Genomic DNA, 54,429 nt, shown 5'->3' with positions numbered 1-54,429 from the left:
GCCCTGGAAGACCTGGTATGGCGGCGGCAACTACAAGAGCGGCCTCGACAACCGCACGCTGCGGGGCAATGGCGAGCTCGAAATCTATGTCGATCCGCAGCTTAAGGGCACCGGCCCGACGCAGCTCGGCCTCGATCCCTTCCACATTTCCAACGGCGTCCTCACCATCACCGCGAGAGACATGCCCGCCGATGCGAAGGGCGCGCTGTGGAACTACGGCTACATGTCTGGCGCGATCACGACGCGCGATGTCTGGTCGCAGACCTACGGCTATTTCGAGGCGCGGCTCGAGCTGCCCGACGAGAAGGGGGCCTGGCCGGCCTTCTGGCTGATGCCGGCCGACGGCTCCTGGCCGCCCGAGATCGACATCATGGAGGCCTATGGGAGCGAGCAGGCCGTCCAGACGCTCCACACCAAGGAAACGGGCGCGCATACCCAGTCCTACACCAAGACCTTCGTCGACGGCGCGACCTCGGGCATGCACAGCTACGGCCTGCTGTGGACCGAGGATTCGCTGACCTGGTATATCGACGGAACCGCCGTGAAGACCGCGCCGACCCCCGACGACATGCACAAGCCCTTCTACATGATCCTCAACCTGGCGGTGACGTCGGGCACCACCGGATCGCTGCTGGCCGACTACAAGATCGACTATGTCCGCGCCTACACGCTCTCCGAGGCGCCCGCCGCGCCGGGGCAGGGCACTGCCGGCGACGACGTGCTGACCGGCGATGCGGGGCACGACCAGATCCAGGGCGGGGCGGGGGCCGACACGCTGTCGGGCGGTGCCGGCAACGACCATCTCTATGGTCAGTCGCCGATCGGCGGCCCGGACGGGGCCGATGTGATCCATGGCGGCGACGGCAGCGACTATGTCCAGGGCAATGCCGGCAACGACACGCTCGACGGCGGCGCCGGATCGGACCGGATCAACGGTGGCGCCGACAACGACAGGATCCAGGGCGGCGACGGCAACGACAGCATCAACGGCAATCTCGGCGACGATCATGTCGAGGGCGGCGAGGGCAACGAACAGCTGCGCGGCGGCCGGGGTAACGACACGCTGGTCGGCGGTGCCGGCAACGATGTCCTGTCAGGGGACCTGGGCGCGGACCTGCTGACCGGCGGGGCCGGCATCGACCGTTTCGTCTTCGCCGGTACCGGCTCCACCCTGGCGGCGCCCGACCGGATCGCCGATTTCCAGGATGGCGTCGATCTGCTCTCGGTCGGCTACATGCCGGGCACCGTCCTGACCGGGGCCGCGCAGTCCAGCCTGTCGGCGGCGGTCGCTGCGGCGCAGCGGTTGTTCGATGCGCATCCGGGCCTGGGCGAGGTGGCGGCGATGGCGGTCGGCGCCGACACCTATATCTTCTATGCGGGCGGCGGCGGCGCGACGGTGGACTCGGCGGTCAATCTCGGCGCGGTCGATCCGGCAGGGATCACCACCGCCGATTTCGTGGTCTGAGCGGGCTGCCCTGATGACGGCGAGAGGCGGTGCCGCCTACTCGACCGTCACCGACTTGGCGAGGTTGCGGGGCTGATCGACGTCGGTCCCCTTCGCCACGGCGACGTGATAGGCGAGTAGCTGGACCGGGATCGCATAGACGATCGGCGCGATCAGCGGGTGGACCTTGGGCATGGTGATCGTCGCCATGCAGCCTTCGCCGGCTGCCTGGATGCCGTCATAGTCGGAGATCAGCACCACCTTGCCGCCGCGCGCCTGCACCTCCTGCATGTTCGACACGGTCTTGTCGAACAGCGGCCCCGACGGCGCGATGACGATCACGGGGACGTTTTCGTCGATCAGGGCGATCGGGCCATGCTTCATCTCGCCGGCGGCATAGCCCTCGGCGTGGATATAGCTGATCTCCTTGAGCTTCAGCGCGCCTTCGAGTGCGAGCGGATAATCGGTGCCCCGCCCCAGATAGAGCACGTCACGGGCCACAGCGATGACCCCGGCCATCGCCTGGATCGCCTCGTCATAGGCCAGCGCGCCATTGATCGCGGCGGGCGCCTCCGACAGGTGGCGGACGAGTTCCTTCTCGGCCCTGTCGTTGAGCCGGCCCTTGGCGCGGGCGAGGTTCGCCGCGAGCGCGGCCAGCACCGCGAGTTGGCAGGTAAAGGCCTTGGTGGAGGCGACGCCGATCTCTGGCCCCGCATGGGTCGGCAGCAGCAGGTCGGCCTCGCGCGCCATGGTCGAGGTCGGGACGTTGACCACCACCGCGATCTTCTGTCCTTCCGCACGGGCGTGGCGCAGCGCCGCCAGCGTGTCGGCGGTCTCGCCCGACTGGCTGATGAACAGGGCGAGGCCGCCCTCTTCCATCACCGGCGCGCGGTATCGGAACTCCGACGCGACGTCGAGGTCGACCGGCACGCGCGCGAACTGCTCGAACCAGTATTTGGCGACCATGCCGGCATAGAAGCTGGTCCCGCAGGCGACGATCGTGACGCGGCGGATCGAGCTCAGGTCGAAATCGGGGATCGGCAGCGACACCTGGCCTTCGAGCCGGCGGACATAGGATTTCAGCGTCTGGGCCACCACGATCGGCTGCTCATAGATCTCCTTGAGCATGAAATGGCGGTGGTTGCCCTTGTCGATCGTCAGGTTCGCCGCGCCCGAATTGACCACGGCGCGCTCGACCGGCTGGTCGTCCTTGTCGTAGATCTGGGTCTTCTCGCGGGTGATGACGACCCAGTCGCCCTCGTCGAGATAGCTGATCTGTTGGGTCAGCGGGGCGAGCGCCAGCGCGTCCGAGCCGAGATAGGTCTCGCCATTGTCGCCATAGCCGACGACCAGCGGCGACCCCAGCCGCGCGCCGATCAGCATGTCGGGGTTCTGGCGGAACAGGATTGCCAGCGCGAAGGCGCCGTGCAGCCGCTTCAGGTTGGTCCGCACCGCCTCGACCGGGTCCATGCCCTTTTCTACGTCGGCGGAGATCAGCTGCGCGACGACTTCGGTATCGGTCTGGCTCTCGAAGGTCCGGCCCTGGGCGATCAGCTCGTCGCGCAGCGGCTTGAAATTCTCGATGATGCCGTTGTGGACCAGCGCCACCTCGCTCGTCGCGTGCGGGTGGGCATTGTCCTGGGTCGGGGCGCCATGGGTCGCCCAGCGGGTGTGGGCGATGCCGATGACGCCGGGCAGCGGATCGGCGGCGAGCTTCTTGGCGAGATTGTCGAGCTTGCCCTCGGCGCGGCGGCGGTCGAGCCGCCCGTCGTGGATCGTGCAGATGCCTGCGGAATCATAGCCGCGATATTCGAGCCGGCGAAGACCCGCGACCAGCCGGTCGGCCACATCCTCGCTACCAACAATGCCGATAATGCCACACATCGACCAACGCCCCACCAGTTCGCAAACCTGCCGCGCTCCTGCTCAAAGCACTATTAATCGCGGCTGACAATCGCAGGATGGGATTGCGTGTGGGAGGCTCCGCTCCCTGTCATCCTGGCGAAACCCAGGATCTCCCTTCTCTTCGCCCTTCGCGCCGAAGTGCAAAAGGCAGGGATACCCCGGCTTTCGCCGGGATGACGGTAATCATCATGGCTGTGCAGCCTATTTGCGCGCCGCCTTCTTCGCCTGCATTCTTTCCCGGAAACGTGCGGCCCAGCCGGCGCGCGCCTCCTGCCTGCCCCGCGCCACGGCCAGCGCGTCGGCCTCGATGTCCTCGGTGACGGTCGATCCCGCGCCGACGATCGCGCCGTCGCCGATCGTCACCGGCGCGACCAGCGCGCTGTTCGATCCGATGAACGCGCCCGCGCCGATGACGGTGCGATATTTGAGGAAGCCGTCATAGTTGCAGGTGATCGTGCCCGCCCCGATGTTCGCCTTCGCCCCCACGTCGGCGTCGCCGATATAGGCGAGGTGGTTGGCCTTGGCGCCCTTGCCGAAGCGGCCGTTCTTGACCTCGACGAAATTGCCGATCTTGGCACCTTCGCCGATGTCGGCGCCGGGCCGTAGCCGCGCATAGGGGCCGATCTCGGCCCCGGTTTGGACCGTCGCGCCCTCGATGTGGCTGAAGCCCCGGATGGTGACCCCGTCGCCGATCCGCACCTTCGGTCCGAAGAAGACGTTGGGTTCGATCACCACGTCGCGGCCGACCAGCGTGTCGTGGCTGAACCACACCGTCTCGGGCGCGATCAGGGTGGCGCCGTCGGCCATGGCGGCCAGGCGGCGGCGCTGCTGCCATCCGGCCTCGACCGCGGCGAGCTCGGCGCGGCTGTTGACCCCGGCGACTTCCCAGGCCTCGGCCTCGATCACCACCGACCGGCCGCCTTCGGCGCGGGCGATCCGGACGATGTCGGGCAGATAATATTCGCCGGCGGCATTGTCGTTGCCGACCTTGGCGAGAAGGCGCCAGAGTTCGCGCCCCTTGACCGCCATCAGGCCGGAATTGCACAGGCCGATGGCGCGCTGCTCGGTTGTCGCGTCCTTATACTCGACCATGTCGTCGATCGTGCCGTCGCCGCGCGCGAGGATGCGGCCATAGGCGAGAGGATCGGCCGGACGGAAGCCGAGGACGACCGCGACGGGCGCATCGCCGCCGTGCAGCCGGTCGAGCATCCGCCGCATCGTCTCGACAGGGACCAGCGGCACGTCGCCGTAGAGGATCAGGATGTCGCCGTCGAAATCCCCGAGCGCGGCCTCGCCCTGCTGGACGGCGTGCGCCGTGCCGAGCTGCGGCTCCTGCGTCGCGACATCGACCCCGAGCGGTGCGACGAAGGCCTCGACCTGCTCGCGTCCCGCACCGGTCACGACCAGCTTTCTCGCGGCGCCCAGCCCGTCGATCGCGGCGATCAGATGGCCGAGCATCGGCCGGCCCGCGATCGGGTGCAGCACCTTGTGGAGGTCGGATTTCATGCGGGTGCCCTTGCCGGCGGCAAGGATCAACGCTGCGAAGGGGCGGCTCGTCATGGTGCGATCATGTGCCACGAAGCGCTTGCCTTTTCCATATGGGCCGGGGAAGGAGCGTCCATGCCAGCCGATTTTCCCTTCGACGTCGTCGCCTTCGATCTCGACGGCACCCTTGCCGACACCGCCCCGGACCTCACCGCCGCGCTCAACCATGCGCTCGGCGAACTGGGGCGGCGGTCGGTGCCGGCCGACGATGTCCGCCACATGGTCGGCCACGGTGCGCGTGCGCTGCTCCAGAAGGGGCTCGCAGCGACCGGCGAGATGACCGAGGACCTGGTCGAGCGGGGCTTCCCGATCTTCATCGACTATTATCTCGCCCATATCGCCGATGGGACGCGGATCTTTCCCGGCCTGAACGCGGCGCTCGACCATCTGGCCGCGCGCGGGGTCAAGCTTGCGGTCTGCACCAACAAGGCCGAACATCTTGCGCGGCGCTGCATCGACGAACTCGGCTGGGCCGACCGGTTCGACGCGCTGGTCGGCGGCGATACGCTGCCCGTCCGCAAGCCCGACCCCGCGCCGCTGTTCGAGGCGATCGCCCGCTGCGGCGGCGGCCGGGCAGCCTATGTCGGCGACTCGATCACCGACACCGATACCGGCCGCAACGCCAACATCCCGACCGTGGCGGTCAGCTTCGGCTTCTCCGACCGTCCGCCCGAACAGCTCGACGCTGCCGCGCTGATCGACCATTTCGACGAGCTGATCCCGACGCTGGAACGGCTCGGGGCGATCGGGCGAAGCTGATCCGGAACGACATGCCTGCTGACGCCGTGAGGCCTCAGCGGTGCCACGCGACGATCGAGATCGGGAAGTGGAAGCGGATGCCGTCCGCCGTGCGCCGCGCCTGGACGCCGATCCGGTCCTTCCCCTCGGCGATGTCGGCGTCGAACATCGCGTCGAGCGCGGCCATGTCGTCGGCATCGGCCAGGGTCGAGAGCAGCGCCTCCAGCCGGTAGCTGTCGACGCTCAGTTCGGTCAGCGCCGCCGCGCGGCCCAGCCCGCGGAGCTGCTCGACCGTCAGCGCGCTGCTGTGCGACGGATCGCGCAGCGTCTCCATCCGGTCATAGGCGGCCTGGCATTCGGGCGCTGGGGTCGCGTCGATCACGACGACCCGGCCGCCGGGCCGGCAGACGCGCCGCATCTCGGCCAGCGCGCGGCCCGGTTCGCGCAGATGGTGGAAGCTGTAGCGGGTGACGACCCGGTCGAAGCTGTCGTCGGCGAAGGGCAGGGCGGTGGCGTCGCCGGTTCGCCAGTCGAGATTGGCGAGGCCCGCCGCGGCCTGGCGTGCGCGGGCCTGCTCGATCATCGCCGGGGTCAGGTCGATGCCGGTGACATGGGCGGCATGGGCGGCGGCGGCGCAGGCGACGATGCCGGGACCGCAGGCGACGTCGAGGACATGATCGGCCGGACCGATCGCCGCCGCGGCCAGGGTGCGGCCCATGCCATCCTCCTCCGCATGGATCGGCAGATCGGCGAAGGGCTGCGCCCAGCGCGTGAACTGGCTGATGATGCGGTCATTGTGGCGGATATCGTCGTTCATGCTGTCCTCCGGGTGGAGCGCCGGTCTAGCCTTCTTGCGAATGGCCGACTAACGTCATCCGGTCATTCATCAGCTTGAATCGGCCAATGCGCACACTCGACCAGCCCGCAACCCGTACCGCGCTCGAGGAATATGGGCTCGCCCGTCCCAGCGGGGCAGCCTTCTCCTTTCGCGATCCCGAGCGCGCGATTTCCTACGACTGGCACGACCATCCCTATCACCAGCTCATCTATGCGGTGGCGGGCACGGTGCAGATCGAGACCGATGCGGCCCGCTATCTGATGCCCACCGGCCGCGCCGCCTGGATCCCGGCGGGCCGGCGGCACCGGACCCTCGTCCACGACGTCGATACCGCCTCGCTCTATTTCGCGCCCGAGGCGGTGGCGGATGCCGGCGATCGGGTCCGCATCCTCGTCGCCAGCCCGGTCATGCGCGAGATGATCCTCCATGCCCTGCGCTGGCCGCAGGCGGTGGCCGATAGCGATCCCGTGGCGCAGAGCTTCTTCCGGACCCTGGCGCTGATGTGCGGCGAATGGCTGGAAAGCGAATTGCCGCTCAGCCTGCCGGGTGCGCGACATCCGGGGATCGTGCGGGCGATGGACCGCGCCGTGGCCGATCCGGCCGCGATCGACCTGCCGGCGGCGGTCGCGGCGGCGGCCATGTCCGAACGCAGCTTCCGCCGCGTCATCCGGCGCGAGACGGGGATGGGATGGCAGGCCTGGGTCACTCAGCTGCGTATCCTGCGGGCGATGGGCATGCTCGCCGATGGCGGCCGCGTCACCGACGTGGCGGCCGAGGTCGGCTATGCCTCGCTCAGCGCCTTCGCCAAGGCCTTCGCACAGCTTGCAGGGGAAAGCCCGACCGATTACCGGGCGCGGGTGTCGAACCAGAGCCGGACCGCGCGCTTGGGCCGCAACGTCAGGCGGCTGACCGGTTCGGGTTTCGGGATATCGGGATAGCGCAGGCGGAAAGCGCGGACGATGCTGGCGAGGATCAGCATGCCTTCCTGCTGGGCGAAGCCCGCGCCGATGCAGATGCGCGGGCCCTTGCCGAACGGCATATAGGCGCGGCGGCAGGCTTCGGCCTCCTCGGGATCGTCGAACCGCTCGGGCGCGAAGGCGTGCGGGCATTTCCAGTTGTTGCGGTTGCGCTGGATCAGCCAGGGCGAGATCACGATCATCGCGCCCTTGTGGAGCAGCTTGTCGCGCATCGTCGTCGGCGCGGTCACCTCGCGCACCAGGAAGCTGACCGGCGGATAGAGGCGCAGCGTCTCGCGGAACAGGTTGCGGACGCCGCCGAGTGCGCGGAGATGCTCGAAGGCGATCGGCGCTCCCCCGGTCTCGCCGTCGATCTCGCCGATCAGCGCGTCCTGCCAATGCGGGCATTCGGCCAGCAGGTAGAGCGCCCAGGTCATAGCCGAAGCGGCGGTCTCATGGCCGGCCAGGAAGATCGTCGACACCTGCTCCATGATGTTGAGATAGGTGAAAGGCTCGCCGCTGACCGGATGGCGCGCCTCGAGCAGCGACTGGAGGATGTCGGCCTGCGCCGCGCCGCTGCCACCGTGCCAGGCGTCGTAGCGCGTCTGGACGATCGGACCGAACACCGCGTGGATCTCGGCCGCGGCCCGCGCCGCGCGGCGGCGATAGCCGAGCAGCGGCAGGCCGTAGAGCTTGAGCATCGCGCCGGGCTGGATGTTCTTCTGGTAGCGGTGGAAGGCGTGGTAGATCTGGTCGGCGCTGGCCTGGTCGAGCTTCACCGAGAAGATGGTGCGATAGATGATGTCCGCCGCGACATGGGTCATCAGCGGATCGACCTCGATCGGTTTCGACCGGTCCATCGCGTCGATCGTCGCCAGCAGGTCGTCGACCGCCCCCTGCATCGCCGGGAAGACGCGCTTGAGGTTGGTATGCGCGAAGGCCGGGTTGACCATTTCGCGCTGTTCTTCCCAGTCCCGGCCGTTGGCCGAGAAGACGCTGTTGCCGATCAGCGGATCGAGCAGCTCGTTAAGGAAGCGGTGCTTGGGGAAGACCTTTTCCCGGTCGTCCATCACCCGGTCGACCACCGACAGGTCGTTGGCGATGAAGAAATCGAGCTTCGGCAGGCGGATCTCGCCCATCTGCATCGTGTAGCTGCGGTCGAACAGCGTGTGGATCCAGCTGTTCCAGCCGGTCAGGAAGCGCTTGAACAGCGATGCCTTGCTCTTGTGCGGGATCGGATAGGGCGGGGTAAAAGATCCCGCGCACTCGGGCGCGTCAGACATCGTTCTCGGCCTTGAACGCCGCGATCGAATCGGTCAGCGGGCGCGGCCCCGAGCTGATCGCGAGATAATCGAGCGGCGAGATGCGGTCGAAGGTCCGCAGATAGTCGAAATGGGTCTCGTATTTGTTGCGGCGGCGCGCCTCATAGGTCGCCGGATCGCAATATCTGAACCAGCGCGGGCTGGTCTGGAACAGCCGGGCGCGGCGGGGCTGGGCGCAGCTGATGCAGGGATCGATTCCGGCGATGCAGGCGCCGTCGGTGATCGACCCGATGTCGAGCCAGCGGAAGTCGCCCTGGCCGACCCGTTCGAGCAGCGCATGGAAGCGGCGGCTGTCCTTGCGGTTGCCGATCAGCGCGATGCACGACCCCAGGGTCACCAGGCTGAACCGGTCGGGCAGGGCGCCGCCATGCTCCTCCAGCAGCTGCGCCATGATCGGCACCGCCAGGATCGACCCGTTGCTGTGGGTGACGAACAATATCTCGTCCCAGTCCTCGTCGAAGCTGGCGCGGATCTGGCCGGCGAACTCGGCCATGCGGTCGTCGACGTCGGCCGGCAGGCGCTCGCTCGCCAGCGTGTCGTTGAAGATGATGAAGCGCAGCAGCCAGAAGCCCTGGATCTTCTTCACCACGAACATCGCGACGGCGATGCCGACCAGCGCCGCCGCAGCCACGCCCCAGGTCGAGCCGAGCAGCAGGATCAGCGGCAGCGCGAGCAGAAGGCCGAACAGGATCGGCAGCAGGATCGTCGAGACGCCGGGGTAATAGAAGGCGAAGCGGACGCCCCAGGGAAAAGTCTTTACGATCGGCCAGTCGAGCAGCCGCGTGAAGTTCCAATAGGCTGCGACCGAGCGACGGAGCAGCGCGAGCGGATTCTTGACCCAATGGCTGCGGACGACATCGTCCCAGCCGAGGAAGACATGGTCCGTGACCGCGCCGTCGTCCCTGTCGCGGCCCCCCTCGTCGCTGCCCCCCTCGTCGCTGCCCTTGTCCTCGATCGTCCATGCGACCGAATGCGGCGGCGCGCGGCGGCGCTTGCCGACGCTGATCGCGCGGTTCGCCGTGCGCCCGAACAGCCCGGCCTGTTCGGCATAGAGCTGGTGGTAGAAGCGGGCGCCCCGGGGATCGAAACCGCTGAGATAGAAGATTTTCCGCTTGAACGCCGGCATCGCCGCTGCTTACTCGACCCATGGCTGACAAGGAACGTCAGTATTGTCTCTTCATGGACGGCTCCAGGCATAATCGCAATGCCGGCTGCCGCGCCCACGACAATGCCTACGGCATATATGGCGGCGGCACCGAGCGCGACCGCCGCGCCGCCGACCTCGCGCTCTACCGCCACATGCGCGCGAACCGCGATCCGCTGGCCTTCCTCGTGCTCTATTTCACCACGGTCTATGGCTGGTTCTTCTTCAACTATCACGGCCGGCCGTGGCGGGGGCAGCTGATCCGGAAGATTTTCCGGCGCTATTGAAGGCGTTGGCCTTCGCCGTTATAACATTTGTATGACCAAGCCGGTAAAACTCGTTGCGATAGGCAATTCGACGGGCGTCGTACTGCCGAAGGACGTGCTCGCGCGGCTTCGGGCCGATCGGGGTGACACACTCTATCTGAGCGAGGCCCCCGATGGGAGCTTCCGCATCACGCCCTATGATCCCGCGTTCGAAGAGCAGATGCGCATGGCCGAAACGATCATGCGCGAAGACAGGGATGTTCTGCGTATCCTGGCGAAATGACCGCGTGGAAATGGGTCGCCATGTCGGTCGTGCATGCGCTGCATGACCGCCAACTGGCGGAGCATGGCGGGCTTGCCGGTGTTCGGGATCAGGGTGCGCTGGAGTCGGCGCTGGCACGACCGCTGAATCTTGCGGCCTATGGCAAACCCGATGCTGCGGCGCTGGCTGCCGCCTATGCCTTCGGCTTCGCTCGAAACCATGGCTTCGCGGACGGCAATAAGCGGAGCGCCTGGATCGTCGCTCGTCTTTTCCTGATGGCCAATGGCATCGAGCTTGTTTTCGACAAGGCGGAAGCCTTGAACATGGTCGTCGATCTGTCCGCCGGCAGGCTGGCCGAGGAACAGGTCGCTTCATGGTTTCGCCAGCGTATCGTCCCGACGTGATCCGCAACCTCGCCGCGTGATCGCGCGTTCTCCCTCAAACCCCTGAAAGGAGAGCATCCATGCGCATTTCCCACGACGCGCTCGTTCTGGTCGCCGACGGCCGCAAATCGCTGTTCCTGCGCAATGAAGGCGACGCCGAGTTCCTCAACCTCGTCGTCGAGGACCAGCGCGCCCAGGCGGGGCTCGAGGATCGCGACCTGAAGACCGATGCTCCGGGCCGGGCGATGAGCCAGGTCGGCGGGCGGCAGGGCACGATGGAGGAACCCGACTATCATCAAATGGAGGAGGACCGCTTCGCCAAGGACACCGCGGAGTTGCTCGCGCGGCGGGTCCGTCAGGACGGGATCGATCAGCTCGTGGTGGTGGCGCCGCCGCGCACGCTGGGCGAACTGCGCCAGCATTATGACAAGGCGGTCGAGGCGAAGATCGTGGCCGAGGTCGACAAGGATCTCGTCAACCACCCGATCGACAAGCTCGAGGAGGTGCTGAAGGGGGTGTGACGATCCTCGTCATCCTCGCGAAAGCGAGGATCTCATTTTTCTTCGTCCCGGCAAGCTAGTGAGATCCCGGCTTTCGCCGGGATGACGTCACTCCTGATCGGAAGCCTCTCCGCCGTCGGCGAGGTCGTCGCCCACCACCGCATCGTCGGCGGGGGCGATCTCGCCGATGCCGTCGCCCAGATCGGCCTCGGCCTCGTCGTCGCTTTCCTCGATCCGCGCGGCACCGACGACATGCTCGTCGTCGGCCACGTTGAACAGGCGGACGCCGGCCGAGTTGCGACCGATCACGCGGGTGTCGCCCACCGACAGGCGGATCAGCTTGGCCTGGTCGGTGACGAGCATCAGCTGCTCGCCATTATGCGCCGGGAAGCTCGCGACGACCGGGCCATTGCGCTCGAGATTGTCGATGCTGGTGATGCCCTGGCCGCCGCGCCCGGTACGTCGATATTCATAGGCCGAGCTGCGCTTGCCATAGCCGTTCGCGCAGACCGTGAGAATGAACTCCTCGGCTTCCTCGAACTGCTTCATCCGCTCCGGCGACAGCGTCGGTTCGGCGTCATTGTCCTTCCAGGGCGCCGCGCGCAGATAGGCGTCGCGTTCCTCGGTGGTGGCGTCGAAGCCGCGCAGGATCGACAGCGAGATCACCTCGTCGCCGTCCTTGAGCAGGATGCCGCGCACGCCGGTCGAGGTGCGGCTCTGGAATTCGCGGACGTCGGTGGCGGAGAAGCGGATCGCCTTGCCGCCGCGGGTCGCCATCATCACGTCGTCGGTCTCGGTGAGCAGCGCGACGCCGATCAGGCGGTCGCCCGCCTTGCCCTTCTGCGCGTCCTCGTCGAAACGCATCGCGAATTTGCCGTTGGTCGGCACATTGGCGAAGGCATCCATGGAATTGCGGCGGATATTGCCGTGCGCGGTCACGAAGACGACGTGCAGCGCGCCCCAGCTTTCCTCGTCCTCGGGAAGCGGCAGGACGGTGGTGATCTTCTCGTCCGGTGCCAGCGGCAGCAGGTTGATCATCGGCCGGCCGCGCGCCTGCGGCGCGCCTTCCGGCAGGCGCCACACCTTCTTGCGGTAGACCTTGCCGTGGTCCGAGAAGAACAGGACCGGGGTGTGGGTGCTCGTCACGAACAGCTCGGTGACGGCATCCTCTTCCTTGGTCGACATGCCCGAGCGGCCCTTGCCGCCGCGCCGCTGCGCGCGGAACGCCTCGAGCGGGGTGCGCTTGATGTAGCCGCCATGGGTCACGGTGACGACCATGTCCTCGCGCTCGATCAGGTCCTCGTCGTCGATCGAGTCGCCGGCGGGGGCGATCTCGGTCTTGCGAGGGGTGGCGAACTCGACGAGGATCGCGTCGAATTCCTCGAGCATCACCTCGTAGAGGCGCGCGCGGTCGCTGAGGATGTGGAGCAGTTCGGCGATCGACGAAGCCAGCGTCGCCAGTTCGTCGCCGATCTCGTCGCGGCCGAGCGCGGTGAGGCGGTGCAGGCGCAGGTCGAGGATGGCGCGGACCTGGATGTCGGTCAGCCGGTAGGTTGGGGAATCGCCGACCGATTCGACCGCCTCGACCAGCTTGATATAGGGCTCGATCTCGGCGCGCGGCCATTCGCGCGAGATCAGCGCGGCGCGCGCCTCGGCGGGGCTCGCCGAACCGCGGATGATCTTCACCACCTCGTCGAGGTTGGTGACCGCGATGACGAGGCCGAGCAGGACGTGGGCGCGGTCGCGCGCCTTCGCCAGCTCGAACTTCGACCGGCGGGTGATCACTTCCTCGCGGAACTTGACGAACGCCTCGATGATGTCGCGCAGCGTCAGCACTTCCGGGCGTCCGCCGCGGATCGCCAGCATGTTCGCCGGGAAGCTGGTCTGCGCCTGGGTGTGGCGCCAGAGCTGGTTGAGCACCACCTCGGGCGTCGCGTCGCGCTTCAGCTCGATGACGATGCGGACGCCGAGACGGCTCGATTCGTCGCGGATGTCGCTGATGCCCTCGATCCGCTTGTCCTTGGCGGCCTCGGCGATGCCTTCGACCAGGCCGGACTTGCCGACCTGATAGGGGATTTCGGTGAGCACGATCGCGCGCTTCTCGCCACGGCCTTCCTCGACCACATGGCGCGAGCGCATGATGATCGAGCCCTTGCCGTTATGATAGGCGTTGCGCGCGCCGCCCTTGCCCAGGATCAGGCCGCCGGTCGGGAAGTCCGGACCGGGGATGATCTCGTGCAGCTCGTCGATGCTGATCGCGCCGTTGGCGATGTACGCCTTGCACGCGGCGATGACCTCACCGAGATTGTGCGGCGGGATGTTGGTCGCCATGCCGACGGCGATGCCGCCTGCGCCGTTGACCAGCAGGTTGGGAAAGCGCGCCGGCAGGACCAGCGGTTCGGTGAGCGAACCGTCATAGTTGGGACCGAAGTCGACCGTATCTTTGTCGATGTCCGCCAGCAGCGCCATGGCAGGCTTGCTGAGCCTGGCCTCGGTGTAGCGCATCGACGCTGGCAGATCGGGATCCATCGATCCGAAATTGCCCTGGCCGTCGATGAGCATGACACGCATCGCCCAGTCCTGCGCCATGCGGGCGAGGGCCATGTAGATCGAGCTGTCCCCATGCGGGTGATAGTTGCCCATCACGTCGCCGACGATCTTGGCCGATTTGCGATAGGGCCGCCCCGGAACGAACCCGCCTTCCTGGCACGCATAGAGAATGCGGCGATGGACCGGCTTCAGTCCGTCGCGGACGTCGGGAAGTGCCCGCGCAACGATCACCGACATGGCGTAGTCGAGATAGCTCGACTTCATCTCGTCGACGATCGAGATCGGGGAAATGTCGCTGTTTTCGATGGGCGGCGGTACGCTGGCCAAAGTCTGTCGGTCCGTGTTCGTTGAAGCGCTCGTATGACCCCCGGGAAGGGGGCCCAGATGCTCCTAACGAAGGACTGTCACGAAGGCTAGAGCCGATACTGCCGATAGAGCGGTAGCGTTACGATCGCGCGACGGCCGGCCGCGCGATATTCGTCATCCCCAGTTGTTCACCGCCAGGACGATGAGGAAGGCGATGATGACGAGCGCGAGTCCCCAGCCGAGGATATAGCGCGTCATGTGCGGCGTCGCGCCGGCGCGGGCTTCGTCGGTCGTGACTTCGACGCCGTTGCCCTTGTCCCGGTCGGTAGGGTGCGGCTGGCTGTCCATGATCCTGTCTCCCGTCGATCTGATGCACCAACGGGCCGAAGCGCGCGAGGTTCCTGTGCGTTCAGCGCGGCTTGACGAAGCGCCAGATCGAATCGTCCGATCCGTCGGCCGCGAAGGCGTAGCCGTCGCTGTCGAAACCTTTCAGTCCTTCCGGGTCGGTGATCCGATGCTCGCTCATCCAGCGCGCCATCATCCCCCGCGCCCGCTTCGCGCCGAAGCTGTTGAACACCAGGCCCTGCGGCGTCAGTTCGCGGAAATCCATGGTGATGATGCGGATGCCGCTCGGCGGGGCCTGTTCGACGGCGTGCCAATATTCCTTGCTGGCGCAATTGATGACGACGTCCGATCCTTCGGCCAGCAGGTCCGCCGCCAGCGCGTCGGATATCTTGCTGCCCCACAGCTGATAGAGGTTCTTCTTGCGACCCGGCGCCCAGCGCGTTCCCATTTCCAGGCGGTAGGGCCGGATCAGGTCGAGCGGTCGGAGAAGGCCGTAAAGGCCGGACAGGATGCGGACATGGTCCTGCGCGAAACCGATCGCGGGCTCGTCGAGGGTTCTCGCCTCGAAGCCGACATAGACGTCGCCGGCGAAGGCGTAGAGCGCGGGCCGCTCCTCCTGGTCCGCAAAGCCGGCATAGCGGTCGGCGTTGAGCTTCGCGAGCTTGTCCGAGATGCTCATCAGCCCGGCCAGCTTCTTCGGCCCCAGTTTCGCGGCCGCCTGCGCGGTCGCCAGCGCCTCCTCGGCGAAGCGCGGCGCGGTCGCCTCGACCGCCGGCAGCGGGCTTGCATAATCGAGCGATTTGGCGGGCGAGAGCAGGAGTAGCATCGGCTTGCCCTAGCCATCTGCGTGCACCCGATCAACCGGTCCGGTTCAATCGCCATTCAGCGAATGGTGCCTAGAGAGCGACGAGTGAAGCCGGATCGTTTCGCCCGTGCTTGTGCGGGGACGAGGGAGCGATTAGTCAACCGGCGTGTTTTACCGGCGGCCGCTCCCCTTCGGCCGTCGTCTAGGAGGCCTGAAGCATGAAATTCACGTCCCGTTTTGCGCTGGTCGCGGCGCTAGGCGTTGCCGTCGCCGCGGTGGCACCGTCCAGCCCCGTCCTCGCCGCCAAGAAGAAGGATGAGGCGGCTACGCCGCAGCTGAAGATAGGCCAGGAAATCCGCAAGCCGCTCGGCGAGGCGGATGCCGCGATCAAGGCCAAGAACATCCCCGCCGCCGACGCGGCCCTGGCGCAGGCCAAGCAGCTCGCCAAGACCCCCGACGAGCAGTTCGCCGTCGCGCAATATGGCCTCAACGCGGCGCAGGCGAGCGGCGACCAGGCTAAGCTGTCGGCGGCGCTCGACGAGTTGATCGCCACCGGCGAGGCCGCCAACCAGCTCACCGACGAGCAGCGGTCCAAATATTACTGGTTCCAGGGCCAGTTCGCCTATCAGGCGAAGAACTATACCAAGGCCGAAGCCTCGCTCTCGCGCGCCATCGCCGCAGGCAGCACCGAGGCGGATGCCTATGCGATCCTCGCCGACGCCCAGTCGCGCAACGGCAAGACCACCGAGGCGCTGGCGACCCTTCAGAAGGTGATCGACGCCAAGGCCGCCGCCGGCCAGGCCGCGCCGAGCGAATGGTATGGCCGTGGCGCCGACATGGCCTCGCGCGGCAAACTGCCGAACGAGTTCGTGAAGATCACCACCGCCTGGCTGACCGCCTATCCGGTCAAGCAGAACTGGCATGATTCGCTGTTCATCTATCGCCAGATGGCCGGCCTGTCGGGCGATGTCGATCTCGACCTGCTGCGCCTGTCGCGCGCGGCCGGGGTACTGCCGCTGTCGGCCCAGTCGAACTATATCGACTATGCGCTGGCGGTTTACCTGCGTTTCCCGAACGAGGCCGTCGACGTCCTCAAGGAAGGCATAGCAGCGGGCAAGCTGAACGCCTCGACCAGCCAGAACACCCGCGAGATCATCGCGCTGTCGCAGCCCAAGCTCGGGGCCGACAAGGCGTCGATCCCGGCGGCCGTCACGGCGGCCAACGGCGCCAAGTCGACGTTCAAGTCGGTCATGACCACGGCCGACCTGGTCTATGGCTACAAGGACTATGCGAAGGCGGCCGAGCTCTACAAAGTCGCGCTGACCAAGCCCGGCGCTGACGCGGGCCAGGCCAATTTCCGCCTCGGCCTCGCCCTCGCCCAGGCCGGCGACAAGGCCGGTGCCAAGGCGGCGTTCGACGCGGTCACCACCGGCACCTACGCCACGCTCGCCAGCTATGGGAAGGTCTGGGCCCAGAACCCGCCGACCTCGTAAGGCATCTTCGAAGAAAGGGCCCGTGCGCCAGCGGCGCCGGGCCCTTTTCTGTATCGGAGCGGCCCGGCAACGGGTGTCAGATGCCGTCCACCGGGATGCCGGGGATATCCTTGGACGTCCTGATCGTCAGCGAGGTTTTCACGCTGGCGACATTCGGGGCGGTCGTGAGCTGCGATGTCAGAAACTGCTGGAAGGCCTGTAGATCGTGCGCGACGATCTTCAGGATGAAGTCGATCTCGCCGTTGAGCATATGGCATTCGCGGACCTCGGCCAGCGCGGCGACATGCCCCTCGAACTGCCGGAGATCCTCCTCGGCCTGGCTGCGCAGCGACACCAGCGCGAACACGGTGATGCCGTAGCCAAGGGCAGCGGCATTGAGGCGGGCATGATAGCTTTCGATCACCCCGGCCTCTTCCAGCGCGCGGACACGGCGGAGGCAGGGTGGAGCGGTGAGGCCGGCCTTCTTCGCCAGATCGACGTTGGTCATCCGCCCGTCCTCCTGCAGCTCGTGCAGGATGGTGCGATCGATTTGATCAAGCGACGGGGCGGACATGGAGCAACCTTTCAAAAACTGCGGTCATCCGTAGAATAAAGTTTCCGGATAGTGCAATTAAAATAGCACGCGCCACTCCGTCTCAAACGCTCTTTCCGGTGGCGCCGATGCAATCTAATATCCAGCGCCGGGGGAACGGTGGCTCAAACCCGTTCAACACCGAGTTGGAGGCGGGCCTTTGCGTTTCGATGACATGCTGGCCACGTTGCTTGCGCAACCGGCGCCGACGCCTGAAGCCAGGGCGATCCTCTGGCGGCAGGTGGTCGACGTGCTGGCGCAGGGGCGCGGGCATCGCGTCGACGATCCGCTGGTCGATGCGCCACGCGCCGTCGACGCCTATAATTTCCTGCGCTCGGTGCGACCTGAGATTCCGGTCGACCTGCGGCTGGCGGCCGGACGCGGCCTGGCAGGACGCCGGGTGCCGCCCGAGCTCGTCCTGCTCTTCGCCGAGGACCTGCCGCACATCGCCGCGCCGATGCTCGGGCATGTCATCCTGCGCGCCAGGCAGTGGCTCGATCTCCTGCCCCGGCTCACGCCTAGCGCGCGCAACCTGCTGCGCAACCGGCGCGATCTCGGACGCGACGTCGAGCAGGCCCTCGAAGGTTTCGGCAGCAGCGATTTCCTGATCCCCGGCCCGGTGGCGAAACCCGAGGCCAGCCTTGCGCCGCTCGCCGCGCCGATCGAGGAACTGGTCGCCGAGGCCCAGGAAGTCGAGCCCGAGCCACCGGCCGCCGCCATCGTCCCGGACGAGACCGCACCCGCGCCCGCGCCCGACCTGGTGGAATCGGGGGACGAGCCGCGTCTCGCCGGCGCCGCCGAATGGCTCGCCGAATCGGTCGAGCCGCTGCCGCTGTCGGGCGAGAGCCAGATCCGCGAACTTCTGTCCCGTATCGAGACGTTTCGCAGCCGCTATCCCCAGGCGGGGCCTGCGGCGGACGGCGACGGGGTGGCCGAGTCCGCGCACGACGGCGACGGCATGGCGGGCAGGGTCGATAATTTCCGCTTCGAGACCGGGGTCGACGGCGTGATCTGCTGGGTGCAGGGCGTGCCGCGCGGGCCGGTGATCGGCGAGACCATCGCCGTCGCGGCCCACCAGACCGACCACGGCGTCGATGGCCACGCCGCCGGTGCCTATCGCAGCCGCACCCCGTTCCGCGACGCACGGCTGACGATCGCCGGGCAAGGGGCCGCTTCAGGCGACTGGCGGATTTCGGCGGTGCCCTTCTTCGATCCCAAGGACGGCCGGTTCAGTGGCTATCGCGGCACCGCGCGGCGCCCGCGCGCCGACGAGAGCGCGGCCGTGATGGCGGGCGGCGCGGGCCGTCCGGCCGAACCGGGGCTCAACGACTCGCTGCGCCACCTCGTCCACGAATTGCGGACCCCGCTCAATGCGATCATCGGGTTTTCCGAGATGATCGACGGGCAGATGCGCGGGCCCGCCGCCGCATCCTATCGCGGTCGCGCCCAGGAGATACTCGAGCAGAGCAGGAAGCTGCTCAGCGCGGTCGAGGATCTCGACATGGTCGCCGCGGCGCGCACGGCGGACCAGCCGGCGCATGGTTCGTCGGCGGTCGACGCCGGTGCGATCCTGACCCGGCTCCATGCCAATTTCGAGACGGTCGCCAAGGACCGGGCGAGCGGCCTCGCCTTCCGAATCGATTCCACCCTCCCGCCGATCGCGGTCGACGCGCCCACCGTCGAGCGGATGTTGTCGCGCTTGCTGGCCGCGACGATCGCCATGGCGGGCGAGGGCGAACGGATCAGCGTCGACCTGCAGCGCGACCCGCGCCGGTCGAGCCACATGCTGCTGACGATCCTGCGCCCGCGCTCGCTCGAAGGGCGCGACGAGAAGATGCTGCTCGATCCCGGCTATAATCCGGGCGGCAACTGGCCCGATGCGCCCGTGCTCGGGCTGGGTTTCGCGCTCCGCCTCGTCCGCAACCTCGCGATCGCCAGCGGCGGCATGCTCGAGATCGACACCACCCGCTTCTATCTGAGCCTGCCGCTGGGCGACCAGCGCGCCGAACAGGACGCGGTCTAGCTTGCCGCGCGGAAAAGGCTCGGCTATCGCCTCCCCGGCGCTGGTTGGGGCCTGTAGCTCAACGGTTAGAGCTGGCCGCTCATAACGGCTAGGTTGCGGGTTCGAGTCCTGCCGGGCCCACCAGCGCTTTTATTCCCGACATTGCTTCAGTCGTCATAACGAGCTAGAATCCCCATATTCGGGGATGTTCTGGTTCCATATCTTCTCACTAGACATCATGGCAGCGCAGCCGACATGGGGGCACCGGTGGGGCATCGAATGGGAGAGATGGGGGCATCGTGCCGCTGACTGATACCGAGGTACGAAATGCCGAGAAACGCGGCAAGGATTACAAGCTGGCTGATTCGGCTGGGCTGTATCTGTTCGTCACCGGAAAGGGCGCGAAGTCGTGGCGCTTCAAGTATCGCTTCGCCGGCAAGGAGAAGCGGCTGACCTTCGGCCTGTATCCCGAGGTCAAGCTGAAGGAAGCGCGCGATCGGCGCGACGAGGCACGGGCAATCCTGCGCTCCGGCTTCGATCCAGCGGTTGAGATCGAGCGGCGCAAACAGGACGCAATCGCCGCCGCCGGGACGACGTTCAAGCTCGTGGCAGAAGACTGGATTAAGGACGAGAGCCCCCGCTGGTCGGAGGCTCATGCGAAACGCGTCCGCTTCCGGCTTGAGAATGACATCTATCCCGGCATTGGCGCGTTGCCGATATCCGAGATCACCGGCCGGGCAGTCCTGAACGAACTGCGCAAGATCGAGAAGCGAGGCTCGATCGAAACGGCCAAGCGCGTGCGCGGCTATGTGCTGGCGATCTTCAAGCGCGCGAAAGGCGAGCACCTGATCAAGCGGGAGGCTGTCACCGAGATCGAGGACATCGGTGCCGCGCTCAAGCCGACGCCCCCTGGATCGAAGCAGCCGGCGCTAGTGAAAGTGCCCGAGCTGATCGACCTGCAGCGCGACGTCGACCGCTCCACCTCCGATGCCCAGACCAAGCTATGCTCGCGCCTAATAGCCCTGACGGTCGTTCGCATCGGCGTTCTGCGCACCGCCACTTGGGGCGAGTTCAGCGGCATCGACTGGGAGGACCCAGATGCCCCCACGCCGGGGGCACTGTGGGAAATCCCGGCGGCGCGCATGAAACTTGAGGTCGAGGACAAGGGCAATGCGGCCTTCGGACATGACGTCCCGCTGTCGCACCAGGCCGTGCAATGCCTTCGTGCACTGCGCGTGATCAATGGCCGGTGGGATCTGCTATTCCCCGGCGCCTTGAACCGCCGCGAGCCGATGAGCGATTCCGCCGTCTCGACGATGTATAAGCGGATCCGGGCCGGCTACTACAAAGGTCGGATGGTTCCGCACGGCTGGCGATCGGCCTTTTCAACCATCATGAATGAGCGCGCGGCCGAGCGTGAGCGCGATGGTGATCGGATGATCATCGACATGATGCTTGCGCATGTGCCTGAAGGCATGTCGGCTTCCGAGTGGGCCTATAACCGGGCGCGCTATCAGAAGCCGAGGCGCGAACTGGGGCGGGCGTGGGCGGATCTGATCACGGAGGGGTGGCAGGATCCGTTCGAACTGATCGGATAAACGACGGGGCGGATGTTGGTATGGCCGCCGCTGCAATGGCCACGTGAAGCGACGTCACTCCTGCCGCATGATTTCGCGGCCGTCGGGCCAAGCGGAGGAAAGCGGGACTTTTGATGGTCCGCGGGCTCTTGAGTTTGTCGTTTATCCGTCAGTTTGCAATTCGCTCTGCGATCATCTTCCATTCATGTCGTGTTAGACATGCCCATCGTCCACTCGTCAAATGCGCCATTTCGGATATTTCTAGCAGACGAACCAAGGTTGACGGAGACTTCGCATGCTGCTTTTGATCGCTTGCCTGGGGAATCGAGAGTGCAGCAAATGAACTGGCAAGCAGAGTCGCTGCACTGCGTAGCCTTTCATACACCCGATGTTTCAGGCCTTCCTGCGCCGGATCTCTTTTCGAAAATATTCGGGTCATACCCACTTAATTTCAATTCCAACCCGGCTGGCGCGCCTCCTATGAGCGTAGCGGCCGGCGCGTGGCAGAATTTTAGCGCCGCGCTTCAGGTTCAGCCTGGGCGGATCGAAATCATCCTTTCGGCGCCGTCGTCAACCGACGATCTGCCCGATCCTATTACGGATATTCCACAAGCCTTGTCCGCGATACGCGAGGTTGCCGTGGCCCTTGTGGCCCTCGTTAGCCCTGTCCGACTCGCACTGGTGGCGAACATGTTCAAGCGACATTCGTCGCCCGAGGACGCCGTCGCCGGATACCGCTCAAATACCGGAGTGCCCGTCCCTTCAAGTGCTATTGATCTGACATTCGGCATAAACGTCCGCAAGGCCGGCGAAAAATCCGGGGTTTCGATCAATCGCATCGCGCGCTGGGGAACTGGTGTTCAGCAGATCATGATGTTGATGGTAGGCCATGCCGCACCGACCATGGGTCGCAGAGTCATTCCTGTTGAAACGCTCATGCTCGATATAAACTCGGTTCAGCAATCCAACGTAATCGGTACGGATATATGCGTAGCGTTGCTGGACGACCTTGTGAACGAGACCAAAAACCTTATTTCTGGTGGCTATGATTATCTCGTCGGATGAAACGCGCGTGCGGCCCCCGATCGCGATTCTGCAATCGGAGAACCTAACGTCAGTCTACGACCAAGCCGATGAGGGCATTGCGTCGATTGACGACCTTTGCGAGATGACCTTCTGGTCGGCCGCCGTGCAGCGCAATAGCATGGCAGCGCCAATTGGCGCCGAGGATTACGATCTTTGGTCTAGGTCGCTTTCCTATACGACCTGCCTTGCACTGCCTTACGAAGACTTAACCGATTCTCACTTAAGCTGGCTGGGTGAAAAGCTCTTCCAGCGGTCGAGGTATATCCGGACCCTTAGTCTCCCGGCGGATCTGTTCCGAACCGAGCGTTTGGGTGTTAGTATCTCCGATTGCGGGTGGGACGCGTTGAACCGCTCTATCGACCGCTGGGCCGTTTTGCCGGACGATTGGGACGGCGAGGATGGAAGCGCCCCGCCCGAAGTTGCGGTGAGCGCTGCGCGAGAGTTTATCAAGAGGATCCGTGGCGGGCCTATTCCTGCGCCGAAGGGCTACGTCGCAGGTGACGGAGAGATTGGCTTCCGTTGGACCGATGGGAGGCTTTTGGCCTCTGCAGCTTTCCCCGCTGACGGGCACATAGTGATCTTTTGCAGTGCGGTAGGGTCTTTCCCAACTGTCAGGATTGACGCGCCTTTCGATCTCGAAATGGATCTATCGCCGTTACTGCTGAGTCTCATGCTGTTCGATGTCTGATGGCGAGACGTGGGCCGAGCGCCCTGACGGAATAAGCTGTTGCGGGGGCGATCATGGAGCGGTTGCCAGCGATGAGGTTGTTGCCCGCCTTCTGCACTCTCGGATCATTGAGCCCGATTCCGATCCGGTACCGCGGAGAGAGCTTTTCCCACCGCCGAAGGGTTTCACTAATAAGTGTGGCGATGCGGACGGCATGTCTGTGACACGTCGCGACACTTTGAGTGACGACGATCTGCGAGCACGGGCGACTGTGCAAGCCGAACGGAAAGAGGGGCGAACTCAACAGGGGGCCTTATTGGCCACAGTGGCCATGATCCGAGCGATCCGTTTAGACGGGGAAGGTGATCGGCAAGTGGCGTTCGTCTACGACGATCCGACCGAGCATGAGCCATTGCACGCCGTGGTTCGTGGATGCGACCAACTGGGCAGGCCCGATCAAGATGAACTTCGTGGTCGGATGCGGGGCCTCTTCGATAGACAGGTCCCCCCGTCGCCCCCTGCTTCATAGGCCGGACAAGCGACGCCGGCTTAGCCTGTGGGGCTATTGTATTTCCACCCTCCGGCAAGCGAGGCCTTCGCGCGAAGGCGCGGGGTCGCGTATTTGGGCGCCGTCTTGAACGTCTGGCGACTAGGCCACACGCTCAGCTTGGTACTCCGCGGGCGCCGCCACGAAGTCGTCGATATCGCTCTCATACCAAGCCACGCTTCGAGGCCCGAGCCGCACACGCGCAGGGAAGGTGCCGACAGCTTCGCGCCGATAGACAGTGGCGATCGAAAGCCCCGTCCGATCCTTAACCTGAGCGATTCGCAAGAGCCGGTCCTTGCGCCGATCGCGGGCGCAGTTGTCGTCGATCATCGCGTGCATCCTTTCAGCCGGCCGCGCCGGTCGTATCGATCCCACCTCACCGCGACTCCCGCCCGGATTGCTGCGCACGAATAGTCCCGTCCATCCGGTAGCCGGACCCAAGCGGTCACCCGTTTGTGGCTGGTCCCGGTCGGCTCGATCGTCAGGCGGATTGGTCGGGCGAAATAGAGCTGCCCGCCGTTGGGCGAACGTGTCTCCCGCGAGATCGTGGCGCCCATGACCTTCGCCATGCGCCGACGTTGCTCGAACGGATCGCCGGGCACGCACGGTTGGTTCGGTCGGCACGTCCCATCCATCTCGGTGGCGCCTATGCCCTGGACGCGGATTTTGGTGCCGTCCTGGCAGTGGATGGGGCCGTCCACGTCGTGAAGGGCTATAGCGAGGCAGATCAGAGCTAAAGTCACCGAGACCGCTCCTTGCGTTTCTGCGAAAGCCACACCAATTTCAGTGCCGTAACAAGCTGGGAACTGTGTGAATGGAAAATGAGAAAATCCCCGAACTCGCAGCACTCCGCTCGGGTCTTCGGCCGCTGACCGATAGAGATATTGTTCAGCGCCTCACCATCGGCCAACTCGCGGAGCTGCTTCACAAGGCTCTTGCGTACGTTAAGCTGGACGCGGCAACGGCTCTTGGAAAACGAGAGCACCTCCAAACCGCGATCTATTGTGCTGAGGCTGATGACAACGCTGGTGCCGTACAGTCGCTGAACGATATTATCACACCTGGCACGAACTGGGTCACTTCGCAGCCAACCGATGCATCGGCGCATTTGTCCGCCATGAAAGCTCGGATCGAGGCCCTCGACGTCTAACCCAGGCTCAGTATAGGCCTCATCAAGAGGCAGACCACAATCGTTCACTTCCGCCATCTGCGGACCAAGAGCAATATGATCGCCGTCGACTCGATAGGAGGATGCCATGAAGGGACTTTCGTTCGTACTGGCGGCCGCGCTGGCGTTCAGCGCCACGGCTCCGCTGGCCGCCGCCCCATGCAAGGACCCGAAGACCGGCAAGTTCATCAAATGCGCAGAGAAGGCCGCAAAGAAGCCGGTCTGCAAGGACGCCAGAGGCAAGTTTGCCAAGTGCGGGACGCCAGGCGCCAAGCCGGTCAAATGACGCGCGGAGGGCTCAGCGCGGGGCATCGGTGCCCCCGATCAGCCTGAGCCCCGGCTTTGGATCACCGAGCGTGTCGTAGAGGGCGGCGAACTCGCGTTGGAGCTTGTTCACCACCATCGCCTGTTTGAACAGTTCGACGGATGGCGTCTCCTCCCGCTGCATGGTGAGATAGCGCGTGGTTGCCTGGTGGTAAGCTTCCCAAGCTTCCGACGTGGGATCGGGCGTCGCGTCGGTCATTGCCCGGCCTCGGTGCCAGCCTCTCGGGCAAGCTTTTCCGCGGCGCATTTTGCGGCCCAAGCCTTCCTGTTCTCGATGTATGCTTCCAGGCTCGGATAGGAGCTCCCATCGAACCATCGCTCGTGGCAAGTGCCGTCTGGTAGTTCGACTACGATGGAAGCGGCCCGATCTTCGCAATCGTTCACGCCGGCTGGCGTTACGGGTCGAACCTCGCCGTCGGCGCACAAAGCCCATGCAATCACTTGAGCGCGGTACACGGTGCTATCTTCATCGTTGAAATGGCAGATCGACGTCCCGGAGGCCGCCGGTATGAGCTGGGTAGGTCGCTCCAGCAGAATGCTGACATCGCTTGAATCAGCGGTGAGATCAGCGCCGTTTGAGAGCGCGATCTTATAGGCCCAGTCCCTTTCGCCGCGCTTAAACTTGCGCATCGAGACGATCGCGTTGGTGGCGACTTCCGTCATTCCGAAGCTGTGAAAGCTGTCCATTCCAATATCCTCATATGACCAAAGCAATGGCCTTCGAGACCAGTCCGGAGAGTTGCCCGGCTTTCTCTGGAAGCTCGCCCCGGTACATTGTCCGGGGCAATTCACGTCCAGCTCTCCTCAGCAGGGGGAATACTGGTGGGCGGCGTTCATGAAATCACCGCACCACTGGCTGTCGTCGACCATCGGAAACTGTGAGCGCTCTTCGTAGGGGGCGTCCGCGACGATCTGCGGGGCATGTCGCCGGCAGATCCCTTTTCCGATGTTGAGATCGCTTGTCTTCGAAGGCGGGGAGCTGGCCGAAGCCAGCCCCCGATCGAGGAAGAAATCGCACTTGCGGCAGGTGTCAGACATGCGCCAGTTCGCTGTGCAGCGCGTCATTGTAGATGCTGACTACGGCCCGAAATTCGGGATGGTCCTCTGCTTCTCCCCAGCAGGCCAAGTGCTCTTCCGCCCGCTCGATCTGCGCTTTGACGATCGGCAAGAGGTGGTCGATGTGGGAGGTATGGCGAGCCAGCCTCACTGCGTCTGCCGCCATTTGCGCTTGAAATAGCCGAACGTCGCAGTGTTCGTGGCCGTCATCGCCCGCATAGATGGCTAGTTTGATGGCGAGCGCGTCGAGAGACGGCGTTGGATACATCATCAGAGTGATGAAAGCGTTGAGCTTTATGTCGAAGAGCTCTTGGCTTTTTTTGTCACCCTCTTCGCTGAACGTCTTGTAGCTCGCACCGAAGCTTTTTTCTGCCGAGAGTGCTGAATGGTAGGAAGCGAGAACCTCGTTCCAAGACTCGCTCCTGCCGGGGCGACTGGCAAGTTCTGCCAGGGCATCGTGCCTTGGGGAGGGAGTGATCGGCGCCTCAGATCCAGGTCCGTAACAGCTCTCGATTGTGTCGGCTACCTCCTCTAGGCCGATGCGGCGATACTCGGCAATGAGCCCGAAGAGTTTGACCGGATCCCTGGCGATTGCGGCGACACTGCGGTCAAAGTCCTCGCCCTCAAGGCGGGATCGCATGGCTGAGATCATCCCCTTCGACACGGGGCCATCGACGCCGCGATTGCGGATGCAGTCGATGATCTGCTTGTCCGTGCGCTTCTGGATGATCGAGCCCGCCTGCGTGTCGCTCGCAACGATTTCGGAATGAATACCCATCTTCAGTCTCCGTCAATCGAGAGGAGACAGGGGCGACGTGTCTATCGCCGAAAGCCTGCCATCACGTATGTCGTGACGTACATGATGTACGCTTATGGCGGACATGTGTCAACGTACGACGTACGCTACGGGATTAAACAGTCGCTCAGAGTGAGAAGGCGCTGCATTTCCTTCACGGTGCTTATTTTCAACTTCTCAACTTTGGCGCCGTCGATCGTCGAGAATACCACACCTTCCCCAGCGTATCCGAACAACGTGGCGATGAAGCCAACAGCTGATGAGCGGGGCTGATGATCGAGCTCGTCGTCCGGCTCGTGGTCATAGTCATATATAAATACGAGAACATCATCGCCGATCCTGGGGGGCTGTCCTATATCAGCGAAAATGTATTCGCCTGGTTTATACCTTGGCATGGGTGCGCCTTTATCTAGCACAATGCCCGAAACCCCGCCGCGGTTTTCAATCGCTGGAGGATGCCACGCATAAAACACGGGGTTATCAAGATCGATCATGTAAAAGTCGAACTTGGCCTCACCGCCCTCTTGTAGCGGACTTCGATGAACATAAGCTGCTGGGTAGACGGGTACGTCTCTCTGCAAGCCAGGATGATCCAGATAGCGATAACGATCTAACTCGTTCTTCTCTGTCTGCGTAAGGGCAAACACTTCATCCTCCCGGATCGGCGGCTTCCCTTCCCCGACCAAGGCACGTGCCAAGCGTCCTGCGACCACCATATCAAGGTAAGGTGGATCATATTCGGCGGCAAAAAACTTCTGAACAGAGGATCGGCCTCGATAATTTGCCCGTACGGCGATCTGGTCCAAAGTCAGGCCGCTCCGCTTTCGTAGCACCGTGAGAGCATCACCAATCGTCACCATAAACCCCTTGTGTATTGTACGCTATGAGCGTACAAAGGCGCATGTCCAAAGCGATCATCAGGCAATTCGGCGGAATACGCCCTCTTGCGAGAGCGCTTCAGCATAGAAACCCGTCGACCGTGCTCGGCTGGTGGAAGCGGAACATTATTCCCGCTCGGCAACAGCCTAACGTGCTCCGATTAGCACAGGAACTCGGGCTCGACATCAATGCCGCGGATTTGATCACAGCTCATACGGAGGCGCGCCCGAAATCGACGCTCATTCAATCGGACATCACCATCCGCCGGAAAATCGGAATGAGCCCCTCCGTAAACTCCGCCTCCGCTCCGACGAGTGTCGCCTCGTTGGCCGCCTCCAGCTTGTCGAGGAAGTAATGGATATAGCACTCCGGCACGTCGGCTTGCTTCAGGGCCTCGATAATCGAGCCGATGAGGTTCGCCCAGGCGCACATGACGTTCTGCGCACCGAGGCGGGCTTTGCGGTCCTTCACCATGATGGGAGAGCCGGGGAATGATGCATCCCGTCCTTCGTCAGCAGCCGGGGCTCGATGCGTCCACCCGCTGGGCGCGCCGGGGGCCGCTGATCAACTACCAGCGCACTCTCCAAGCCGAGCGTGACGCGGTCGCGCCTGCGGAGATCACTCGTGAATAGCGCGCACCTTTGCCAGATTGCGCTCATAGATATTCGCGATCTCCTGCTCGCGGTCTTTCGGAGACATGCGGCCATCTTGATCAGGAGCCCCCATTCTCGTCGTCGCGGCGAGTGTGAGCTGAGCCGCAACCAAAGCGGCGGTATCGTCCGAGATCGGCATTTCCATTCCTTTCGTGTCGGAGTCGTAACCAACACGATAGCCGAACCGGCGCCCGGTTCCAGTTCCGGGCGCCGGGGAGGGCTGGCATGACATCGGTTCTCCAAGCCGCGCTTGTCGGCTGCCAGCACGATCTGATCTGTTTCCATGCTGTCGGAGCTACGGCATGAACGCGCCGCACATCCACCGCCAGCGCCGGACGTTTTCCGCGTCGAAAGCGGTCGAGGTTCAGGGCTCGATCCTCACCGAGATCAAGAGCGACGACGAAATCACATTCAAGGACATGGCGCGGGTACTCGGCCGGTCGGAGGACCGCGCCGCGATTTACGCGGCCGGTGGGTCCGCAATGGATCTCCCAACTTTCCTAGCCGGCTGCGACGTGTGGGGAGGGCGGTTCGCTGATCCACTGCTTCGCCTGGCCAATGGGCGTTGGGCCGAAGCGGGCTCCATCTGCACATCAGATGACCGCGCCGCGTTGACCCTGGCAATGCTGCTGCCCGCGATCATGGAGATCGAGGAGGACGGCGTCACCGAAGCCGAGGAGCTTCGGCCGCATGCCGAACTTATCCGCCGGGTCCATTCCCTAACTCGTCGCTGGCTCGACATGCTCGCGCAGAGCCATTCCTGACGATGCGCCGGGGGCTAATCACCACAATTTTCGCGGAGGAGCCGCTGATGGCACTCGTCATCAAAGCTCCCCGCGGCCATTTCATGGTCTGGCGGTACCAGGCGCCTCGCCTCGACAACGCTCCGCCCAGTGGCTCGCTGGGAAAAGGCGAAGCTGCGTGAGCCGCTATTCCGACGCCCTCGCAGACTTCATCTCCGCTATGGAGATAGAAGGCATCCGTGCGGTAGAGCCTATCCTTCAGCGCCTGAGTTCTGGCGAGCTGATCCGGTTCCGCTGTGAGGGAGATGGCCAAGGCCGGCAAAATGGCTGGGCGGTGCTCTATCTCGATGAGCGCCCGGCCGGCGCCTTCGGCAATTACCGCCTGGGTATCTCGCGGAAGTGGCGCATCGATCAGGATCTTGGCCTGACGGCTGAAGAGCGACAGGCGCTCCAGCGTGAATGGGCTGAGGCCAAGCAGCGTCGGCAGGAGGAAAAGCTTCGATCGGAGGAGGAAGCAGCCAAGGATGCTTTCGATCTCTGGTCATCTTCAGGTCGCGCTTTGTCCGATCACCCATACGTGGCGCGCAAGCAGCTCGACGCGATCCGCTATCGGGTCACACGGGACGGCTGGCTACTCGTACCTATGATCGATGCCTCCGGTGATCTCTGGAATGTCCAGCGCATTGCCGGCGACGGCACCAAGCGTTTCATGCGTGGCGGCCGGACCCAAGGGCTGTTCTTCCCGATCGGCCAGTTCACGCAACGGGGCGAGCGCACCTGTATTGGTGAAGGCGTGGCGACGATGGAAGCGGTTCATCGCGCTTCTGGGTATCCGTGCATCGCCAGTTTCTCGGCCAAGAACCTGCTGCCTGTAGCTCGCCTATGGTACGCGGCCCGGCCGGATCTCGATTACATTATCTGCGCAGACGACGATGCCCATCTGGACCGCAACATTGGCGTGGAGGCTGCCCAAGCGGCAGCGGAAGAGATCGGTGCGCGCATCGCCACTCCTATCGGAAGGGCCGCATGAGCGTGGCGCGGGATTTCGAGGATGATGCACGCGACTTCGGAGGGGCGGTCGTTCGGCAAGCATTGGACGCGGCCCGCTGGCCTTGGCCCGACGCGCCAGAGCATTTTCCTGAGCCCCCCGCCGAATCGATAGGGATCAAGGCATCCCCTTTCGTTTTCCGCGACCCAGCCAGCATTCCCAGGCGGCGCTACCTCTACGGGTATGAGCTTCGGCGAAAGCAGCTTTCCGCCACTGTAGCGCCGGGCGCCGCAGGAAAGACGACATTCAAAATCGGCCGCGCGCTCTGCATGGTGACAGGGCGGGACATGCTCGGACATCGCGTCTGGAACGGTCCGCACCGCGTCTGGCTCTGGAACCTCGAGGACGAAATGGAGGAGGTGGAGAAGAGCATCCATGCCTTCGTGAAGCTGTGGGGGTTGTCGCCCTCGGATATCGCCGATCGCCTGTTTATCGATGGCGTCGACAGTTCGGGGTCGAAACTGCTGAAGATCGGCACGCAAAGCAGGGCAGGGGACTTCACCATCCGTCAGCCCGTGGTTGATGCGCTGGTCGAAGAGCTAAAGGCTCGCCGCATCGATCACATCGATATCGACCCATTCGTCTCCAGCCATTCGGTTGACGAAAACGACAATGGCGCGATCGACGCGGTCAGCAAGGAATGGGTCAGGGTGGCTCACGAAGCGGATTGCGCGGTGAGCCTGGCCCACCATGTCCGCAAGCCCAACGGGTCGGAGCCATCGGCATTCGATGCTCGCGGCGCCGTGGCCATGATCAACGCGGCCCGGTCGGTGCTGGTCCTGCAGAAGATGCCGAAGGACGTCGCGCAGGAGTTCCGCATTCCCGAATGCGACCGCAAGCGCTTCTTCTCAGTGTTCGATGACAAGAACAACAAGGCCCCGCCGGCCGCCAAAGCCGAATGGTACGAGTTCGTCGGAATTGGCCTGGGCAACGGCGACGATACTGGACCCGAGGACAACATCGGCGCCATTCGCCGGTGGCAGGCACCAGACACATTCGGCGGCGTCACGGTCCAGCAGCTTTGGCATGTCCAGAATCAGATCCAGGCCAATCCCGAGAAGTGCCGGAAGCACTCCGAGGCAAAGGATTGGGTCGGAAAAATCGTTGCGCGCGTACTCGATCGGAACCTCGACGACGAGGGTGAGAAGCAGGCCATCAAGAAGATGGTCCTCACCTGGGTCGGCAACGGCGCCCTCCGGTCGGTCGAGCGCAAGGATGAGCGCGGAGAGATCCGCGAATATGTGGAGGTGGGACAATGGGCCATCGTCGACTGACGCCCCTGATCTCCGCACCTCCGCACCTCTCCGCAGCAGCCAGTACGGAACTGCGGAAACGACCGCCCTGCCCGGTGGGGGTATGGGGGGTAGGGTATAACCCTACCCACCCAATACCCCGCCGGCCGGTCCCAGGCTGCGGCAAGAGCCGCTTGGAGGAACGATGACCGACCAACTCACCGCCCTCCTCGGCGTTGAGCAGACCGCCGTGGTTTGCGAGACGATCGAGGCGATTTACCGCCGGATCCTTGACCTCTCGGCGCAACGACCCAGCGCCACGCAGACGGCGCTCAAGCGGCTCCGTTTCGATGGCGGCGTTCCCTCCCGCCTGGAGGCGGTGCACGATGACATTTCGGGACTGCGGTACGCCGTCTGGTGTATCGGCGAGACCATCGCGGCTCTGGCGGGGCGTCAGGGCCTAGAGCGCGTATTCGAGGAGATAGAGCGGCGGAATGAAGGCGCTCGCATCTCGGTATGGCTCGACCATCGCTGGGACGGCGTCCCTGTCGGCGACGGTGTCTGGACATGCTGATCGGTCAGGCGATCGAGGGAGCGGGCCGCGGCTCAATGGCTGGTGCAGATCACTCCGCCGCCGGGCTTGGGGTTGCAAACCGTGAGCTTATCATCCGAGGTTGCTGCGGTGCTTCGCCCAACGGATGCGGCTATCGCCGCTCGCCGGGCGCTGATCGATGCGTCGATCGTGGTCTGCCAGGCCCGAAAGGTTGCGGCACGCGCCTTGACATCCGTCATGGGCTCGGCGCCGCCTTGAGATTTGACGTAATCCTCCGTGATCTCATCCAGATACGCATAGAACGCCAGAACCGGTCCCGATTTCTTGCTGTCCCCTTTTTGGTTGTAGGTCTCCTTCACGCACGCGGCGAAGGACGGGAACGGCTGGAGATCGGAGCAGCCCGCGATGATTTCGTCCATCGCTTTCGCATTCGCTCCGACCTGCGGAATTACCACGGCGGCGAACACGCCAGCCAATACAATGCTTTTGCGAATCCCCATCTGACCCCTCCAGATTTGAAGGTGTTATCTTTCAACGATCCTTTCGGCGCCAGCCCTATTGTGCGGCTGACCTCACTCGGCAGTCGACCCGCCGAGCGTCTCGACCATGCTGATATTTCTCGAGCAGGTAGGCGTCGGCCAGCATCGCGTGGCCCGAGGGCCCGAGGGCGCGCTGGCCAGTCCAGTGCGCCCTCGCGACTGATCTCAGCGGCAGACGCGAACCTTGTGATGATGACGCCACTCGGTATGGCAACGCACGCGGTGATGCCGCTTGTCCCAGCGCTTGTGGTTGCCATTCCATTTCTGATGGTGGCCGTTGTTCCAATTGTTGTGCCGTGGCTCGGCATTCGCGGCCGTGCTGGCACCAACCGCTGCGATGCCAAGCGCGGCAGCAGTCAGAATGTTCAGGATCTTCATTTGCAGCCTTCCAGGCCTGTTGATCAGGCGAGTGCACAACTGCGTCGTGGCTGGGCGGGTTCCGCGAAGTTGCAGTCGGGGCGGAGGGTTCGCCGCTGATCGGCACCGTATTTCCAGCCCGAAATTTAACGGGAAATTTCGGGCACTCATTTCAGGGGGCATCATGGGCAAGGCAACCAATCCACGGCTGAACATCAGCACCACGCACGCAACGCGGCGCCAGGGCAGGGGAGGCACGCAGGAGCCGCCTGTGAACCCCTTTGCGGCGGCTCATGGCCGGTACGAGGAAGGTACCGTTGTTGATCTCAGCGGCGAGCTGGGCGGCAAGAAGGGGATCGTGAAGGTGATCATCAATCGCGGTGGGACGGCGGTCGATCGGTGGATAGCGAACGACAAGGCCGGGATCTTCGAGGAGCCCCAGCGCAAAGCCATCGATCACTGCCGCAGGCTGTGGGCGCGGGCGGAGGATTTGCGCTCGATCGACCTCGCCCGCGATCGGATAGATTGCTCCAAAATGGAGGGATGGTCTCAGCACGAAGCGCTTGAAGCGCTCGCTGGGTACAAGCGAGTGATCCCCCGCAAGTTCTGGGAAGTGTTCGAGAACGTCGTCCGGTTCGATCAGGAAGCGGGCACAGCGGGATCGAACCTGGCGAGCAACTCGCGGTCGGCCATCGACGCTGCCAAGACGGCGGTCGCGTTCTGTGCTGGACTCATTGCGATGTGGGAACGATTGTAGGGAGAAGCGCGGGCGGCGCCAAAAAGGAGGGGCGATATGTTTCGCAAGGCTGTGTTGGCGATTTTGGTCACGGCTTCGCCAGCCTCGCCGATCTTGGCGAAACAAACATTCACCGCCTACGAGGGCAAGGAGCAGATCATCGAGGCCGGCGGCGGGACGCGCGTCACCAAAGACGGGGTGGATTTCTGGACATCAGGAACGCCCACAAAAAGATCGAAGGTCATCGGCAGGCTGATGGATCGTCGCGGGACGGGGGCTTTCCATGGGGACGCAGTGGGCTCCAAGCGAATCGCGCAAATCGTGAAAGAGGCGGGCGGCGATGCGGTGATCATTGCAGGTCAGCGCCAGGACCAGAATGGATATATCTTCACGGGCAACATGGCGGTCGCCGCCAAGAAGCAATTCACTGAAATGGTCGTTCTTAAATACCTCGATTAGCGCCTACGGAGCGGGGGGGTTATGGTTTGCAGGATCGCTTTAATACCGCTGGCGCTACTGGCTGGGTGTAACGACACACCCACGGTCGGCCAGCAAGCTTTGGATCGCGCCGACGCCAAGAGCTTATCGGACAACCCGCCTGGCCGATATCAAATGATCCAAGGGGTTAATCCAGCGAGCGTGGCCATACTCGATACCCGCCTCGGCACCGTACAAAACTGCTTTATCGTAAACTATCGCTACCACTGCTTAGCACAGGGACCGTCTGCCAGATTCCCCGGCGGACTGCCCCCAGGTGAATGGGTCGACGCGGCGGGGGAGGCCGGTGGCAAACCCAAGTAAGCGTCCCACCATACCGGATGCGATATGCCTCGATCTCTCTATCAGGATCAGGCCCGGCCTAGCAGGTGCAACTCGGCGAAGCCGTCCCATCGCAACAGGTCTTCCGACCATTCGCGCAACCGCACACGCCCTGATGCCAGGAGCAGCATCCCGACTGCTGGGCTTCTTCGGCGGTCGCAAATGTCTTCCCTTCGCATCCCGCAGGCCGGGACATGGGCGCAACCGGCACGCTGCGAGGCGCTTCGACAGGTTGAGCAGGCGATAGTCCGGCCACCGCAGCGAAGATCAACAGCAATTTCATAAGAGCCCCCTCTTGTTGGAGTGAAGCTCTGCCTATTGGTCACGCGAGTCCAGATTAATCTCGGTCCGAAACGAACCAATCATTCCAAAGTGCAAGCGAAGCTTATCGCGCTTGACCTGTGCGCACCGTAGTGGCAGATATCACCAATCGCTGAAGATGCGCCCGGGGCCGAAAGGCTGCCGGGCTTTTTGTTGTCCTGCAAATGCTCGGAAATGGTTGAACTTCGCATTGGCGACATTTTGACCAATCGTTATCGTTCCGATCTGATCGGGGGATCATTTGCAAGGGGGCAACGATGCGAGCTCGGATGTTTTTCTCTGCCGCTCTTCTAGGCGCGGTGTCTGCCACGAGCGCTGAAGCTGCTGTTACTGGGTATGCCAGCATTTCAAGCGTATTCAATCGTATCAAGTGCGATGCCTACGCTGCAATGAAGTCGTTGCCCAAGGAGAGCAAGTGGCAACCCATCGGTATGAGCGGGGAAGTTACGTTTTCGATAGGTCGCGATAGCTCGACCAAGCTTGAAGGCGGCTTCTCGGTTCCCATCGTCAGCACTGAAGCATCGTTCGCCGACACCGACACGGTTTCGGAAACGCAGGGTGTAACGATTGCCTTCTCGGTCAACCTCCTGACCCTGTCGAAGCTCGATAGTTATTGTAGCCAGGCCGGTGGGAAGCCGGCGATTATGGTTAGAGGCGTTAAAGAAGCTGAAAAAGCGGCTAAATCGGCAAAGCTCAATAAGGACAGCCTGCTCGGGCCGATCGATCTCGGGGACGCGCTGAGTGGCATCCAGGGGGAGCAAGCGCTGAACATCAAGACCGCTACCTATGAAGGTTCTTTCGGTTTCACGAGCGAGGATGTTTTCTCCGGTACGCTAGGTGTCGTCTACGTCAGCGGTGGCGCAGAGAAGTCGAAGACGAACAAATTCACCCAGGGCTACTCGATCGTCGTCGTTTACGGCGATGACAAGGTGCCGGGACCGCGAGTCAAAAACTAGGGCCGTCTTTCAGTATTGCGCGCGTTGAACGCCCCGCCCTCAAGCGGGGCGTTTTCGTTTTTGCATTAAGTCGAGGATCTGCCATGACCGTAGAGATCAGCTACTTCGCCCGTGCCGCGACTGGCGGTCTACCCGTGGCGGCCGAGCCTGGCCAGGACGGTACTGCCGCAGAGGCGCAGAGTGTCAGCATCAGTGCGACGCCAGCACTGTCCGGCGCCACGCCTGATGGCCAGACTGCGCTCTCGCTGATCGGTACGGAGGCATTCCGCTACGAGTACAGCCAAGCCGGATCGGTCGCCGCCGTTGCCAACAGCAACTATGTCGGAGCCGGCGAGCGTATGTGGCTGACCCCGCGATCGGGCTGGAAGTTCAGTCTCAGGACGGCGTGATGAGCGACGATCGGCCCAAACCAGAGCAGGACGAGAAGGGCCGCTTCGTCCCCGGCAACGTCGGCGGTGGTCGACCCAAGGGCGCGCGGCAGAAGATCGTCGGGGTATTTTTCGAGGATCTGTTGGCGAGCTGGGAAGCCCATGGCCCGGAGACGATCGAGACGGTCCGAGTCCAGCGTCCGCAGGATTATCTCAAGGTCGTCGCCTCGATCCTGCCCAAGGAACTCAACATCAAGGTGAGCGAGCTGGATGAACTCACAGACGATCAGGTCGCCGGACAGCTCTCCCGTGTCATTGCGCAGCTTGCAGCAGCAGGCCTTGATGTTATCGCGGGAATTGGAGCGGAGACGGAGGCGCAACCGGCTCCAGGCGTACCGACCGTACAATAAGCAGCGGGAGTTCCACGAAGCTGGCGCGGTTCACCGCGAGCGTCTGTTCATGGCGGGCAATCAGCTCGGCAAGACGATAGCCGGCTCGTTCGAATGGGCCATGCACCTGACCGGCAAATATCCGGAATGGTGGACCGGTCGCAGGTTCGACCAGCCAGGCCGCTATTGGGCAGCCGGCGAAACCCGCGTCTCGACACGCGACACGATTCAGAAGCTTCTCGTCGGCGAGCCTGAGAAGGAAGAGGAATGGGGTACGGGCGCTATCCCCGGTGCCGACATCATCGACACGTCGCGGGCCATGGGCGTTGCGAACGCGCTGGACAGCGTGGTCGTGAAGCATGTGGCTGGTGGGTCGTCCACCTTGCTATTCAAGGCCTACGAACAGGGCCGCGGCAAGTGGCAGGGCGATACGCTGAACGGGGTGTGGTTCGATGAAGAGCCGCCGCTCGACATCTACACGGAGGGATTGACCCGCACCAACGCGACAGGCGGGCTTGTGATGCTGACGTTCACCCCGCTCAAGGGCATGTCGGATGTGGTGCAGATGTTCCTCTCGGACAGCGACCTGAAGGACATGAAATGAGCCGGCACGTCACCCGTATGACGATCGACGATGCCGAGCACTACACGCCCGAACAGCGCGCGGCGATCATCGCGAGCTATCCGGCGCACGAACGCAAGGCCAGGGCGCAGGGCATCCCTGTCCTGGGTTCGGGCCGGGTCTTTCCGGTCGATGAGGACATCCTCAAGGTCAAAGCCTTCGAGATCCCGAATAGCTGGTCGCAGATTGGTGGGCTCGACTTCGGTTGGGACCATCCCACCGCGGCAACCCGCCTGGCGTGGGACAAGGACACGGACTGCATCTACGTCACCGCCTCCTACGGGCAGCGCGAGGCAACGCCGGTCATCCACGCGGCGGCACTGAAGCCGTGGGGCGACTGGCTGCCATGGGCATGGCCGCATGACGGGCTGCAGCACGACAAGGGATCCGGCGAGGCGCTGGCGCAGCAGTACCGGGCCCAAGGGCTCGCGATGCTGCACGAGAAGGCGACGCATGATGACGGCGGCAACGGTGTCGAGGCCGGGATCAATGAGATGCTCGACCGAATGCTGACTGGCCGCTGGAAGGTGTTCGACCATCTCGAGGATTGGTTCGGCGAGTTCCGCCTCTATCACCGCAAGGACGGCCAGATCGTGAAACTGAACGACGATCGGCTGTCATCGTCGCGCTACGCCATGATGATGAAGCGCTTCGCCACCACGCCGCCGAAGAAGCAAGAGACGCTCTACAATCGCGGTTCCGGGAGCTGGATGGGCTGATGGCTGACGACATCCTCAAGGAAGCGCTCGACGCCTTCGCCGAAGCCGAAAGCCGGGAATCCGATAACCGTCGCGATGCGCTCGACGATCTCCGGTTCGCGCGTCTCGGTGGCGAATGGCAGTGGCCGGCAAAGGTTCGCAAGCAGCGCGAGGCGGAAGGGCGCCCCTGCCACACCATCAACAAGATGCCGGCCTTCATCCGCCAGGTCGTCAACGATAGCCGGCAGAACAAGCCGGCGATCTCGGTTCACCCCGTCGAGGGTGGCGACGTCAAGACAGCGGACGTGATGAGCGGCCTCATCCGCAATATCGAGGTCATTTCGAACGCCGACGTGGCCTATGATACCGCGGTCGATAGTTCGGCGACGATGGGCTTCGGCTATATCCGCATCAACCTCGACTATGCCTGCGACGACACGTTCGACAAAGACATCCTGATCAAGCCGGTCCCGAACCCATTCGCGGTCTATGGCGACCCCTATAGCCAGTGCGCGGATAGTTCGGACTGGATGACGGCCTTCATCATCGACCAGATCCCTGAGGCGCTCTACCAGCGGAAATATACCAAGGCCGCCAAGGTGGATTTCTCGTCGTCGGCGTGGACCAACGCCAATGGCTGGTGCGACAGCGAGGGCAAGACTGTCCGGGTCGCCGAATATTGGAAGCGGTCCGAGGTCAGCCGCGAAATGGTCCAGTTCACCCATGAGGGAATGGGTGGCGTCGGCACGGCTTACGACGACGAGCTCGAGCGGCTCCAGCAGCAGTTCGGCTCGATCGAGATCATCGGCCAGCCCCGGACCGTCAAGTCCTACAAGGTCAAGCAGTACACGCTAAGCGCGGTCGACATCCTGGGCGAGATCGAATGGGTCGGAAAATATATCCCGATCATCCCGGTCTATGGCGAAGAGGTGAATGTCGAGGGCAAGCGGCATTTCCGCTCGCTGATCCGCGACGCGCGCGACCCGCAGCAGATGTTCAATTACTGGCGGACGATGGCGACCGAACTGGTGGCGCTGGCGCCCAAGGCCCCCTGGGTCGGCGTCAAGGGTTCGTTCGCATCCGATCCGCGCTGGGCAACCGCGAACAACGCGACGCACTCGTTCCTCGAATATGATCCCGTTGCCGGTGGTTCGCCTCCGCAGCGCCAGCCCTTCACCGGGGTACCGGCAGGCGAATTGCAGGAGGCGATGAACGCGTCGGACGACATGAAGGCCGTGATGGGCCTCTATGACGCCTCGCTCGGGGCGCGATCGAACGAGACGAGCGGGCGCGCGATCATGGCCCGGCAGCGCGAGGGCGATGTTTCCACCTTCCACTTCATCGACAATCTCAGCCGCGCGATCCGCCACACCGGCAAGGTGCTGATCGACCTGATTCCGAAGGTCTACAATACCGAGCGGATGATCCGGGTGCTGGGTCAGGACGGCAAGCCGGAAGAGGTGCAGATCACCGACAAGGAAGGGCAGCCCGACCCCGAGGCCGGCATCTACAACCTGACGCTCGGCAAATACGACCTGACCGTGAAGGCCGGCCCGTCCTACACCTCGCAGCGCGAGGAGGCGGCGGATATGCTGACCGAACTGGTCCGCGCCAATCCGGACAGCGCTGCCATCCTTGGCGACCTCATCGTCGAGAACATGGACATTCCGGGCGGCGACAAGGCGGTCAAGCGATTGCAGGCCATGCTGCCGCCACAAGTGCGCCAGGCCGAGCAGGGCGAGAACCCCGAAGCGCAGGCCGCGCAGCAGCAGATCCAACAGATCCAGCAGCAGGCACAGCAGGCTATCGGCCAACTCCAGCAGGCTTTGCAGGAGGCGCAGCGCAAGGCCGAGGGCAACCGCGAGAAAGCGGAGGCCGACAGCAAGAAAGCCGACGTCGAGGCGTACAAGGCCGTCACAGAGCGCATGACCGCTCTGGCCGGCACGATGACGCCCGAGATGGTCCAGCAGATGATCATCGAGACGCTGCAAGACGTGGCTGAGACCGCGAACCTGGTTCCCGGCGGCGAAGAGCCGCAAGGAATGCCCATGCCTGTTCCGGGCAATGGGATGATGCCGCCAATGGAGCCAATGCCGCAGGGCATGGGCCAACCGGAGCCGGCGCCCTTCGCGCAGTGATGCGCTTCCTCCCATAGATGGAACCCTTTGATGGATACCGAAACGGCGACCAATCCGGTCGGCGAAGCGACCAGCCCTGCGGATACGCAGGAAGTCGCGGTTGCCAACACGGAAGTCACAGCCCCCGCCGAGGGAACGGCTGAATCAAGCGACAATCGACAGGACGGGCCGGATTTCTCTGACCTTCTCCCGGTCGAGGACGATCTTGACGAGGTCGAATATGAGGGCGCCAAATACAAGGTGCCCAAGGTCCTGAAAGACGCGGTTATGCGTAATTCGGACTATACGGTGAAGACGCAACTTCTCGCGGAGCAGCGGCGCGCACTGGAGGCTCAGCAACAGGCCGTCCAGCAGGCTCAGCAGCTATCCGCAGCGGAGATTCGGGCGTTCGCCAAGCTCGACAATCTGAGCACTCAGCTTGCCGAGTTCAATGGTGTCGACTGGTCGGCCCTCGACCATAGCGAGCCACAAGTGCAGCATGCAAAGGGTGTGCGCGACGAACTCCTTCGGGAGCAGGCGACGCTTAACGCCCAAATCACCGAACACATGACGCTCAAGCAGTCTCGTGCCCAGCAGGAAGCTGCCAAGGCGCGCGAGGCGGAAGAAGCCAGAGCGGCTAAGGAAATCAAGGATTGGTCGCCCGAAAGGCGCCAGACGCTTGAGCAATTCGCAGTCAGCCAAGGAATACCGGCGGAGTTCGCTTCGCAGGCAGGCGCTGCCGAATTCAAGATTCTGGATAAGGCTCATCGGTGGGATCAATTCGTCGAACGCAACCGTGCCGCAGCGAAGGCGGCGGCCAACTCCAGCGCCAAGCCGGCCAATGAGGTCGGCGCAGGCGCAGGCTCCGGAACCTCCGATCCGTCCGCCATGTCCATGGATGAATACCGGGCATGGCGCGCGAAGCAGGGGGACTGAACCCAACATGATCCAGCGTCGAGAGACGCCATGATCCCATAGATGGAATTTTCCCATGTCCAATACCGTCCTTACGATCGACGTCATCGCCAAAGAGGCGCTGATGATCCTCGACAACGAGCTGGGCGCGGCCAAGGCCGTCCATCGCGGCCTCGAAAGCGAATATGGCGACGCCAAGAACGGCTTCCAGGCCGGTGCAACGGTGTCCATCAAGCGCCCCACCGACTTTACCGTCCGCAGCGGCGCGAACGCCTCGGCTCAGGATGTCGTCGAAGGCAAGGTTTCGCTCACCGTCGACCAGCAGAAGGGGGTCGATTTCTCATTCACGTCGCAGGAACTGACGCTGAACATAAAGGATCTGTCCGAGCGGGTGATCAAGCCCGCGATGGTGCAGCTCGCGAATAAGATCGACGGCGACGTGCTGTCGCTCGCCAGCAAGGTTCCCAATTGGGTTGGCACGCCGGGCCAGGTCATCAACTCGTTCGCCGATTTCGCGCTGGCGCCCCAGCGACTCGACGAACAGGCGGTGATGAGCGATGGTCGGACGGCGTTCCTGTCGCCGGCCGATCAGTGGGGCCTTCTCGGCACGCAGACCGGGCTCTTCATCCAGGGCGCCGCGAATAGCGCTTATCGCGAAGGCGATCTCGGCAAGATCGGCGGCGTCAGCACGAAGATGTCGCAAAATGTCCAGTCGATCACGATGGGCTCGCGCACCGGCTCGATCCTTATGGATCTCTCGATCACGTCTGCCACTATCGCATATGCGGCGGTCAAGGACACGATGATCCAGACTGTCCACATGGATACCTTCACCGGCGCTACCGATACCGTCAAGGCCGGCGAGGTCTTCACGATCGGCACCCCGGGCGGCACGGGCGTCTATGCCGTCAACCCTGTGACCAAGGCGCGGTTGCCCTGGCTCAAGGAGTTCACGGTCGTGTCGGATGCCACGATGGCCTCGAACGAGGGCGACGTGATCATGTATCCGGCGGCGATCTGGGACGGCGCCTTCCAGAACGTCTCGGTGGTCGGCGCGACCGACCTGAACAACCTGCCGATCAACTTCAAGGGTACGGCAGGCGCGACCTACTCCCAGAACGTGGTGTTCCACAAGAACGCCTTCGCGCTGGCGATCGTGCCGATGGTCTCGCCGCCCGGCGCGGTCGATGTGGCTCGCGAGAGCTACAAGGGCACCAGCGTTCGCATGATCCCGTTCTACAACGGGTCGACCGACGTAAGCACCTTCCGCCTCGATGTCCTTTACGGACTCAAGGCGATCGATCCCCGACTGGCAACCCGCATCAGCGGTACTGCGTAACACCTCCCCACTGGCCCCGGCATCGGTCGGGGCCACCCTTTCGCGAGTATTCTGATGGCACTCAGCACTTATTTTGAGCTGGTCGCGTCGCTCGCGGTGTGGCTCGACGGCGCCGACCTGGCCGGCCAGGAGGGAACGCTGGTGTCCCTCACCGAAGCCGAGATCAACGCTCGCCTCGCCGACGCCATCGACAGGGGGCGGGCTGTTCGGCCTATGGCGGTTCGCGACACGCTGACGATCGATGCGGAATATGTCGATTTCCCGTCAGTTAGCACAGACATCATTCTTCCAATTTCGATCGAGATAACCAGCCTCGATCGGCCGTGGGAGGTTCTCTACGCCTCGCCGGAATCGCTGGTGGCGATGAAATACGGGGTAGAGTCCGAGCGATCGAGCGTTTCAGCCTTCATCGCAGGCGACCCGCCGCGGTATTACACGATCGTCCAGGGTCAGCTTCGTTTCTACCCTGCTCCGCTCGATACTTCCTTCACGGCCGAGTTCACCCGGTACGAAACGCTGCCGGCGCTTGGTGAAGCCACGTCGACCAACTGGCTGCTATCCCAGCACCCGAATGTCTATCTCTATGGCGCGCTGGCACAAGCCGAGCTGCTCGGGTGGAACGACAGCCGCATGGCCAACCTGGCGACGCTGTTCGTCAATGCCGTCGACGGGATGGTCGCGCGTTATCCGGAGCCGGTCAGCAGGACAACGCTCCGAACCGACCTCGCCTGCTTCGGTAGGCGCGGAGTGGATGATTATGCGAGCTTCATCGGGGGCACCCTGTGAGGATGATATTCGGCGAATATAAGCCGGATCAGCCCCCCCATCTTCAGGACGGACTCTTGTCGGCGGACGGGGTGTGCCCGATTGCCAATGGCTACGCGCCCATCCCGCAATTCTCGGAAGCAGCGAACGGCGCGCTAGGTGCGACATGTCTCGGAGCGGCTGCCTATCGCACCAATTCCGAAAACTTCGTGTTCGCAGCGACTGCCGCGAAGATCAGGCGCTACACAAGTTCGGGCTATACCGACGTGAAAACCGGCATGACCTCATCGGCAGCGGTCGGCGTGCGATTCTGCCCCTATGCCTCGTTCATGCTGGCGACCAACGGGACCGACCCTATCCAGAAGTTCGACCCGGCCTCTCCGTCGTCCTTCGGGGACCTCGACTCCTCCGCGCCGACTGCGCGCTTCATGGCCGTGGTGCGGGGTTTCGTCGTCGCGGGGTATGCCGATGACGATCCGCTGCGGGTCGCATGGTCGGACAATGGCGACCCGTCCGAATGGACACCGGGCACGCTGGAGGCCGGGCTGTACCAGATGCCCAGCGGCGGCGACATAACCGGCGTGGTGGGCGGTGAGTATGGCCTGATCTTTCAGGAAAACCGCATTCTCCGGATGACCTATACCGCCGACGACACGATCTGGCAGTTCGACGAGATCGCGACGGACGTCGGCTGCATCGCCCCCTGGTCACTCGCGACATACGGCAAGATCACGTTTTTCCTTTCGGCAAAGGGGTTGATGGCCTGCGACGGGATCACCGTCGAGGCGATCGGCTCCGAAAAGGTCGACCGCGAGTTTCTGGCGATGCTGGACCGCACCTATCTGGAGAATATGTCGGCCGTCGTCGACCCGACCCGCTCGCTCTACATCGTGGCTGTCCCGAGCGCGAATCCGACCAGCCTCGTATTCCTCTATCATTACGGGTTGCAGCGCTGGACGACGGCAAAGATCGGTCAGCAGCGGATGTTCTCGGCACTGGCGGCCGGCGCGACGCTGGAGGATCTCGACGCCATTTACGGCAACCTCGATTTGATCCCCGTGTCGCTCGATAGCGCGGCTTTCCGCGGTGGCTATCCGGTGATGCTGATGGTCGACGGCACTGGCATGCTTGGCGGGCTGTCGGGCACTCCCATGGCCGCCACGCTGGTCGACGCGCGCAAGGAGCTTGTTCCGGGGCGTAGGGCCAGGATCAACAGCGTCCGCCCGTTGGGGGACATGGAGAACGCCACAGTGACGCTTTCGCTATCGGACAGCCTGTCCGACGACGTGGCGAGCACGGATTATACCGATCGGACCAATGGTGGCTTCTACCGGATGCGGCAGTCGGCCAATCTCAGCCAGGTCAAGCTGGCAATCGCCGCGGGCGAGGCATGGTCCTACGTGCAGGGCTATGACATTGAAGCGATGCCGGGAGGCCGGGCATGAGCCTGCCGCCGCTGGTCAAGGAAAGCGAGCGCGACCAGAAGGAATGGAACCGGAAGGCGCGCGACGCCATCAACCGACTGACCCGCTTCGCACTCGGCACGGGCGCGACCACCGAACGACCGCAGGGCCCGACCGATGGGCAGGTGTTCTACGATCGGACGCTGAAACAGCCGATTTGGTGGAACAGTGAAGATGCCGAGTGGAAGGACGCCACGGGGACGGCGGCATGATGCATGACTTCCTGCAATGGCTCCCGTCTTTCGCCGAAGTGATGGACCGGCGCTATTACTCGCCTGATTGGCTGGCTGGTCAGGTGTGGAGCGGGAGGGCGCGGTTTTGGTGCTCGGAAAACGCAGCACTGGTCGCTGAAATCAAGATCTACCCGACCGGAGCGCGGGATGTGCATTTCCTTGTGGCGGCCGGCGATCTGAACGAACTGATCGAAACGCTCCGCCCCCAAGTTGAAGCGTGGGGCTCCTCCATGGGCTGTGTCGCCGCGCTTGTGGAAAGCCGGCCGGGCTGGGTCAAGGCTCTCGCCCCAAATGGTTATCGGCTCCACCAAGCCGCCGTTCGCAAGGAATTATAATATGGGCCTCTCCAGCAGCAAGTCGAAGAACACGCCCTGGGGGCCTGCCCAGCCCTATATCATCAAGGGTATGGAGCAGACGTCGGCGACCTATGACGAGAACCAGCCTCGTCTTCAGGATATGTCGAAGCAGGCCTATGATGCCTTCAACAGCATCGCGCCCGAGGCGTTCCAGTCGTCACCATTCGTCCAGAGCGCGCAGAACAGCGCGCAGGCATTGGGAAGCGGCGGAGGGGTAGGGCTCAACCCAGGCGCGTCGACCTATGCGCGGATGCAGGCCCCGAACGCATCGGCGGCAGATCCGTCGACCGGGCTGCTGACCGGCATCGCCAACGGAACCAGCGGCAGCAATCCGGCCACGGGATTCGCTACCGGGGTAGCCGGCGGGAAATATCTCAACGCGCAGCCGTCCGCTTCGATGTACGAGTCAATGATGGACCCGTCCTATTCGACGGCAAACCCATATCTCGACGCGATGGTGAAGCAGTCGCAGGACAGCGTGACGAAGGCCGCCAACCAGCGCTTCGCCGCCTCGGGAATGGGCGCAGGGCTGTCCACGGCATTCGGCGACGTGCTGTCCAAGAACCTCGCCGATAGCGAGAACAATCTGCGCTATCAGAATTACAACGATGCGGAGAACCGCCGGCTCCAAGCTGGCGGCCAGTCGGATGCGGCGTGGAGCGGCGAACGCGGCCGAATGGATGCGTCGACCGGACTCCTGTCGTCGGACTTCAACGCTGATCAGGGAAGGCAGCTTGCCGCGGCGCAGGCGCTTGGCGGGCAGTTCAGTCAGGGTCAGGACCGCGCGCTCGACGCGGCGAAGGCGGGCGATGCGGCGCAGCAGTCGCAGGTCCAGCAAATGTTGACCGCGCTCGGCCTGACCGGCGATCTTCGGAATGCAGAGTTCGCCGGTGTATCGCCGGCCCTGTCGCTGCTCAACACGGCAGCCGATATTCCCTATGTCGGGACCGCCGCGCTCAATGGTCAGATCCGGCAGGCATCGAACGGCTACGGCACCACGACGACGAGCGGGAACATCGGGCAGCAATTGCTTGGCGCAGGCGCCCAAGCTGGCAGCGCGGCGCTAATGGCCTCGGATCGCCGCCTCAAGAAGAACATCGCCAAGGTCGGCCAGTTGGATGACGGGCTTGGCGTCTACGAGTACGATTATATCCACCCCGCGCTCGGTGATGGGCGCCAGCACGGCGTCATGGCCGATGAGGTCGCACAACTGCGACCGTGGGCGCTCGGGCCCAAGATTCACGGCGAGTTCGCTACCGTCGATTATGGAGCGCTTTGATGGCTATTTTCGGACAGGGACGCAAAGGCCGCAGCCCGATGGATATATTGGGCGAGTTCAGCCTTACGCCCGGCGGCGGGATCGGCGGCGGACTACCCGGCATGCCCATGGACCCGAACCGGATGGGCGGTGGCATGGTGGACACTTCCGTTCCGGAAGATCCCTACGCGGGCGAGCGTCCGCAAAAGCCAGGGTTCTTCGCCAAGGGTGGCGGCTGGAAGGACGCACTCGGGGAGGGGCTCGGTGCGCTGGCACAGCAGTTCGGTGGCACCAACCCGTATAATCAGGCTCGCGATCGGCAGCACGAAGAGGCCATGCTGCGGCTGCGCGGCGATCTCGACAACCAGGCGGAAGACCGCAGGCAGGCGGCGCGCGATGCCGACGTCAACATCTTCGGCAACGGCGATGACGGGTTCTTCTCGTTCAGCAAGAGCGGCGGCGTCAATCCGCTGGTGCCGGGCACCGGGCCCAAGGAGGACACGGTCATCGCGCGCCTCCGTGCCGCGGGCATCGATCCGAACAGCCCCGAGGGTCGGCAGGCGATCATGATGTCCATGCCCGGCTATGGCTATTCGCCGGAAGTGTTCGGCCGGAAAACCACGCTGAAGCAGACCGTGCCGGGTAAGGCCGCGGGGACCGGTAGAGCCGCCCCCAAGCCCCCCGCCGGCTTCATTCTGGATTGATCGACATGGCAGATTATAAGGAAGGCCAGACCGCCACCAATCCTCGGACCGGCCAAAAGGTCGTGTACAGGGATGGCCAGTGGGTGAACGCGAGCGGCGCGTCATTCTCTGTCGGGACGGGCAAGTCCGGCATGTCCGGCCAGGAGAATATGGAGCTCAAGCAGGCGCGCGCCAACAACGAAGGCGGGCGCAACATCTTCCCGGCGCTCGGGAACATGTACCGCGTGGCGCAGCGCTACCCCGGCGGCATCCCTCAGGCGGCCTATGACAAAGCTCGGCTCGCGGTAGGATCGGAAGCATCCGCGGCGCAGGATAGCGACCTGTTCAATGCCTACGCGAACAAGGCGGCGCTTTCGAAGGCGCGCCTTCTCGCTCCGGTCAGCAACTCCGATATCGCCTTTCTGAAGACCACCCAGGCCAATCCGAAATTCCGCTTCGACAACAACAAGGAGTTGATCGGGCAGGAGTTTTCGGACGCATCCCGCACCTATTTCGAGAATGCTTTCAAGCAACGCTGGGCGGCCAAGAATGGCGGCCTGAACGGCGTCGACAAGAACGGGCATAGCTATGCCGAAGATCTCGCGCGCGCCATGAAAAGCCCTAATGTCGCGCGCCTGCTTCAGCCGCCATGGAAGCGTGGCGCGGCGCCTGCCAAGGGCGGGGCGCAAGCTCCGAAGGTCATCGACTTCAACGAATTGGACGACTGATCATGGTCGATGTCCGGATGCCAGACGGCACCATCATCCGCAACGTGCCGCCTGGCACGACCAAGGCACAGTTGCAGGCGAAGCTTGCCAAGAAGCAGTCGAACAACCCGATCAGATATGATGCCGGCGATCTCGCGACGTCGAAGTTGTCGCTGGGCATCTCCGACCGCGTGATGGCTGGCGCTGATTCGGTCATCCGCAGCGGTATCGATGCCGCCAAGGGTGATTTCCATGCGCCGCGCTACACCGAATCACAGAATGAGGTGGATCGGCAGAAGGCTGCCTACAAAGCCGCGCATCCCGGCTTTGACTGGGCCACGCTGCCCCTGAACCTGATGGCCGGCGGCGCGAAACTTCCCGAAATGCTCGCCGCGAAGATCGGTGGCGGTGCCATGCGTCAGGCTGCCGGTGTTGGCGCCGCCTATGGCGCGGGTGCCGGCGTCGGTAATGCGCGCGGAGACCTCGCCGACCAGGCCGGTCAGATTGGCGCATCGACGCTGTTCGGTGCCGCGACCGGCCCGATTGCCGCCAAGGTCGTGCCGTGGGCGATCGGCAAGGGAGCGGAGGCGAAGAATGCCGTCGCCCGGCTGCTGAGTGAAAGGGCGGGCAAGTCGCGCAACCTAGTGGAGGGGGCGGTCGACGAAGGGCTCCAGAACGTGCCCGATCCGCAGCCCGCGGTGCGCAAGGTGATCCAGAAGGCGCTTGCTGCGCAGGGAATGACCCCGAAACAGGCCGGCAAGGTGCTGGACGACGCGCGTGGCCGCGGCGTTCCGCTTGGCCTGATGGACACCGGCGACGAAATGCGCGGCCTGGCTTCGGCGCTGTCCCGCAAGCCGGGCGCGTCCCGAACCATCATGAGGGATTCTGTCGTAGGCCGACAGGAGGGGCAGCTCGATCGCGTTCAGGGCGCCATCCAGCGTGATTTGGGGCCGGTCGCGAATGTGCGAGAGGCATCCGAGGCTCTGATCAAGGGCGCCCGCGAGCGAGCCGGCCCGCTGTACGACCAGGCATATGCCCAGCCCGTGCCGCTGACCGAGAAGCTGACGGAGCTCGCGCAGAGGCCATCCATGCGCAATGCCTTGAAGCGCGCCTATGGTATCGCGGCCGAAGAGGGGCGCGATCCCAAGAGGATGGGCTTTTCGCTGGATGCCGAGGGCAATGTCGCGCTTGAGCCGCACAATTCAGCGCAGACCTGGGATTATGTGAAGCGAGGGCTCGACGACGTGATCGAGGCGGGCCGGGATCCAGTGACGGGCCGGCTGAAGCTGGATGAGGCCGGCCGGGCCATCAATGCAACGCAGCGCGAATTCATCAAGGAGTTGACTAGGGTCAACCCGACGTATGGGACGGCTCTTGCTGCCTATGCGGGGCCTGCCAAAATGTCGTCGGCGCTCGCGAAAGGGGCCAAGATAGGCAACCGGGATGCCGAGACTGTGTGGGCCGAAACCCGCGACATGTCGCCGGCCGAACTGGATCAATACCGCTTGGGTGTGCGCTCGGCCCTCTCGAAAATGCTCGAGGGGCGCCCGGACGACGCGAACAAGATCCGCGCGCTGGTGGGCACCCCCAAGAAGCGCGCCGTGCTGTCTCAGCTTTTCGGCGGTGAGGCAAACTTCGATCGGTTCATGGCGATGCTCGCGGACGAAGGCTCGGCAGCCCTGACGCACGGTCGGGTCGCAATGGGATCACCGACCGCGAGTAATCTTGCGGATGACGCGACCATCGATGGCCCCGGCGGGATCATGGCGAATATGGCCGCCCGCGCTCTCACTGGGCGGGGTATGGTCGGCAATGCCGTCGAGACCGTCCGAGATGCCATGCGCTATGGAGCGGGCAAATCCGGCGAGGTGGTACGCTCTCAGCTCGCGAGCGGGCTTTCGGAAACCGACCCAGTAGTGCTTGCCGCGCGGCTCCGGGCCATGGAGGCCTTCAACAAGAAGGCTCGGTTCGACCGGTACAAGGCGCTCAAGCGTGGCCGCGAGCCCGCCGCCGCAAGCGGGATCGCGGGCGGCTACATGCTCGGCGGGAACGACCGGTAAGTCGCCCTTGAAGGCCTGAAAAGCACGGGAAAGCCGCTGGATTAGGCGCATCCTGCCCATCTACCATTTTCCGATCGCATAGGAAACCACCATGCCAAAATCCAGCGTGACAGACTGGGATACGACTGCCGCGAACAATACGGATATCGGGGGTATCAACATCGCCGAAGGCTGCCCGGCGGCCGGGATCAACAACGGCTTCCGCGAGATGATGGCGCAGCTCAAGACGTATCTGGTCGCGACCTTCGCCGCCTATCTCCCGCTTGCCGGCGGCACGATGACGGGCGCGATCGCCGAAATGGGCAACGCCTCGACGATCAAGGACGCGACCGGCACCAACCGCAAGGTCGGCTACCGCGGCATTCCGCTGCGCGCGGCGACCAGCCAACAGACCTTGGCGCTTACCGATGTCGGCACGATGATCTCGATCACGACGGGCGGCATCATCGTCCCCGCCAATAGCTCGGTTGCTTTCAGCGTTGGCGATGTCGTGGCCATCTACAATAATAGCGGGTCCAGCCAGGCGATTTCGGTTGCCGTGGGCGTCACTCTTCGGCTTGCCGGGTCGGCGACGACGGGAGCTCGCACGCTTGCCCAGCGCGGATTCGCAACCTTGACCAAGGTCGCCACCGACGAATGGATCATCTCCGGGGCGGGCGCTTCCTGATGAGCGGCATATTGGTCGCTATCGCGCCACTCGGCCAATCATCCGGGTCGTCGAATGCCCTCACGGTCTCGGCGAGCAGCTATACCGCGAACGTCACCGCGCCCAGTGGGACCGGTATCCCGGTCAACGTGGTGATCACCAATCCGCCTAGTGGCGTGACCCTTGCCTCTTTCAGCCTGGAGGCTTTGAGTGGCGGATCGAAGATCGTTCAATATGATTCCGACGCATCGGCCAGCCAAAGTTGCATCTTTTATTTTCGCTGGAGCGGGCTTCTCGTCGGCGAGCAAGTCACCAATACATATCAGGTGAATGTGGTGCGGGGGCCATATGATCCGGGCTCGGCAGTATTCTCCGTCACGCTGACGAGGACGTCATGAGCGCCCTGCCTGACTGGCTACTCCCCTTGATGGGCGGCAACACGATCATCAGCGCCACCCTGGGCTGGGCAATCCCCGCGATGGTTGCACGCAAGAAGGATGCCGGCGACCAGGCGAACGATCTGATCGGCCGCCTGTCGGTGCGCTTGGAGGCCGTCGAGAAAGGGCACGAGACCTGCCAGAAGGAAACGGCTGAGCTTCGCGCGATCAGCGTGCGGAATGACATCGTGATCCGCTTGGTCGTTCCCGAGTTGCAGCGCGTTGCGCCCTATTCCTCATCGCTGCAACAGGCGCGGGATCTTCTTGGCGCGGCCTTTCCTGTCTCGATCGACACGCCCGCCGACATGCTGGGCATGCTGGGCGAGATCGACACCAACAGCCAACGGTAGGCTACCGCCTCAATTTCTCGACAATGAAGGAATTTCCTCATGGCTTATGTCCTGGGGCCGGGATCGCGCGCCAAGTTGGCCGGCGTCGACCCTCGCCTGATCCGCGTCATCGAGCGCGCCATTCAGATCTCGCCGATCGACTTCAAGGTCATCTGCGGCGTCCGGACGCTCGCCGAGCAGAAAGCGCTCTATGCGCAGGGTCGGACGAAGCCCGGCAAGATCGTGACGTGGACGCTCAATTCGCGTCATCTGCCCGATCCAAAGACGGGGCTCGGTCGTGCGGTCGACCTCTTGCCGGCGCCCCATGACTGGAAGCTGGAGGATGACAAGTCGACGCCCGAGGTCGACGACAATTTCAAGAAGCTGGCGGACGCGGTGCTTCAGGCCGGGAACGAGCTAGGCATCCCGATCCGGTGGGGCGCGAACTGGGATGGCGACGCGCTGATCCGCGAGAAGGGCGAGACCGACAATCCGCACTTCGAGCTGCGCTGATGATGCGCCACATCTTCTTCGGCCTCAACGATACGCCCGAACTGGGCCGCGTTCTGTGGGCGATCGGCGTGCTGGCTATGATCGGTTATCAGGGGCTCGCCATCTGGTGTATCAAGCAGCCCTTCAGCGCAATTGAGTTCGGGACCGGGCTGGGATCGATCCTCCTTGCCGGCGGCTTCGGCGTCGCGGCCAAGGATACCGGCGTGTCGAAAGCGAAGGCGCGTGCGGGAGGCGAAGGATGATCCCGCTCTGGCTCAAGATTGCCGGCCAAGTCGCGCTGCTGGTCGGCCTCATCGTCGGCTTCAAGCTCTATGTCGCGTCGGAGCGCGCTGACGAGCGCCGGGAAGTGATGGGCGAGGTCAAGGATGCCCAACAGCAGGCGACGATCGCCGACCTTACCAAGACGCTCGCCACGGAGCGAGCCCAGAACACCGTCACGGAGCAATCCAATGCCAAATATTCTGCGGATCTCGCGAGCGCTAATAGCCGTCTCGCTGCTTATCTTGCCCGCCTGCGCACACCGAGTGGCGATATCGGGGGAGCGGTCATGCCCGGCGCTTCCGACCGCTCCAGCCAGCCTGACGGCGCCGATCGACTATCCGTCCTGGATGACGACCTCAGAAAGTGCACCGCGATAGCCGTACGCCTCGGCAACGCGAAAGACTGGTACGAGCAACAACAGAAGGTGGAGCGATGATCCCCGACCCGAATAGCCGCCTTTTCGCGCGACTGATGAACCCCGAGCTTCGCCTTGGACTGGGCTGCGGCCTTCCGGCAGGTGGCATGACCGCAGCCCTATATGATTATTTCATCGACGCCATAGCCGGTAGCGATGCCAATAATGGCGCAGCGCCGGCAACGGCGTGGGCAACGATCGAATATGGATACACGAACAGCGCGAGCGGCAAGAAGCTGGCGCTGAAAAAGGGGCAGCGCCACCTACGCGGTGCCGCCACGAGCCGCGCCAACCGCAGCTTCATCGCCTATGATGCAGGCGCCTCCAATCCCATCTTCGACGCGCGCCAGAACCTATCGGGCAAGACGTGGACGCTCGACAGCGGGAATGTCTGGAAGACGACCGTCACGCTGCCGGCTGCGATAGTCGCCGGTGGCACGACCGCCAATTCGACCTATTTCGGGGTGTGGCTGGATGAGGCCTTCCTCGTCTGGCATGTCGGCGGCGCGGATATCGCTGCAAACATTGCTGCCGTCGAGGCCGATCCTGGATCCTTCGCGATCAACCGCAGCGGATCGACTGCCCAGGACCCACGCGGCGATACCGCGGCGACGGGCTATGATCTCTACGTTCAGATGCCGGACAGTTCGGACCCGAACGGCGCTACTCTCCTGATCACCAGCTATTCGGCCGTTGCCACGCTCCAGGGCGGCCATCACGTCGGGATCACATTCAAGGGTGCGTGGGGCAAGGATAGCCTCGGTCTAGTGGCCTATAGCGGCACTGTGCCGAAATTCGAGCATTGCTCATTCGAGGACTTCGGCTGTCACGGCTACGTAGGCCCCTGCAACCTGATCGACCATTATTCGTCGGGCGCAGCCCGGCCGGGCTACACCGGCTACTCGCGGAACCGATCGGCGGGTGCGGCGATAAACCGGTTCACCGATACGGCTCTGGCGACGACCGTCCTGACCGCCGACGGCCTCAACCTGTCGAACGCCAACCAGGGGCTCTACGCCCATAGCTCGGGAACGACGACGGGCATCTACAAGCGGTGGGACATCAGCGGGGCCCCGTTCGTGATCGACAACGTGACGGCCGGCATTCAGGTCGACACGCCGTCAGCGACCCGGCTGCCGATGATCATCGACGGGATCCAATGCACCGCGCCGCTCGCATGGACGAACGTCGACCAGGGCTTCGTCGTCGACAGCGCGTGGAGCTTCACCGGTGGGGGCTCGATCACCTTCAGCGCTAACCCGGTCTCGAATGCCACGACGCTGGTCAATTTCGTCGGCACGGCACCGTCGCTGACGTTGAAGGACATGACGATCGAGAACCTGCTGGTGCCGATCCCATTCAGCACGGTCTACAATCTCGGCTTTCGCACGGCCGACGCCTCACACAGCGCCCCGACGCTGACGCTCGACAATGTGCAGGATATCTCCCCGGCTGATCGGATGTTCTATCTTCCGCGAACGGCAGGACAGATATACCATAAGATCAATATCGTCTTGATCAATGGGTCAGTCGCCAAGCTCATGGATCAGGCGGCCGGCACGAATTACCCCGAGAGCCTGACCGTCGGCGCCGGCTGCACGTTCAGCATGGGCGATCGCTCCGGGCCGGAGATCGAGTCCGCACTGACGGGCGCCGGCATCACGCATTCGATCAGTCATAACACGACGATCGTCAACCGCGCGGGGGCGGTTCTCAGCTCTCCGGGATGGTGATAAGCCGTAGAAAAACCGAAAGGGTGATGTATTCCTCAATGTTAATAAAGATGATCAATATTTTTTGAGTCAATTTCGATTGAATTTCTCAAAGGCACCTTGCTTCTAAGGCCTAAGTGAGATTGTGATTATGACAATTGAAATTAACGCGGCTGAGATTGTAAAAATTGCAATCGCACGAGCACGCTTTCGTTGTCTGTGACGCTCGTATCGGGAAACGTGTCGCTTAACCATGCGGTCGTTTACCACTCCGATCGAAAAATGCCACATTCCAGTTAGCGTCCGTAATTTTCCTTAAGTAGCTATTTGCCTAGCTAATCTGAACGATATGGATTTATAATCTGACCGGCTCTATAAGCTGGTTTCGGCGGTTGTTTTTCAGACCAATACTCGACCTATAATGCCGGATAGAACAAGAAACCCTTGTAGAACTTTGGCAGTATCATCGCGTCATCGACGCGGCGATGACACAAGCAGCCTGCGGATGAACTCGTCTGCAAAGCCGGTCGACGGGCTAGGGTCGCTGCGCTTCTCTCTTGCGATATGTCGGAAAGGCTGTAATCCGGCGCGCTTAGAGGGCGATTAGCTCAGTTGGTAGAGCGCTTCGTTTACACCGAAGATGTCGGCGGTTCGAGCCCGTCATCGCCCACCATTTTCTAGAGAGAGCCGATGGCGGCGGGCATGCGTGCC

At 63.6% G+C, this 54,429-nt stretch carries 63 protein-coding genes and 2 tRNA genes (1 of these 65 only partly in view); 45 read left to right on the top strand and 20 right to left on the bottom strand.

What is annotated here, in order from left to right:
- Window positions 1-1,465, top strand: the 3' portion of a protein-coding gene (locus ASE22_RS25005; RefSeq protein ID WP_056366416.1) for a family 16 glycosylhydrolase. Its footprint begins 596 nt before the window's first position; only the last 1,465 of its 2,061 coding nucleotides appear in the window; the start codon falls outside the window, past its left edge; its stop codon occupies window positions 1,463-1,465.
- A 36-nt stretch (window positions 1,466-1,501) separates the two neighbouring features.
- On the opposite strand, the gene glmS is transcribed toward ASE22_RS25005, so the two are convergent.
- Both glmS and glmU read right to left on the bottom strand, forming a co-directional pair.
- Window positions 1,502-3,328, bottom strand: coding sequence for a glutamine--fructose-6-phosphate transaminase (isomerizing) (glmS, locus tag ASE22_RS25000; RefSeq protein ID WP_056366413.1), 1,827 nt, complete (start codon window positions 3,326-3,328; stop codon window positions 1,502-1,504).
- Window positions 3,329-3,550: 222 nt separating this feature from the next.
- On the bottom strand, window positions 3,551-4,909 hold the full coding sequence (glmU, locus tag ASE22_RS24995; RefSeq protein WP_056366411.1) for a bifunctional UDP-N-acetylglucosamine diphosphorylase/glucosamine-1-phosphate N-acetyltransferase GlmU: 1,359 nt from the start codon (window positions 4,907-4,909) through the stop codon (window positions 3,551-3,553).
- A 60-nt stretch (window positions 4,910-4,969) separates the two neighbouring features.
- On the opposite strand from glmU, the gene ASE22_RS24990 reads away from it, so the two are divergent.
- On the top strand, window positions 4,970-5,653 hold the full coding sequence (locus ASE22_RS24990; RefSeq protein WP_082545851.1) for an HAD family hydrolase: 684 nt from the start codon (window positions 4,970-4,972) through the stop codon (window positions 5,651-5,653).
- Between the two features lie 34 nt (window positions 5,654-5,687).
- Here ASE22_RS24990 and ASE22_RS24985 read toward each other — a convergent pair whose 3' ends face one another.
- Complete coding sequence (locus ASE22_RS24985) at window positions 5,688-6,449, bottom strand: class I SAM-dependent methyltransferase (protein WP_056366405.1); 762 nt, start codon at window positions 6,447-6,449, stop codon at window positions 5,688-5,690.
- A gap of 86 nt (window positions 6,450-6,535) precedes the next feature.
- Between ASE22_RS24985 and ASE22_RS26440 the strand changes: the two genes are divergently transcribed.
- A complete protein-coding gene (locus ASE22_RS26440) occupies window positions 6,536-7,408 on the top strand; it encodes an AraC family transcriptional regulator (protein ID WP_082545852.1) in 873 nt (290 codons plus the stop codon).
- Here ASE22_RS26440 and ASE22_RS24975 read toward each other — a convergent pair.
- Window positions 7,315-8,709, bottom strand: coding sequence for a cytochrome P450 (locus ASE22_RS24975; RefSeq protein WP_056366397.1), 1,395 nt, complete (start codon window positions 8,707-8,709; stop codon window positions 7,315-7,317). The genes ASE22_RS26440 and ASE22_RS24975 overlap by 94 nt on opposite strands.
- Window positions 8,702-9,874, bottom strand: coding sequence for a hypothetical protein (locus ASE22_RS24970; protein WP_056366393.1), 1,173 nt, complete (start codon window positions 9,872-9,874; stop codon window positions 8,702-8,704). Before ASE22_RS24970 ends, ASE22_RS24975 begins: the two co-directional genes overlap by 8 nt.
- A 20-nt stretch (window positions 9,875-9,894) precedes the next feature.
- On the opposite strand from ASE22_RS24970, the gene ASE22_RS24965 reads away from it, so the two are divergent.
- From ASE22_RS24965 to ASE22_RS24950, 4 genes are read left to right on the top strand one after another with little or no spacing between them, the layout of a single operon-like run.
- Window positions 9,895-10,179: a hypothetical protein gene (locus ASE22_RS24965; RefSeq protein ID WP_056366390.1), complete on the top strand. Its 285-nt coding sequence runs from the start codon at window positions 9,895-9,897 to the stop codon at window positions 10,177-10,179.
- A gap of 31 nt (window positions 10,180-10,210) precedes the next feature.
- On the top strand, window positions 10,211-10,441 hold the full coding sequence (locus tag ASE22_RS24960; protein WP_056366387.1) for an AbrB/MazE/SpoVT family DNA-binding domain-containing protein: 231 nt from the start codon (window positions 10,211-10,213) through the stop codon (window positions 10,439-10,441).
- A gap of 20 nt (window positions 10,442-10,461) precedes the next feature.
- A complete protein-coding gene (locus ASE22_RS24955) occupies window positions 10,462-10,824 on the top strand; it encodes a type II toxin-antitoxin system death-on-curing family toxin (protein WP_235536039.1) in 363 nt (120 codons plus the stop codon).
- A 59-nt stretch (window positions 10,825-10,883) separates the two neighbouring features.
- Window positions 10,884-11,324: a host attachment family protein gene (locus tag ASE22_RS24950; protein WP_056366381.1), complete on the top strand. Its 441-nt coding sequence runs from the start codon at window positions 10,884-10,886 to the stop codon at window positions 11,322-11,324.
- Between the two features lie 87 nt (window positions 11,325-11,411).
- Here the strand turns inward: ASE22_RS24950 and gyrA are convergent, their stop codons facing one another.
- The 3 genes from gyrA to yaaA form a co-directional block, all read right to left on the bottom strand.
- Window positions 11,412-14,180: a DNA gyrase subunit A gene (gyrA, locus tag ASE22_RS24945; RefSeq protein ID WP_056366378.1), complete on the bottom strand. Its 2,769-nt coding sequence runs from the start codon at window positions 14,178-14,180 to the stop codon at window positions 11,412-11,414.
- Between the two features lie 153 nt (window positions 14,181-14,333).
- Complete coding sequence (locus ASE22_RS27395) at window positions 14,334-14,507, bottom strand: hypothetical protein (protein ID WP_200933296.1); 174 nt, start codon at window positions 14,505-14,507, stop codon at window positions 14,334-14,336.
- A gap of 61 nt (window positions 14,508-14,568) precedes the next feature.
- Window positions 14,569-15,330, bottom strand: a complete 762-nt coding sequence (yaaA, locus tag ASE22_RS24940) for a peroxide stress protein YaaA (RefSeq protein WP_056366375.1) — start codon at window positions 15,328-15,330, stop codon at window positions 14,569-14,571.
- A 197-nt stretch (window positions 15,331-15,527) separates the two neighbouring features.
- On the opposite strand from yaaA, the gene ASE22_RS24935 reads away from it, so the two are divergent.
- On the top strand, window positions 15,528-16,802 hold the full coding sequence (locus ASE22_RS24935) for a hypothetical protein (protein ID WP_056366372.1): 1,275 nt from the start codon (window positions 15,528-15,530) through the stop codon (window positions 16,800-16,802).
- A 76-nt stretch (window positions 16,803-16,878) separates the two neighbouring features.
- On the opposite strand, the gene ASE22_RS24930 is transcribed toward ASE22_RS24935, so the two are convergent.
- Window positions 16,879-17,355, bottom strand: coding sequence for an Lrp/AsnC family transcriptional regulator (locus ASE22_RS24930; RefSeq protein WP_056366368.1), 477 nt, complete (start codon window positions 17,353-17,355; stop codon window positions 16,879-16,881).
- 178 nt (window positions 17,356-17,533) lie between these two features.
- Between ASE22_RS24930 and ASE22_RS24925 the strand changes: the two genes are divergently transcribed.
- From ASE22_RS24925 to ASE22_RS24905, 5 genes are all read left to right on the top strand, one after another.
- Window positions 17,534-19,396 (top strand): sensor histidine kinase, encoded by a 1,863-nt coding sequence (locus ASE22_RS24925; protein ID WP_056366365.1) that lies wholly within the window; start codon window positions 17,534-17,536, stop codon window positions 19,394-19,396.
- 47 nt (window positions 19,397-19,443) lie between these two features.
- Window positions 19,444-19,519 (top strand) — tRNA-Ile (locus ASE22_RS24920).
- Between the two features lie 155 nt (window positions 19,520-19,674).
- Window positions 19,675-20,973: a tyrosine-type recombinase/integrase gene (locus ASE22_RS24915; protein ID WP_056366362.1), complete on the top strand. Its 1,299-nt coding sequence runs from the start codon at window positions 19,675-19,677 to the stop codon at window positions 20,971-20,973.
- 318 nt (window positions 20,974-21,291) lie between these two features.
- A complete protein-coding gene (locus tag ASE22_RS24910; protein ID WP_156397560.1) occupies window positions 21,292-22,017 on the top strand; it encodes a hypothetical protein in 726 nt (241 codons plus the stop codon).
- Window positions 21,992-22,726, top strand: coding sequence for a hypothetical protein (locus ASE22_RS24905; protein WP_156397562.1), 735 nt, complete (start codon window positions 21,992-21,994; stop codon window positions 22,724-22,726). Before ASE22_RS24910 ends, ASE22_RS24905 begins: the two co-directional genes overlap by 26 nt.
- Window positions 22,727-23,354: 628 nt before the next feature.
- Here the strand turns inward: ASE22_RS24905 and ASE22_RS24900 are convergent.
- Together ASE22_RS24900 and ASE22_RS27815 are read right to left on the bottom strand one after the other, a co-directional pair.
- A complete protein-coding gene (locus ASE22_RS24900) occupies window positions 23,355-23,582 on the bottom strand; it encodes a helix-turn-helix transcriptional regulator (protein ID WP_056366616.1) in 228 nt (75 codons plus the stop codon).
- 409 nt (window positions 23,583-23,991) lie between these two features.
- Entirely contained in the window at window positions 23,992-24,510 is a 519-nt protein-coding gene (locus ASE22_RS27815) for a hypothetical protein (protein WP_156407258.1), read from the bottom strand.
- Here ASE22_RS27815 and ASE22_RS26430 point away from each other — a divergent pair.
- The gene (locus ASE22_RS26430; protein ID WP_056601302.1) at window positions 24,509-24,706 is read left to right on the top strand and encodes a hypothetical protein; all 198 of its coding nucleotides are present in this window, start codon (window positions 24,509-24,511) and stop codon (window positions 24,704-24,706) included. The two genes, ASE22_RS27815 and ASE22_RS26430, sit on opposite strands and share 2 nt — an antisense overlap.
- A gap of 12 nt (window positions 24,707-24,718) precedes the next feature.
- Here ASE22_RS26430 and ASE22_RS24890 read toward each other — a convergent pair whose 3' ends face one another.
- The 5 genes from ASE22_RS24890 to ASE22_RS27050 form a co-directional block, all read right to left on the bottom strand.
- Window positions 24,719-24,943, bottom strand: a complete 225-nt coding sequence (locus tag ASE22_RS24890) for a hypothetical protein (RefSeq protein WP_056366351.1) — start codon at window positions 24,941-24,943, stop codon at window positions 24,719-24,721.
- Complete coding sequence (locus ASE22_RS24885; RefSeq protein WP_056366350.1) at window positions 24,940-25,431, bottom strand: hypothetical protein; 492 nt, start codon at window positions 25,429-25,431, stop codon at window positions 24,940-24,942. The genes ASE22_RS24890 and ASE22_RS24885 overlap by 4 nt, the downstream gene beginning before the upstream one ends.
- Window positions 25,432-25,548: 117 nt before the next feature.
- Window positions 25,549-25,782 carry a hypothetical protein gene (locus tag ASE22_RS24880; protein ID WP_056366343.1) on the bottom strand — a complete coding sequence of 78 codons (234 nt, stop codon included), beginning with the start codon at window positions 25,780-25,782 and terminating at the stop codon, window positions 25,549-25,551.
- Window positions 25,775-26,578 (bottom strand): hypothetical protein, encoded by an 804-nt coding sequence (locus ASE22_RS24875; RefSeq protein ID WP_056366340.1) that lies wholly within the window; start codon window positions 26,576-26,578, stop codon window positions 25,775-25,777. Before ASE22_RS24875 ends, ASE22_RS24880 begins: the two co-directional genes overlap by 8 nt.
- A 125-nt stretch (window positions 26,579-26,703) precedes the next feature.
- Complete coding sequence (locus tag ASE22_RS27050; RefSeq protein WP_156407257.1) at window positions 26,704-27,453, bottom strand: helix-turn-helix domain-containing protein; 750 nt, start codon at window positions 27,451-27,453, stop codon at window positions 26,704-26,706.
- A 26-nt stretch (window positions 27,454-27,479) separates the two neighbouring features.
- Between ASE22_RS27050 and ASE22_RS28060 the strand changes: the two genes are divergently transcribed.
- A complete protein-coding gene (locus tag ASE22_RS28060; protein ID WP_443028914.1) occupies window positions 27,480-27,830 on the top strand; it encodes a carph-isopro domain-containing protein in 351 nt (116 codons plus the stop codon).
- Here ASE22_RS28060 and ASE22_RS24865 read toward each other — a convergent pair.
- Together ASE22_RS24865 and ASE22_RS24860 are read right to left on the bottom strand one after the other, a co-directional pair.
- Window positions 27,719-27,949 carry a hypothetical protein gene (locus ASE22_RS24865; protein ID WP_056366334.1) on the bottom strand — a complete coding sequence of 77 codons (231 nt, stop codon included), beginning with the start codon at window positions 27,947-27,949 and terminating at the stop codon, window positions 27,719-27,721. The genes ASE22_RS28060 and ASE22_RS24865 overlap by 112 nt on opposite strands.
- A 144-nt stretch (window positions 27,950-28,093) precedes the next feature.
- Entirely contained in the window at window positions 28,094-28,267 is a 174-nt protein-coding gene (locus ASE22_RS24860; protein ID WP_156397567.1) for a hypothetical protein, read from the bottom strand.
- 163 nt (window positions 28,268-28,430) lie between these two features.
- Here ASE22_RS24860 and ASE22_RS24855 point away from each other — a divergent pair, with 163 nt between their 5' ends.
- The 4 genes from ASE22_RS24855 (at window position 28,431) to ASE22_RS24840 (ending at window position 31,725) form a co-directional block, all read left to right on the top strand.
- Window positions 28,431-28,892: a hypothetical protein gene (locus ASE22_RS24855; RefSeq protein ID WP_056366331.1), complete on the top strand. Its 462-nt coding sequence runs from the start codon at window positions 28,431-28,433 to the stop codon at window positions 28,890-28,892.
- Between the two features lie 157 nt (window positions 28,893-29,049).
- Window positions 29,050-29,901 (top strand): hypothetical protein, encoded by an 852-nt coding sequence (locus tag ASE22_RS24850; RefSeq protein ID WP_235536042.1) that lies wholly within the window; start codon window positions 29,050-29,052, stop codon window positions 29,899-29,901.
- Window positions 29,898-31,193, top strand: a complete 1,296-nt coding sequence (locus ASE22_RS24845; protein WP_082545853.1) for an AAA family ATPase — start codon at window positions 29,898-29,900, stop codon at window positions 31,191-31,193. Before ASE22_RS24850 ends, ASE22_RS24845 begins: the two co-directional genes overlap by 4 nt.
- Before the next feature lie 163 nt (window positions 31,194-31,356).
- Entirely contained in the window at window positions 31,357-31,725 is a 369-nt protein-coding gene (locus ASE22_RS24840; RefSeq protein ID WP_056366323.1) for a hypothetical protein, read from the top strand.
- A 32-nt stretch (window positions 31,726-31,757) separates the two neighbouring features.
- On the opposite strand, the gene ASE22_RS24835 is transcribed toward ASE22_RS24840, so the two are convergent.
- Both ASE22_RS24835 and ASE22_RS24830 read right to left on the bottom strand, forming a co-directional pair.
- Window positions 31,758-32,204: a hypothetical protein gene (locus tag ASE22_RS24835; protein WP_156397571.1), complete on the bottom strand. Its 447-nt coding sequence runs from the start codon at window positions 32,202-32,204 to the stop codon at window positions 31,758-31,760.
- Between the two features lie 204 nt (window positions 32,205-32,408).
- On the bottom strand, window positions 32,409-32,621 hold the full coding sequence (locus ASE22_RS24830) for a hypothetical protein (protein WP_056366317.1): 213 nt from the start codon (window positions 32,619-32,621) through the stop codon (window positions 32,409-32,411).
- A gap of 163 nt (window positions 32,622-32,784) precedes the next feature.
- Here ASE22_RS24830 and ASE22_RS24825 point away from each other — a divergent pair, with 163 nt between their 5' ends.
- From ASE22_RS24825 to ASE22_RS24705, 26 genes are all read left to right on the top strand, one after another.
- Complete coding sequence (locus ASE22_RS24825) at window positions 32,785-33,357, top strand: hypothetical protein (protein ID WP_056366314.1); 573 nt, start codon at window positions 32,785-32,787, stop codon at window positions 33,355-33,357.
- A gap of 36 nt (window positions 33,358-33,393) precedes the next feature.
- Window positions 33,394-33,795, top strand: a complete 402-nt coding sequence (locus tag ASE22_RS24820) for a hypothetical protein (protein WP_056601305.1) — start codon at window positions 33,394-33,396, stop codon at window positions 33,793-33,795.
- A gap of 950 nt (window positions 33,796-34,745) precedes the next feature.
- Window positions 34,746-35,432, top strand: a complete 687-nt coding sequence (locus ASE22_RS24815) for a hypothetical protein (protein ID WP_156397574.1) — start codon at window positions 34,746-34,748, stop codon at window positions 35,430-35,432.
- A gap of 83 nt (window positions 35,433-35,515) precedes the next feature.
- Window positions 35,516-35,821 carry a hypothetical protein gene (locus ASE22_RS24810; RefSeq protein WP_056366291.1) on the top strand — a complete coding sequence of 102 codons (306 nt, stop codon included), beginning with the start codon at window positions 35,516-35,518 and terminating at the stop codon, window positions 35,819-35,821.
- Entirely contained in the window at window positions 35,821-36,210 is a 390-nt protein-coding gene (locus ASE22_RS27810) for a hypothetical protein (RefSeq protein ID WP_082545854.1), read from the top strand. The genes ASE22_RS24810 and ASE22_RS27810 overlap by 1 nt, the downstream gene beginning before the upstream one ends.
- A gap of 49 nt (window positions 36,211-36,259) precedes the next feature.
- Complete coding sequence (locus ASE22_RS27390) at window positions 36,260-36,793, top strand: terminase large subunit domain-containing protein (protein ID WP_268797189.1); 534 nt, start codon at window positions 36,260-36,262, stop codon at window positions 36,791-36,793.
- Window positions 36,790-37,530: a phage terminase large subunit family protein gene (locus tag ASE22_RS27385; protein WP_056550327.1), complete on the top strand. Its 741-nt coding sequence runs from the start codon at window positions 36,790-36,792 to the stop codon at window positions 37,528-37,530. The genes ASE22_RS27390 and ASE22_RS27385 overlap by 4 nt, the downstream gene beginning before the upstream one ends.
- Entirely contained in the window at window positions 37,530-39,647 is a 2,118-nt protein-coding gene (locus tag ASE22_RS24795) for a portal protein (protein WP_056366284.1), read from the top strand. Before ASE22_RS27385 ends, ASE22_RS24795 begins: the two co-directional genes overlap by 1 nt.
- A gap of 30 nt (window positions 39,648-39,677) precedes the next feature.
- Entirely contained in the window at window positions 39,678-40,562 is an 885-nt protein-coding gene (locus tag ASE22_RS24790; RefSeq protein ID WP_056366282.1) for a hypothetical protein, read from the top strand.
- Between the two features lie 55 nt (window positions 40,563-40,617).
- Window positions 40,618-41,880, top strand: a complete 1,263-nt coding sequence (locus tag ASE22_RS24785; RefSeq protein ID WP_056366279.1) for a P22 phage major capsid protein family protein — start codon at window positions 40,618-40,620, stop codon at window positions 41,878-41,880.
- A 54-nt stretch (window positions 41,881-41,934) separates the two neighbouring features.
- Entirely contained in the window at window positions 41,935-42,666 is a 732-nt protein-coding gene (locus tag ASE22_RS24780) for a phage adaptor protein (protein WP_056366278.1), read from the top strand.
- Window positions 42,667-42,668: 2 nt separating this feature from the next.
- Window positions 42,669-44,090: a hypothetical protein gene (locus ASE22_RS24775; RefSeq protein WP_056366275.1), complete on the top strand. Its 1,422-nt coding sequence runs from the start codon at window positions 42,669-42,671 to the stop codon at window positions 44,088-44,090.
- The gene (locus tag ASE22_RS24770; RefSeq protein ID WP_056366272.1) at window positions 44,087-44,320 is read left to right on the top strand and encodes a hypothetical protein; all 234 of its coding nucleotides are present in this window, start codon (window positions 44,087-44,089) and stop codon (window positions 44,318-44,320) included. The genes ASE22_RS24775 and ASE22_RS24770 overlap by 4 nt, the downstream gene beginning before the upstream one ends.
- Window positions 44,317-44,676, top strand: a complete 360-nt coding sequence (locus ASE22_RS24765) for a hypothetical protein (protein ID WP_056366268.1) — start codon at window positions 44,317-44,319, stop codon at window positions 44,674-44,676. The genes ASE22_RS24770 and ASE22_RS24765 overlap by 4 nt, the downstream gene beginning before the upstream one ends.
- Window positions 44,677-44,797: 121 nt before the next feature.
- A complete protein-coding gene (locus ASE22_RS24760; protein WP_162248296.1) occupies window positions 44,798-45,976 on the top strand; it encodes a tail fiber domain-containing protein in 1,179 nt (392 codons plus the stop codon).
- Window positions 45,976-46,659: a hypothetical protein gene (locus ASE22_RS24755; RefSeq protein ID WP_056601308.1), complete on the top strand. Its 684-nt coding sequence runs from the start codon at window positions 45,976-45,978 to the stop codon at window positions 46,657-46,659. Before ASE22_RS24760 ends, ASE22_RS24755 begins: the two co-directional genes overlap by 1 nt.
- Window positions 46,656-47,366: a hypothetical protein gene (locus ASE22_RS24750; protein ID WP_156397583.1), complete on the top strand. Its 711-nt coding sequence runs from the start codon at window positions 46,656-46,658 to the stop codon at window positions 47,364-47,366. The genes ASE22_RS24755 and ASE22_RS24750 overlap by 4 nt, the downstream gene beginning before the upstream one ends.
- A gap of 2 nt (window positions 47,367-47,368) precedes the next feature.
- A complete protein-coding gene (locus tag ASE22_RS24745; RefSeq protein WP_056366260.1) occupies window positions 47,369-49,405 on the top strand; it encodes a hypothetical protein in 2,037 nt (678 codons plus the stop codon).
- Window positions 49,406-49,496: 91 nt separating this feature from the next.
- Window positions 49,497-50,072: a hypothetical protein gene (locus ASE22_RS24740; protein WP_056601311.1), complete on the top strand. Its 576-nt coding sequence runs from the start codon at window positions 49,497-49,499 to the stop codon at window positions 50,070-50,072.
- On the top strand, window positions 50,072-50,449 hold the full coding sequence (locus ASE22_RS24735; protein ID WP_156397585.1) for a hypothetical protein: 378 nt from the start codon (window positions 50,072-50,074) through the stop codon (window positions 50,447-50,449). Before ASE22_RS24740 ends, ASE22_RS24735 begins: the two co-directional genes overlap by 1 nt.
- Window positions 50,446-50,838 carry a hypothetical protein gene (locus ASE22_RS24730; protein WP_156397588.1) on the top strand — a complete coding sequence of 131 codons (393 nt, stop codon included), beginning with the start codon at window positions 50,446-50,448 and terminating at the stop codon, window positions 50,836-50,838. Before ASE22_RS24735 ends, ASE22_RS24730 begins: the two co-directional genes overlap by 4 nt.
- A gap of 39 nt (window positions 50,839-50,877) precedes the next feature.
- The gene (locus ASE22_RS24725) at window positions 50,878-51,330 is read left to right on the top strand and encodes a M15 family metallopeptidase (protein WP_056366248.1); all 453 of its coding nucleotides are present in this window, start codon (window positions 50,878-50,880) and stop codon (window positions 51,328-51,330) included.
- Entirely contained in the window at window positions 51,330-51,572 is a 243-nt protein-coding gene (locus ASE22_RS24720) for a hypothetical protein (RefSeq protein WP_056366245.1), read from the top strand. Before ASE22_RS24725 ends, ASE22_RS24720 begins: the two co-directional genes overlap by 1 nt.
- A complete protein-coding gene (locus ASE22_RS24715; RefSeq protein WP_056366242.1) occupies window positions 51,569-52,027 on the top strand; it encodes a hypothetical protein in 459 nt (152 codons plus the stop codon). Before ASE22_RS24720 ends, ASE22_RS24715 begins: the two co-directional genes overlap by 4 nt.
- An 86-nt stretch (window positions 52,028-52,113) precedes the next feature.
- On the top strand, window positions 52,114-53,739 hold the full coding sequence (locus ASE22_RS24710) for a hypothetical protein (RefSeq protein ID WP_056366235.1): 1,626 nt from the start codon (window positions 52,114-52,116) through the stop codon (window positions 53,737-53,739).
- A gap of 576 nt (window positions 53,740-54,315) precedes the next feature.
- Window positions 54,316-54,391, top strand: a tRNA-Val gene (locus tag ASE22_RS24705).
- The last annotated feature ends 38 nt before the right edge of the window (window positions 54,392-54,429 follow it).

This window comes from Sphingomonas sp. Root720, assembly GCF_001428605.1.
GTDB lineage: Bacteria > Pseudomonadota > Alphaproteobacteria > Sphingomonadales > Sphingomonadaceae > Rhizorhabdus.
Note: the sequence above shows the minus strand (reverse complement) of the source record. Positions and strands in the feature narration are given on the sequence as shown.

Excerpts from the sequence above, each read along its gene's own strand:
- ASE22_RS24840 (WP_056366323.1), top strand. The coding sequence starts at position 31,357 with ATGACCGACCAACTCACCGCCCTCCTCGGCGTTGAGCAGACCGCCGTG.
- ASE22_RS24890 (WP_056366351.1), bottom strand. The coding sequence starts at position 24,943 with ATGACCGACGCGACGCCCGATCCCACGTCGGAAGCTTGGGAAGCTTAC.
- ASE22_RS24795 (WP_056366284.1), top strand. The coding sequence starts at position 37,530 with ATGGCTGACGACATCCTCAAGGAAGCGCTCGACGCCTTCGCCGAAGCC.
- ASE22_RS24810 (WP_056366291.1), top strand. The coding sequence starts at position 35,516 with ATGACCGTAGAGATCAGCTACTTCGCCCGTGCCGCGACTGGCGGTCTA.
- ASE22_RS24935 (WP_056366372.1), top strand. The coding sequence starts at position 15,528 with ATGAAATTCACGTCCCGTTTTGCGCTGGTCGCGGCGCTAGGCGTTGCC.
- ASE22_RS24985 (WP_056366405.1), bottom strand. The coding sequence starts at position 6,449 with ATGAACGACGATATCCGCCACAATGACCGCATCATCAGCCAGTTCACG.
- ASE22_RS24880 (WP_056366343.1), bottom strand. The coding sequence starts at position 25,782 with ATGTCTGACACCTGCCGCAAGTGCGATTTCTTCCTCGATCGGGGGCTG.
- ASE22_RS24815 (WP_156397574.1), top strand. The coding sequence starts at position 34,746 with ATGTTTTTCTCTGCCGCTCTTCTAGGCGCGGTGTCTGCCACGAGCGCT.
- ASE22_RS24860 (WP_156397567.1), bottom strand. The coding sequence starts at position 28,267 with ATGCCGATCTCGGACGATACCGCCGCTTTGGTTGCGGCTCAGCTCACA.
- ASE22_RS24830 (WP_056366317.1), bottom strand. The coding sequence starts at position 32,621 with ATGAAGATCCTGAACATTCTGACTGCTGCCGCGCTTGGCATCGCAGCG.
- ASE22_RS27810 (WP_082545854.1), top strand. The coding sequence starts at position 35,821 with ATGAGCGACGATCGGCCCAAACCAGAGCAGGACGAGAAGGGCCGCTTC.
- ASE22_RS24730 (WP_156397588.1), top strand. The coding sequence starts at position 50,446 with ATGAGCGCCCTGCCTGACTGGCTACTCCCCTTGATGGGCGGCAACACG.
- ASE22_RS24835 (WP_156397571.1), bottom strand. The coding sequence starts at position 32,204 with ATGGGGATTCGCAAAAGCATTGTATTGGCTGGCGTGTTCGCCGCCGTG.
- ASE22_RS24955 (WP_235536039.1), top strand. The coding sequence starts at position 10,462 with ATGTCGGTCGTGCATGCGCTGCATGACCGCCAACTGGCGGAGCATGGC.
- ASE22_RS24950 (WP_056366381.1), top strand. The coding sequence starts at position 10,884 with ATGCGCATTTCCCACGACGCGCTCGTTCTGGTCGCCGACGGCCGCAAA.
- ASE22_RS24930 (WP_056366368.1), bottom strand. The coding sequence starts at position 17,355 with ATGTCCGCCCCGTCGCTTGATCAAATCGATCGCACCATCCTGCACGAG.
- ASE22_RS24970 (WP_056366393.1), bottom strand. The coding sequence starts at position 9,874 with ATGCCGGCGTTCAAGCGGAAAATCTTCTATCTCAGCGGTTTCGATCCC.
- ASE22_RS27395 (WP_200933296.1), bottom strand. The coding sequence starts at position 14,507 with ATGGACAGCCAGCCGCACCCTACCGACCGGGACAAGGGCAACGGCGTC.
- ASE22_RS24820 (WP_056601305.1), top strand. The coding sequence starts at position 33,394 with ATGTTTCGCAAGGCTGTGTTGGCGATTTTGGTCACGGCTTCGCCAGCC.
- glmU (WP_056366411.1), bottom strand. The coding sequence starts at position 4,909 with ATGACGAGCCGCCCCTTCGCAGCGTTGATCCTTGCCGCCGGCAAGGGC.
- ASE22_RS24845 (WP_082545853.1), top strand. The coding sequence starts at position 29,898 with ATGAGCGTGGCGCGGGATTTCGAGGATGATGCACGCGACTTCGGAGGG.
- ASE22_RS24780 (WP_056366278.1), top strand. The coding sequence starts at position 41,935 with ATGGCACTCAGCACTTATTTTGAGCTGGTCGCGTCGCTCGCGGTGTGG.
- ASE22_RS24960 (WP_056366387.1), top strand. The coding sequence starts at position 10,211 with ATGACCAAGCCGGTAAAACTCGTTGCGATAGGCAATTCGACGGGCGTC.
- ASE22_RS24885 (WP_056366350.1), bottom strand. The coding sequence starts at position 25,431 with ATGGACAGCTTTCACAGCTTCGGAATGACGGAAGTCGCCACCAACGCG.
- ASE22_RS24865 (WP_056366334.1), bottom strand. The coding sequence starts at position 27,949 with ATGGTGAAGGACCGCAAAGCCCGCCTCGGTGCGCAGAACGTCATGTGC.
- ASE22_RS24735 (WP_156397585.1), top strand. The coding sequence starts at position 50,072 with ATGAGCGGCATATTGGTCGCTATCGCGCCACTCGGCCAATCATCCGGG.
- ASE22_RS24715 (WP_056366242.1), top strand. The coding sequence starts at position 51,569 with ATGATCCCGCTCTGGCTCAAGATTGCCGGCCAAGTCGCGCTGCTGGTC.
- ASE22_RS24975 (WP_056366397.1), bottom strand. The coding sequence starts at position 8,709 with ATGTCTGACGCGCCCGAGTGCGCGGGATCTTTTACCCCGCCCTATCCG.
- ASE22_RS24825 (WP_056366314.1), top strand. The coding sequence starts at position 32,785 with ATGGGCAAGGCAACCAATCCACGGCTGAACATCAGCACCACGCACGCA.
- ASE22_RS27815 (WP_156407258.1), bottom strand. The coding sequence starts at position 24,510 with ATGGCATCCTCCTATCGAGTCGACGGCGATCATATTGCTCTTGGTCCG.
- ASE22_RS24755 (WP_056601308.1), top strand. The coding sequence starts at position 45,976 with ATGGCTATTTTCGGACAGGGACGCAAAGGCCGCAGCCCGATGGATATA.
- ASE22_RS24965 (WP_056366390.1), top strand. The coding sequence starts at position 9,895 with ATGGCTGACAAGGAACGTCAGTATTGTCTCTTCATGGACGGCTCCAGG.
- ASE22_RS28060 (WP_443028914.1), top strand. The coding sequence starts at position 27,480 with ATGAGCGTACAAAGGCGCATGTCCAAAGCGATCATCAGGCAATTCGGC.
- ASE22_RS24760 (WP_162248296.1), top strand. The coding sequence starts at position 44,798 with ATGTCGAAGCAGGCCTATGATGCCTTCAACAGCATCGCGCCCGAGGCG.
- ASE22_RS26430 (WP_056601302.1), top strand. The coding sequence starts at position 24,509 with ATGAAGGGACTTTCGTTCGTACTGGCGGCCGCGCTGGCGTTCAGCGCC.
- ASE22_RS24720 (WP_056366245.1), top strand. The coding sequence starts at position 51,330 with ATGATGCGCCACATCTTCTTCGGCCTCAACGATACGCCCGAACTGGGC.
- ASE22_RS24775 (WP_056366275.1), top strand. The coding sequence starts at position 42,669 with ATGATATTCGGCGAATATAAGCCGGATCAGCCCCCCCATCTTCAGGAC.
- ASE22_RS24725 (WP_056366248.1), top strand. The coding sequence starts at position 50,878 with ATGGCTTATGTCCTGGGGCCGGGATCGCGCGCCAAGTTGGCCGGCGTC.
- ASE22_RS24875 (WP_056366340.1), bottom strand. The coding sequence starts at position 26,578 with ATGGGTATTCATTCCGAAATCGTTGCGAGCGACACGCAGGCGGGCTCG.
- ASE22_RS27385 (WP_056550327.1), top strand. The coding sequence starts at position 36,790 with ATGAGCCGGCACGTCACCCGTATGACGATCGACGATGCCGAGCACTAC.
- yaaA (WP_056366375.1), bottom strand. The coding sequence starts at position 15,330 with ATGCTACTCCTGCTCTCGCCCGCCAAATCGCTCGATTATGCAAGCCCG.
- ASE22_RS24790 (WP_056366282.1), top strand. The coding sequence starts at position 39,678 with ATGGATACCGAAACGGCGACCAATCCGGTCGGCGAAGCGACCAGCCCT.
- glmS (WP_056366413.1), bottom strand. The coding sequence starts at position 3,328 with ATGTGTGGCATTATCGGCATTGTTGGTAGCGAGGATGTGGCCGACCGG.
- ASE22_RS24770 (WP_056366272.1), top strand. The coding sequence starts at position 44,087 with ATGAGCCTGCCGCCGCTGGTCAAGGAAAGCGAGCGCGACCAGAAGGAA.
- ASE22_RS27390 (WP_268797189.1), top strand. The coding sequence starts at position 36,260 with ATGGCGGGCAATCAGCTCGGCAAGACGATAGCCGGCTCGTTCGAATGG.
- ASE22_RS26440 (WP_082545852.1), top strand. The coding sequence starts at position 6,536 with ATGCGCACACTCGACCAGCCCGCAACCCGTACCGCGCTCGAGGAATAT.
- ASE22_RS24710 (WP_056366235.1), top strand. The coding sequence starts at position 52,114 with ATGACCGCAGCCCTATATGATTATTTCATCGACGCCATAGCCGGTAGC.
- ASE22_RS24910 (WP_156397560.1), top strand. The coding sequence starts at position 21,292 with ATGAACTGGCAAGCAGAGTCGCTGCACTGCGTAGCCTTTCATACACCC.
- ASE22_RS24745 (WP_056366260.1), top strand. The coding sequence starts at position 47,369 with ATGGTCGATGTCCGGATGCCAGACGGCACCATCATCCGCAACGTGCCG.
- ASE22_RS24990 (WP_082545851.1), top strand. The coding sequence starts at position 4,970 with ATGCCAGCCGATTTTCCCTTCGACGTCGTCGCCTTCGATCTCGACGGC.
- ASE22_RS24785 (WP_056366279.1), top strand. The coding sequence starts at position 40,618 with ATGTCCAATACCGTCCTTACGATCGACGTCATCGCCAAAGAGGCGCTG.
- ASE22_RS24740 (WP_056601311.1), top strand. The coding sequence starts at position 49,497 with ATGCCAAAATCCAGCGTGACAGACTGGGATACGACTGCCGCGAACAAT.
- ASE22_RS24855 (WP_056366331.1), top strand. The coding sequence starts at position 28,431 with ATGAACGCGCCGCACATCCACCGCCAGCGCCGGACGTTTTCCGCGTCG.
- ASE22_RS24765 (WP_056366268.1), top strand. The coding sequence starts at position 44,317 with ATGATGCATGACTTCCTGCAATGGCTCCCGTCTTTCGCCGAAGTGATG.
- ASE22_RS24900 (WP_056366616.1), bottom strand. The coding sequence starts at position 23,582 with ATGATCGACGACAACTGCGCCCGCGATCGGCGCAAGGACCGGCTCTTG.